This is a genomic window from Maribacter sp. 2-571 (assembly GCF_050589625.1).
Lineage (GTDB): Bacteria > Bacteroidota > Bacteroidia > Flavobacteriales > Flavobacteriaceae > Pelagihabitans.
Genome location: NZ_JBNGOP010000032.1, coordinates 1 through 56,062, shown reverse-complemented (window position 1 = coordinate 56,062; position 56,062 = coordinate 1). Strand labels below are relative to the sequence as shown.

The 56,062-nt window shown below is 45.7% G+C and carries 58 protein-coding genes and 1 tRNA gene; 29 read left to right on the top strand and 30 right to left on the bottom strand.

The genetic code is table 11. From position 1 onward, the window contains the following. Positions 1-124: 124 nt before the first annotated feature. Positions 125-880: a sulfite exporter TauE/SafE family protein gene (locus ACRD7P_RS18420; protein WP_430909177.1), complete on the bottom strand. Its 756-nt coding sequence runs from the start codon at positions 878-880 to the stop codon at positions 125-127. Positions 881-954: 74 nt separating this feature from the next. Here ACRD7P_RS18420 and ACRD7P_RS18415 point away from each other — a divergent pair, with 74 nt between their 5' ends. From ACRD7P_RS18415 to ACRD7P_RS18400, 4 genes are all read left to right on the top strand, one after another. Further along, entirely contained in the window at positions 955-2,760 is a 1,806-nt protein-coding gene (locus ACRD7P_RS18415) for a sodium:solute symporter family protein (protein ID WP_430909176.1), read from the top strand. A 94-nt stretch (positions 2,761-2,854) separates the two neighbouring features. After that, positions 2,855-3,940, top strand: a complete 1,086-nt coding sequence (locus ACRD7P_RS18410) for an acyltransferase family protein (protein WP_430909175.1) — start codon at positions 2,855-2,857, stop codon at positions 3,938-3,940. A 10-nt stretch (positions 3,941-3,950) separates the two neighbouring features. Continuing rightward, positions 3,951-4,418 carry a hypothetical protein gene (locus tag ACRD7P_RS18405; protein WP_430909174.1) on the top strand — a complete coding sequence of 156 codons (468 nt, stop codon included), beginning with the start codon at positions 3,951-3,953 and terminating at the stop codon, positions 4,416-4,418. Positions 4,419-4,842: 424 nt separating this feature from the next. After that, on the top strand, positions 4,843-5,214 hold the full coding sequence (locus ACRD7P_RS18400) for a DUF2237 family protein (protein ID WP_430909173.1): 372 nt from the start codon (positions 4,843-4,845) through the stop codon (positions 5,212-5,214). 15 nt (positions 5,215-5,229) lie between these two features. Here ACRD7P_RS18400 and ACRD7P_RS18395 read toward each other — a convergent pair whose 3' ends face one another. Next, complete coding sequence (locus ACRD7P_RS18395) at positions 5,230-5,817, bottom strand: riboflavin synthase (protein ID WP_430909172.1); 588 nt, start codon at positions 5,815-5,817, stop codon at positions 5,230-5,232. A 72-nt stretch (positions 5,818-5,889) separates the two neighbouring features. On the opposite strand from ACRD7P_RS18395, the gene pdxA reads away from it, so the two are divergent. From pdxA to ACRD7P_RS18340, 11 genes are all read left to right on the top strand, one after another. After that, positions 5,890-6,936, top strand: coding sequence for a 4-hydroxythreonine-4-phosphate dehydrogenase PdxA (gene pdxA, locus ACRD7P_RS18390; protein ID WP_430909170.1), 1,047 nt, complete (start codon positions 5,890-5,892; stop codon positions 6,934-6,936). Positions 6,937-7,116: 180 nt separating this feature from the next. After that, the gene (locus ACRD7P_RS18385) at positions 7,117-7,647 is read left to right on the top strand and encodes a YceD family protein (protein ID WP_430909169.1); all 531 of its coding nucleotides are present in this window, start codon (positions 7,117-7,119) and stop codon (positions 7,645-7,647) included. A gap of 7 nt (positions 7,648-7,654) precedes the next feature. Then, a complete protein-coding gene (gene rpmF / locus ACRD7P_RS18380; protein ID WP_430909168.1) occupies positions 7,655-7,852 on the top strand; it encodes a 50S ribosomal protein L32 in 198 nt (65 codons plus the stop codon). Positions 7,853-8,306: 454 nt separating this feature from the next. Continuing rightward, on the top strand, positions 8,307-9,311 hold the full coding sequence (locus ACRD7P_RS18375) for a beta-ketoacyl-ACP synthase III (protein ID WP_430909167.1): 1,005 nt from the start codon (positions 8,307-8,309) through the stop codon (positions 9,309-9,311). Between the two features lie 141 nt (positions 9,312-9,452). After that, entirely contained in the window at positions 9,453-9,938 is a 486-nt protein-coding gene (gene accB, locus ACRD7P_RS18370) for an acetyl-CoA carboxylase biotin carboxyl carrier protein (protein ID WP_430909166.1), read from the top strand. 90 nt (positions 9,939-10,028) lie between these two features. Beyond that, the gene (accC, locus tag ACRD7P_RS18365) at positions 10,029-11,378 is read left to right on the top strand and encodes an acetyl-CoA carboxylase biotin carboxylase subunit (protein WP_430909165.1); all 1,350 of its coding nucleotides are present in this window, start codon (positions 10,029-10,031) and stop codon (positions 11,376-11,378) included. A 245-nt stretch (positions 11,379-11,623) separates the two neighbouring features. Continuing rightward, positions 11,624-12,310 (top strand): hypothetical protein, encoded by a 687-nt coding sequence (locus ACRD7P_RS18360; protein ID WP_430909164.1) that lies wholly within the window; start codon positions 11,624-11,626, stop codon positions 12,308-12,310. Between the two features lie 23 nt (positions 12,311-12,333). Then, a complete protein-coding gene (locus tag ACRD7P_RS18355; protein ID WP_430909163.1) occupies positions 12,334-14,319 on the top strand; it encodes a DUF4836 family protein in 1,986 nt (661 codons plus the stop codon). Positions 14,320-14,335: 16 nt separating this feature from the next. Next, a complete protein-coding gene (locus tag ACRD7P_RS18350; protein WP_430909162.1) occupies positions 14,336-15,739 on the top strand; it encodes a hypothetical protein in 1,404 nt (467 codons plus the stop codon). Positions 15,740-16,015: 276 nt separating this feature from the next. Continuing rightward, complete coding sequence (locus ACRD7P_RS18345; protein WP_430909182.1) at positions 16,016-17,128, top strand: NAD(P)/FAD-dependent oxidoreductase; 1,113 nt, start codon at positions 16,016-16,018, stop codon at positions 17,126-17,128. A gap of 78 nt (positions 17,129-17,206) precedes the next feature. Beyond that, entirely contained in the window at positions 17,207-17,656 is a 450-nt protein-coding gene (locus ACRD7P_RS18340; protein WP_430909161.1) for a 3-oxoacyl-ACP synthase, read from the top strand. On the opposite strand, the gene arfB is transcribed toward ACRD7P_RS18340, so the two are convergent. From arfB to ACRD7P_RS18305, 7 genes are all read right to left on the bottom strand, one after another. Continuing rightward, positions 17,653-18,063, bottom strand: coding sequence for an alternative ribosome rescue aminoacyl-tRNA hydrolase ArfB (gene arfB, locus ACRD7P_RS18335; protein WP_430909160.1), 411 nt, complete (start codon positions 18,061-18,063; stop codon positions 17,653-17,655). The two genes, ACRD7P_RS18340 and arfB, sit on opposite strands and share 4 nt — an antisense overlap. 32 nt (positions 18,064-18,095) lie before the next feature. After that, positions 18,096-19,073, bottom strand: a complete 978-nt coding sequence (locus ACRD7P_RS18330; RefSeq protein WP_430909159.1) for an ABC transporter ATP-binding protein — start codon at positions 19,071-19,073, stop codon at positions 18,096-18,098. Positions 19,074-19,324: 251 nt separating this feature from the next. After that, the gene (locus tag ACRD7P_RS18325) at positions 19,325-21,481 is read right to left on the bottom strand and encodes a prolyl oligopeptidase family serine peptidase (RefSeq protein ID WP_430909157.1); all 2,157 of its coding nucleotides are present in this window, start codon (positions 21,479-21,481) and stop codon (positions 19,325-19,327) included. 159 nt (positions 21,482-21,640) lie between these two features. Further along, positions 21,641-22,633, bottom strand: coding sequence for an aspartate-semialdehyde dehydrogenase (locus ACRD7P_RS18320; RefSeq protein ID WP_430909156.1), 993 nt, complete (start codon positions 22,631-22,633; stop codon positions 21,641-21,643). Between the two features lie 192 nt (positions 22,634-22,825). Beyond that, complete coding sequence (mscL, locus tag ACRD7P_RS18315; protein WP_430909154.1) at positions 22,826-23,227, bottom strand: large conductance mechanosensitive channel protein MscL; 402 nt, start codon at positions 23,225-23,227, stop codon at positions 22,826-22,828. A gap of 77 nt (positions 23,228-23,304) precedes the next feature. Next, the gene (alr, locus tag ACRD7P_RS18310; RefSeq protein ID WP_430909153.1) at positions 23,305-24,414 is read right to left on the bottom strand and encodes an alanine racemase; all 1,110 of its coding nucleotides are present in this window, start codon (positions 24,412-24,414) and stop codon (positions 23,305-23,307) included. After that, positions 24,407-25,048, bottom strand: a complete 642-nt coding sequence (locus ACRD7P_RS18305; RefSeq protein ID WP_430909152.1) for a thymidine kinase — start codon at positions 25,046-25,048, stop codon at positions 24,407-24,409. Before ACRD7P_RS18305 ends, alr begins: the two co-directional genes overlap by 8 nt. Before the next feature lie 104 nt (positions 25,049-25,152). On the opposite strand from ACRD7P_RS18305, the gene ACRD7P_RS18300 reads away from it, so the two are divergent. From ACRD7P_RS18300 to rsmI, 3 genes are all read left to right on the top strand, one after another. Continuing rightward, positions 25,153-25,851, top strand: coding sequence for a hypothetical protein (locus ACRD7P_RS18300; RefSeq protein ID WP_430909151.1), 699 nt, complete (start codon positions 25,153-25,155; stop codon positions 25,849-25,851). Positions 25,852-25,984: 133 nt separating this feature from the next. Continuing rightward, positions 25,985-26,362, top strand: coding sequence for a DoxX family protein (locus ACRD7P_RS18295; protein ID WP_430909150.1), 378 nt, complete (start codon positions 25,985-25,987; stop codon positions 26,360-26,362). A 70-nt stretch (positions 26,363-26,432) separates the two neighbouring features. Then, positions 26,433-27,104, top strand: coding sequence for a 16S rRNA (cytidine(1402)-2'-O)-methyltransferase (gene rsmI / locus ACRD7P_RS18290; RefSeq protein WP_430909149.1), 672 nt, complete (start codon positions 26,433-26,435; stop codon positions 27,102-27,104). Between the two features lie 57 nt (positions 27,105-27,161). Here rsmI and ACRD7P_RS18285 read toward each other — a convergent pair whose 3' ends face one another. Further along, entirely contained in the window at positions 27,162-27,743 is a 582-nt protein-coding gene (locus ACRD7P_RS18285; RefSeq protein WP_430909148.1) for a Crp/Fnr family transcriptional regulator, read from the bottom strand. Between the two features lie 171 nt (positions 27,744-27,914). After that, the gene (locus tag ACRD7P_RS18280) at positions 27,915-28,523 is read right to left on the bottom strand and encodes a hypothetical protein (protein ID WP_430909147.1); all 609 of its coding nucleotides are present in this window, start codon (positions 28,521-28,523) and stop codon (positions 27,915-27,917) included. A gap of 121 nt (positions 28,524-28,644) precedes the next feature. On the opposite strand from ACRD7P_RS18280, the gene ACRD7P_RS18275 reads away from it, so the two are divergent. Next, the gene (locus ACRD7P_RS18275; protein ID WP_430909146.1) at positions 28,645-29,232 is read left to right on the top strand and encodes a uracil-DNA glycosylase family protein; all 588 of its coding nucleotides are present in this window, start codon (positions 28,645-28,647) and stop codon (positions 29,230-29,232) included. A gap of 720 nt (positions 29,233-29,952) precedes the next feature. On the opposite strand, the gene ACRD7P_RS18270 is transcribed toward ACRD7P_RS18275, so the two are convergent. Further along, positions 29,953-30,555 (bottom strand): carboxymuconolactone decarboxylase family protein, encoded by a 603-nt coding sequence (locus tag ACRD7P_RS18270; RefSeq protein WP_430909145.1) that lies wholly within the window; start codon positions 30,553-30,555, stop codon positions 29,953-29,955. Between the two features lie 105 nt (positions 30,556-30,660). Between ACRD7P_RS18270 and ACRD7P_RS18265 the strand changes: the two genes are divergently transcribed. The 4 genes from ACRD7P_RS18265 (at position 30,661) to ACRD7P_RS18250 (ending at position 35,177) form a co-directional block, all read left to right on the top strand. Beyond that, positions 30,661-31,086, top strand: a complete 426-nt coding sequence (locus ACRD7P_RS18265; protein WP_430909144.1) for an OsmC family protein — start codon at positions 30,661-30,663, stop codon at positions 31,084-31,086. A 245-nt stretch (positions 31,087-31,331) separates the two neighbouring features. Then, positions 31,332-31,475 (top strand): hypothetical protein, encoded by a 144-nt coding sequence (locus ACRD7P_RS18260; RefSeq protein WP_430909143.1) that lies wholly within the window; start codon positions 31,332-31,334, stop codon positions 31,473-31,475. Positions 31,476-31,559: 84 nt separating this feature from the next. Further along, positions 31,560-33,248 carry a single-stranded-DNA-specific exonuclease RecJ gene (gene recJ / locus ACRD7P_RS18255; RefSeq protein WP_430909181.1) on the top strand — a complete coding sequence of 563 codons (1,689 nt, stop codon included), beginning with the start codon at positions 31,560-31,562 and terminating at the stop codon, positions 33,246-33,248. Positions 33,249-33,914: 666 nt separating this feature from the next. Continuing rightward, the gene (locus ACRD7P_RS18250) at positions 33,915-35,177 is read left to right on the top strand and encodes an MFS transporter (protein ID WP_430909142.1); all 1,263 of its coding nucleotides are present in this window, start codon (positions 33,915-33,917) and stop codon (positions 35,175-35,177) included. On the opposite strand, the gene ACRD7P_RS18245 is transcribed toward ACRD7P_RS18250, so the two are convergent. From ACRD7P_RS18245 to ACRD7P_RS18220, 6 genes are all read right to left on the bottom strand, one after another. Then, positions 35,174-35,929 carry a UDP-2,3-diacylglucosamine diphosphatase gene (locus ACRD7P_RS18245; RefSeq protein ID WP_430909180.1) on the bottom strand — a complete coding sequence of 252 codons (756 nt, stop codon included), beginning with the start codon at positions 35,927-35,929 and terminating at the stop codon, positions 35,174-35,176. The two genes, ACRD7P_RS18250 and ACRD7P_RS18245, sit on opposite strands and share 4 nt — an antisense overlap. Before the next feature lie 47 nt (positions 35,930-35,976). After that, the gene (locus ACRD7P_RS18240; protein WP_430909141.1) at positions 35,977-36,426 is read right to left on the bottom strand and encodes a 6-pyruvoyl trahydropterin synthase family protein; all 450 of its coding nucleotides are present in this window, start codon (positions 36,424-36,426) and stop codon (positions 35,977-35,979) included. Between the two features lie 63 nt (positions 36,427-36,489). Further along, entirely contained in the window at positions 36,490-36,933 is a 444-nt protein-coding gene (locus ACRD7P_RS18235) for a hypothetical protein (protein ID WP_430909140.1), read from the bottom strand. 208 nt (positions 36,934-37,141) lie between these two features. Beyond that, positions 37,142-37,909 (bottom strand): enoyl-CoA hydratase/isomerase family protein, encoded by a 768-nt coding sequence (locus ACRD7P_RS18230; RefSeq protein ID WP_430909179.1) that lies wholly within the window; start codon positions 37,907-37,909, stop codon positions 37,142-37,144. Between the two features lie 133 nt (positions 37,910-38,042). After that, a complete protein-coding gene (locus ACRD7P_RS18225) occupies positions 38,043-39,383 on the bottom strand; it encodes an MATE family efflux transporter (protein ID WP_430909138.1) in 1,341 nt (446 codons plus the stop codon). An 11-nt stretch (positions 39,384-39,394) separates the two neighbouring features. Continuing rightward, on the bottom strand, positions 39,395-39,895 hold the full coding sequence (locus tag ACRD7P_RS18220) for a GNAT family N-acetyltransferase (RefSeq protein WP_430909137.1): 501 nt from the start codon (positions 39,893-39,895) through the stop codon (positions 39,395-39,397). A 53-nt stretch (positions 39,896-39,948) separates the two neighbouring features. Between ACRD7P_RS18220 and ACRD7P_RS18215 the strand changes: the two genes are divergently transcribed. The 3 genes from ACRD7P_RS18215 (at position 39,949) to ACRD7P_RS18205 (ending at position 42,217) form a co-directional block, all read left to right on the top strand. Continuing rightward, positions 39,949-40,746, top strand: coding sequence for a universal stress protein (locus ACRD7P_RS18215; RefSeq protein WP_430909136.1), 798 nt, complete (start codon positions 39,949-39,951; stop codon positions 40,744-40,746). 52 nt (positions 40,747-40,798) lie between these two features. Then, positions 40,799-40,875 (top strand) — tRNA-Ala (locus ACRD7P_RS18210). Positions 40,876-41,386: 511 nt separating this feature from the next. Next, a complete protein-coding gene (locus ACRD7P_RS18205) occupies positions 41,387-42,217 on the top strand; it encodes an RteC domain-containing protein (protein ID WP_430909135.1) in 831 nt (276 codons plus the stop codon). Positions 42,218-42,219: 2 nt separating this feature from the next. Here ACRD7P_RS18205 and ACRD7P_RS18200 read toward each other — a convergent pair whose 3' ends face one another. Beyond that, positions 42,220-42,393, bottom strand: coding sequence for a hypothetical protein (locus ACRD7P_RS18200; RefSeq protein ID WP_430909133.1), 174 nt, complete (start codon positions 42,391-42,393; stop codon positions 42,220-42,222). A 62-nt stretch (positions 42,394-42,455) separates the two neighbouring features. Between ACRD7P_RS18200 and ACRD7P_RS18195 the strand changes: the two genes are divergently transcribed. Genes ACRD7P_RS18195 through ACRD7P_RS18185 form a run of 3 tightly spaced genes read left to right on the top strand, consistent with a single transcriptional unit; the run spans position 42,456 to position 43,773 of the window. Beyond that, positions 42,456-42,758, top strand: coding sequence for a helix-turn-helix domain-containing protein (locus ACRD7P_RS18195; RefSeq protein ID WP_430909131.1), 303 nt, complete (start codon positions 42,456-42,458; stop codon positions 42,756-42,758). Then, the gene (locus ACRD7P_RS18190) at positions 42,739-43,080 is read left to right on the top strand and encodes a hypothetical protein (RefSeq protein ID WP_430909130.1); all 342 of its coding nucleotides are present in this window, start codon (positions 42,739-42,741) and stop codon (positions 43,078-43,080) included. The genes ACRD7P_RS18195 and ACRD7P_RS18190 overlap by 20 nt, the downstream gene beginning before the upstream one ends. Positions 43,081-43,083: 3 nt before the next feature. Continuing rightward, a complete protein-coding gene (locus ACRD7P_RS18185) occupies positions 43,084-43,773 on the top strand; it encodes a hypothetical protein (RefSeq protein WP_430909129.1) in 690 nt (229 codons plus the stop codon). A gap of 79 nt (positions 43,774-43,852) precedes the next feature. Here ACRD7P_RS18185 and ACRD7P_RS18180 read toward each other — a convergent pair whose 3' ends face one another. The 11 genes from ACRD7P_RS18180 to ACRD7P_RS18130 all read right to left on the bottom strand — a co-directional run. Continuing rightward, positions 43,853-44,335 carry a hypothetical protein gene (locus tag ACRD7P_RS18180; protein ID WP_430909128.1) on the bottom strand — a complete coding sequence of 161 codons (483 nt, stop codon included), beginning with the start codon at positions 44,333-44,335 and terminating at the stop codon, positions 43,853-43,855. Between the two features lie 15 nt (positions 44,336-44,350). Continuing rightward, positions 44,351-44,665, bottom strand: coding sequence for a hypothetical protein (locus ACRD7P_RS18175; protein ID WP_430909127.1), 315 nt, complete (start codon positions 44,663-44,665; stop codon positions 44,351-44,353). Positions 44,666-44,694: 29 nt separating this feature from the next. Next, entirely contained in the window at positions 44,695-45,075 is a 381-nt protein-coding gene (locus ACRD7P_RS18170) for a hypothetical protein (protein WP_430909126.1), read from the bottom strand. 252 nt (positions 45,076-45,327) lie between these two features. Then, the gene (locus tag ACRD7P_RS18165; RefSeq protein WP_430909125.1) at positions 45,328-46,158 is read right to left on the bottom strand and encodes a pentapeptide repeat-containing protein; all 831 of its coding nucleotides are present in this window, start codon (positions 46,156-46,158) and stop codon (positions 45,328-45,330) included. A 371-nt stretch (positions 46,159-46,529) separates the two neighbouring features. Further along, positions 46,530-46,847: a hypothetical protein gene (locus tag ACRD7P_RS18160; RefSeq protein ID WP_430909124.1), complete on the bottom strand. Its 318-nt coding sequence runs from the start codon at positions 46,845-46,847 to the stop codon at positions 46,530-46,532. 9 nt (positions 46,848-46,856) lie between these two features. After that, positions 46,857-47,798, bottom strand: a complete 942-nt coding sequence (locus ACRD7P_RS18155) for an HNH endonuclease (protein ID WP_430909123.1) — start codon at positions 47,796-47,798, stop codon at positions 46,857-46,859. Between the two features lie 275 nt (positions 47,799-48,073). Further along, entirely contained in the window at positions 48,074-48,523 is a 450-nt protein-coding gene (locus tag ACRD7P_RS18150; RefSeq protein WP_430909121.1) for an SMI1/KNR4 family protein, read from the bottom strand. Positions 48,524-48,535: 12 nt separating this feature from the next. Then, on the bottom strand, positions 48,536-48,829 hold the full coding sequence (locus tag ACRD7P_RS18145) for an HNH/ENDO VII family nuclease (RefSeq protein ID WP_430909178.1): 294 nt from the start codon (positions 48,827-48,829) through the stop codon (positions 48,536-48,538). 105 nt (positions 48,830-48,934) lie between these two features. Further along, positions 48,935-54,340, bottom strand: a complete 5,406-nt coding sequence (locus ACRD7P_RS18140) for an RHS repeat-associated core domain-containing protein (protein ID WP_430909119.1) — start codon at positions 54,338-54,340, stop codon at positions 48,935-48,937. Then, entirely contained in the window at positions 54,285-55,028 is a 744-nt protein-coding gene (locus ACRD7P_RS18135; RefSeq protein ID WP_430909117.1) for a SpvB/TcaC N-terminal domain-containing protein, read from the bottom strand. The genes ACRD7P_RS18140 and ACRD7P_RS18135 overlap by 56 nt, the downstream gene beginning before the upstream one ends. Before the next feature lie 22 nt (positions 55,029-55,050). Beyond that, on the bottom strand, positions 55,051-56,062 hold a 1,012-nt coding region (locus ACRD7P_RS18130; RefSeq protein ID WP_430909116.1), incomplete at its 5' end, for a discoidin domain-containing protein.

Below are 56,062 nucleotides of genomic sequence, written 5' to 3'. Positions count from 1 at the left end.
GAGCTGATCGTTTCAAATTGGGTATCCGTCAATTCCATTTAACAAAGATACCTATTTTGTGTTAACACGCCCTAGTTTAGTAGTATCGTTGACGGCAGAAATTTTCCCTAGTAGCAGCAGCGGTTCACCGAAAAAAGATGACCAGGGCCCCTAATGCCGTCAGGATCAAGATCATTTTCCGATAAAAATCGTCCTTGATCCTGGTCACCAGTTTTACGCCCAAAAAGATTCCCAATACAATACCGGGAATCAGTTTTAGATCGAACAAAAAGGTTTCCAACGTAATGGTTTTCCACACGTAAATATGTAAGGGCAATTTGAGTACGTTTACGATCAAAAACAACCAGGCGGCCGTTCCTATAAACTCGTTTTTTGGAACCCTCATCGCCAAAAAGTAGAGGTTGCTAAAGGCCCCGCCCAAATTACCGATCATTGTGGTCACCCCCGTCATGGTACCCACTACTCCCGCAAAAAGCCAGTGGGTCGGTACTTTTTTCGATTTTCTACGGTCCCACCAATACATCATGATCACACTGATCAAAATAATTGCGGCCATCCCTATTTTAAATGTCGACTCCTCCAAATCGTTGCCCACGAGTACTCCCACGAGCATGCCTACCAAGATCCAGGGTAAAAAACGGGCGATGTATTTCCAGTTGGCATGACGGTTGTAATAGATTACGGCAAAAATATCCCCAAAAATAAGCAAGGGCACCACGATACCGGTCGATTCCTTTGCCTCAAAAGCGACCGCCATCAAGGTTACGTTTACGATGGCGATACCTTTAATTCCCGCTTTGGAAAGACCGATGACCACGGCCGCCGTAAGGGCCAATACCCAAGAAAAAGTCAATATGTCGGTCGCTAAAAAAGAGAGCACTTGTGAAGTTTTTGGGTTGTTCGGCAAATGTATCCTAAAATATTTATCTTTAGCTAACAACCAACGGCCAAAACATGAATCTTACGACCTTAGATTATTCCATTATTATCGGGTTTTTTACAGTTGTTCTGGTCATCGGTATTCTGGTGTCCAAATCGGCGGGGAAAAATACTTCGGAGTACTTTTTATCCGGAAGGACCATGCCCTGGTGGCTGCTCGGTTTTTCCATGGTCGCGACGACCTTTTCCACGGATACCCCGAACCTGGTAACCGATTTTGTGCGAACGGACGGGGTTTCGGGCAATTGGGGCTGGTGGGCCTTTTTACTTACCGGATTGCTTACCGTTTTCGTGTATGCGAAATTATGGCGCAGGTCCAATGTGGCTACCGATATGGAGTTCTACGACTTGCGCTATGGCGGAAAGCCCGCACATTTTTTACGCGCCTTCCGATCTTTATACCTCGGTATTGTATTCAATGTACTGGCCATGTCGGCAGTAACCTTGGCCGCCATAAAAATAGGACAGGTAATGTTGGGGCTGACCCCCTTGGAAACGGTACTTATCGGTGGTAGCGTTACCGTGGTCTTTAGTGCAATCGGTGGGTTCAAGGGTGTGGTGTACACGGATTTTCTATTGTTTTTTCTGGCTATCGTAGGGGCCGTAGGGGCCGCCATCTATTTGGTAAACCTACCCGAGGTAGGCGGACTCTCCAAACTCGTCGCCAACGAGACCGTGCAGGAAAAAATGAACATTTTACCGGATTTTAGCGATACGGAGGCACTTATGGGCATTTTGATCATCCCTTTGGCCGTACAGTGGTGGAGCGCTTGGTATCCGGGCGGGGAGCCCGGCGGTGGCGGGTATATTGCCCAACGCATGTTGGCCGCCAAAAACGAAAACCACGCCATAGGGGCCACTTTTTTCTTTAATATCATGCATTACGCATTGCGCCCATGGCCCTGGATTTTGGTCGCGCTGGCCTCGCTCATCGTATACCCCGATATTGCCAGTATTCAAGAGGCTTTCCCGAATATCGAAGAAAGCAAACTAGGGAACGATCTGGCCTATTCCGCCATGCTTACCCGTTTGCCCAGCGGGCTTTTGGGCATTGTTATGGCCTCGTTGGGCGCCGCGTACATGTCCACCATTTCTACCCATTTGAATTGGGGCTCTTCCTATGTGGTCAACGATTTTTACAAACAACAGATAAAGCCGAACGCCTCGGAAAAAGAACTGGTGGGCGTAGGGCGCATCACTACAGTGGTACTTATGGTCCTTAGCGCGCTGTTCGCCCTAAAATTGACGAACGCCACACAATTGTTCGATATCATTATTATGTTCGGGGCTGGAACGGGGCTCATATTTATTCTACGATGGTTCTGGTGGCGCATCAATGCCTGGAGCGAAATTGTTGCCATGCTGTCGTCAGGTATTATTTCATTGCTGTTCTGGAATTTTGAAAAGGTTCTTTTTTTGGAAGATGGAGCACCTTTTCCCGAGTGGAGCAAATTTCCCCTCGTAGTATTGCTTACGACCATTATTTGGTTGGCGACCACCTATTTGACCAAACCGGAGTCGGACGAAACCTTGGAACATTTTTATCAAAAAATACAACCTGGCGGTCCGGGATGGAAAAAGACCGTTGAAAAAGCCGAGAAAAACGGTCGGTCCATAGTTGAGGGACGGGAAAAATGGTCGGTTCCTTCGGGCATCCTGGCCATGCTGTTGGGGTGTGTACTGGTGTATTGCTGTATGTTCGCTACCGGCAACTGGATTTATGGCAATTACCCCTTGGCCATAGGGCTTTCGATAACAGTGGTCGTTTCCGGACTATTATTGGCAAAGGTGTGGAACGGCATGAAGGAAACCCTTCTTTAGAGCAAGGGTTTTGAGCCCCTTCCGGGTCATTTGGGCAGGGCATAAATAGCATGTTGTTCCCTTGGCCCCATAGCAGGATATAAACCGATTTCACATGAAAAATAGAATCGTTTCCATAGATATTTTTAGGGGCATGACCGTCGTACTCATGATTTTGGTCAACACCCCGGGCACTTGGTCGAACGTATATGCGCCCTTGCTGCACGCCAAGTGGCACGGGTACACCCCAACCGACCTGGTATTTCCATTTTTTCTGTTCATTGTAGGCACTTCCATTGTGTTCTCCTATCAAAACAGGTCGGTAAATGGGACAACCTACCGGAAAATAACGGTGCGGGCCGCTAAACTACTATTCTTGGGTATTTTTCTGGGGGCCTTCACCCTAAGTTTTCCTTTTGTAAAGGATTTTGCCGACATCCGTTTTCCCGGCGTGCTGCAACGCATCGGCATCGTTTTCTTTTTTACCGCCATACTGTTTATCAACCTTCCATGGAAAACCCTGCTAGGCGTGTCCGTGGTATTGTTGGTCGGGTATTGGGGGCTTATGGAACTGGTTCCCGTAAACGGCGCGCCCTCTACATTGGAACGGGCGCCCAACAATTTGGCGAACTATTTGGATGTCACCCTTTTTGGCACGCACAATTACAAGCCCGACTACGACCCCGAAGGCTTTTTGAGCACCATACCGGCTATTGTAAGCGCGCTGTTGGGCACATTTACCGGGCGCATTATTACCTCGGAACAACCAAAAAAGGCCACCATTTTAATGGGCTTGGGCGGGGCGTTACTGCTTACCGGCCATCTTTGGGATATCGTTTTTCCGATAAACAAGGCCTTATGGACTAGCAGTTTTGTTCTGGTTACCGCTGGCTGGGCCAACTTGGTACTGGCCCTGATCTATTACCTGACTGACGTAAAAGGGATATCCTTTGGAAGTATTTTTAAGTACGCAGGGGCAAACGCCATACTGCTCTACTTTTTATCCAGCTTTATCAGCAAACTTATGGGCATGATCCCGGTTGGTGATCGTTCGTTACATGCCTGGCTTTTTGAAACGGTTTATGTGCATAACGGCATATCGCTACAACTATCCTCTTTGCTCTATGGCCTTTCGGTAGTTGCGTTTTACGCCCTATTGGCCTATGTATTGTACCGACGTGCTATTTTTATAAAAGTTTAGATCAAAACAATTGAAACAAGCGCCTTTCACTACTGTAACCCTTTATTTGAGCGTACTAGCGCTATGGTCGCTGTTTCCCGGCCAGTCCGTGGCGCAAGAATCGGACGGGCAAGGTTGGGTGGTAACCAATGCCAAGGACACCCTTTTTGGAACGATCAAAAATCGAAAGTCCCCTCCTTTTGGGAAGGTCTATACCAAAATCAGGTTTAAAGGGAAAAGGGGCAAAAAACGCTTTGGCCCAAAAGATATTATTGCATACCAGATGGGAAACCGTGTTTATGAGCGTATTTGGCTGTCCAGGGAAAGTACCTTCCTAACGGAGCACTTAAGGAGTGTTGAAGGGGATGGACAAAAGCAATTTATAAGGGTCGCGGCAAAGGGAAACCTTATTCATTACATTGACGAAATTGAGGTTCAGGGAGAAGAAGAACCGATGGAAATCGATTACTTTAGAAAAAAGGGAAGCCCACGGTTGTAAGGGCGACCCAAGGAATTTTAGGCTTAAAGCGAAAACGCTTGATACCATTTCCGGTGTTAAATTACTCAAATAAAAACCAGGGATTTTTTGGGTAGGCGAAAAAGAAAATCCAAGCATAGCAGTAGCTATGGTTCGATTTTATTTTGAAGCATACACGGAAAAGAACAATTTTTAATGGGTAATTTAACACCGGAAATGGTATGTTACCCTTCTTTGCGGACTGCGCCCCGTTGATTGCCAAAATAGAGGACAAAACGTTTCGTTATGCCTTTGAGGTCGTCGATTTTTACAATACCCACTGCGGTATGGATGCACCTTGATACCAACTTTGTTCACTACCGACCAATAGCAACATGAAACGAATACCATTGTAAGTTTGAAATGGCATAAGGGCCTAAAAACGTCCGCACGAGAAAAAAAGAGTATGGAAACAGTTATTAAAAATGTATTGGGAACTTCCCTGGAGGCCTGTTGTTACCGACCGTTGACCGGGTTTTATCGCGATGGGTTCTGTAAAACGGGCATCGAAGACCAAGGCACGCACGTGGTGTGCGCGATCATGACGGATGCTTTTTTGGAATTTTCGAAAAGCAGGGGCAACGACCTGATTACACCCAAACCCTATTGGCAATTTCCGGGGTTAAAGGCCGGCGACCAATGGTGCCTTTGCATACGGCGATGGCTGGAGGCCGAAAAAGCGGGGAAAGCACCCAACCTCATCCTCGAGGCCACACACGAAAAGGCATTGGAACACGCATCGCTGGCGTTGCTACAACGGTATGTTTATGAAAAATAAGCACTGGCGCCGAGCTTATCTTAATTGTAGTAATTTGGCAACATACTTACCGATAACATCGAACTCCAAGTTGACCACCGTACCTACTTTATAGGTATTAAAGCGGGTATTCTCATAGGTATACGGGATGATCGCGACACTGAAGGTGTTGCTTCCGGAACCGACTACGGTAAGGCTCGTACCATCAATGGTAATTGATCCTTTTTCTATGGTAGGGTTGCCCAATTTGTCATCATAAACAAAGGAGAAGATCCAGCTGCCATCCTTCATGTCGATCGCCGTGCAGGTTCCGGTCTGATCTACGTGGCCCTGAACGATATGCCCGTCCAATCGGGAACCTAGAATCATGGCACGTTCCAAATTTACCGTATCGCCCTTCCTCAGTTCGGAAAGGTTGGTCTTGTTCAAGGTTTCCTCAATAGCCGTTACGGTGTAGGTACCTTCCTGTAAGGAGACCACTGTTAAGCAGACCCCATTGTGCGAAACGCTCTGATCGATCTGCAATTCACCGGTAAGCGCGGAGGCTACCGTAATATGCAAATTTCCCCCGTCCTTTTTCAAATCGGCGACCGTACCCAAAGTTTCGATTATACCTGTAAACATCTTCTGAAGAATTTAAGTAATTTTGCGGGCCAAGGCCGCCGTTATAGCAATGGTGCAAAGGTACAGATAATCATGGATGAAAACGGGAAAATAAAGCTAGGCATATCGATCGGCGACTTAAACGGTATCGGTTGTGAGGTAATTTTAAAAACCTTCGAAGATGCCCGGATGATGGACTTTTTTACCCCGATCATCTTTGCCTCCAACAAAACCGTTTCCTTTCATAAGAATGCCCTAAAGCTCGACATTAATTACCATGGCATTCCCGACGCGGCAAAGGCATTGGACGGAAAATTGAACGTGGTAAACGTTTGGAAAGAGGTGCCGAAAATACAGTTCGGGGAAGCAACGGAGGAAGCGGGCGCTTTTGCCCTACAATCCCTTGAAGCGGCGGTCGCTGCTTTAAAGACCGACGCAATTGACGGGTTGGTGACTGCACCAATCAACAAAAACAACATACAGTCCGAGACGTTTACTTTTCCGGGACATACGGATTATTTGGCACAGGAGCTTGAAGGGGAAAGCCTTATGTTCATGATAACCGAGGCCCTTAAAGTAGGGTTGCTGACCGACCATGTGGCCGTTAAGGATGCCCCTGCCGCAATCAATCCTATCCTGATACGCACGAAGGTAAGGACCATTGAAAAATCCCTGACCATGGATTTTGGAATCCGCCGCCCCAAAATTGCTTTATTGGGCATTAACCCGCACAGTGGCGATAACGGCGTGATCGGAAAAGAGGACGACACGGTCTTAAAACCGGTCATCCGAGAAATGTCGGATGCCGGCCACCTGGTTTTTGGCCCCTATTCGGCGGACAGCTTTTTTGGTTCGGACATGTACCGGAAATTTGATGCGATACTCGCGGCCTACCACGATCAGGGGCTCATTCCATTTAAGACCCTGTCCTTCGGCAAAGGGGTCAACTATACCGCCGGACTCTCCAAAGTACGTACTTCGCCCGACCATGGCACCGCCTACGAAATTGCCGGAAAAGGTACGGCCGATCACAGTTCGTTCAAAGAGGCGGTTTTTGCGGCCGTTCAAATCGTTAAAAACAGACGGGAATATGCCGTACTCACCGAAAATCCGCTACAAAAACAAAAGGTAAGACGATAAGCGTACGCCGGCGGACGACCAAAATACCGAAGTTGCTATTTAAAAACCGTTGACCATTCCCTTTGTGCGCTTATGTTATGGGGCTATTTTCCCCAAACAGTGTTGGCAATTACCAAAATAATAGTATCTTTGCACCCCCATCAGAGGATGGGAGCGAGTTCAACCAGTGTATATTTAAGGATGGAACATAAGGAATACCGTATTCCTTTTTCAGGATTGAAGCAAGGAAAACACACGTTTGAATTTCAGATAGACAATACGTTCTTTGAGTCTTTTGAATATAAAGAGTTTAATGCGGCCGACGTTAAGGTAAACGTTACGATGAACAAGTCGAGCACTATGCTCGAATTGACCTTCGATGCCGGTGGCACGGTAAATGTCAATTGCGACCTTACCAGCGAGCCCTTCGATCTTCCCATTTCCGCGACCATGGATCTGGTAGTAAAGTTCGGGGAGGAGTTTAATGATGACAATGAAGAAATACTCATCATTCCGCATGGAGAACATCAGGTAAACGTAGCGCAATACATTTACGAAATGCTCGTATTGGCGGTACCGTTGAAAAGGGTACATCCCGGAGTAGCCGATGGCACCCTTAAATCGGAGGCCTTGGATACGCTCAATGCATTACGGCCGGCAGCATCAAAAGACGACACAGTAGAAAACGATCCCAGATGGGACGCATTAAAAAAGTTAATAACGGATAAATAAGTGATCAATGGCACATCCTAAGAGAAAAATATCGAAAACTAGAAGGGATAAAAGAAGAACCCATTACAAGGCCGTAGCCCCTACTTTGGCTACCGACCCTACCACAGGTGAAATGCATTTGTTCCACCGTGCCCACTGGCATGAAGGCAAATTGTACTACAAAGGCCAAATATTGATCGACAAAACTGAGGAAGTAGAGGCATAAACGTTTGCTACACTACCAAAGAACTCCTGTCCTTTTTAAAAGGGCAGGAGTTTTTTTATGGCAATACCATTTTAACGATAAAATGGTATACTATCCCGTTACTAAAAACGACCCGCGTCCCATCCAACAAAACCGCCAGCACCCTATTCGGAGTATCCGAACATAATTTTCAGGGGAACCTTGCAAAATGCGGTGACGCACAATCTTTTCAAAAAACCCATTTTTAAACAAAAAGTGCTGAAAAATCACTAATTTTCCCGAGTTTTGTGCCAAATTTGAGTCGAACCGCGCTTGTGTTTCCATTTGAAATGAAAGCGTTGCCTTTTACGCAATTGGTCTTTTTAAAGATACAGCCGTTATTTGGTTGTCATCAAAGCAAGATCGAAAAGCAAAAACAGGAAGGTAACGATGCAAAGGATAACGCAGAACAAGTTCGTTAAACCAATTCCTAAGTATGGGTAAAATAACAGCAGCCATAACCGCTGTGGGGGGCTATGTACCGAAATACGTGTTGACCAACAAAATGTTGGAAGAAATGGTGGAAACCAACGATGAATGGATCACCACCCGAACGGGAATTCGCGAAAGAAGGATCTTAAAGCCCGAAGAAGGGGAAGGCAGCTCCTACCTTGCCATTAAAGCGGTGGAAAACCTGCTCGAAAAAAAACAGCTGGACCCTACGGAAATCGATATGGTAATCGTGGCAACGGCAACACCGGACACCCTAGTGGCTTCTACCGCAGCCTTTGTCGCCTCAAAAATAGGGGCCACCAATGCGTTTGCCTACGACCTATTGGCCGCCTGTTCCAGTTTTCTTTATGGGATGTCTACCGCGGCGGCACACATTGCATCGGGGCATTATAAAAAAGTATTGCTCATCGGGGCCGACAAAATGTCGTCCATTATCGATTATACCGATCGTACCACCTGTATCATTTTTGGCGATGGCGCCGGGGCCGCCCTTTTCGAACCCAACGATGAAGGGCTCGGACTTCAGGACCAATACTTAAGATCCGATGGTGTCGGAAGAACCTTCCTGAGTATGGATGCCGGGGGATCGCTTATGCCCGCTTCCGAGGAAACCGTAAAAAACGGAAAACACTATATTTATCAAGATGGTAGAACGGTATTCAAATTTGCCGTAAGTAATATGGCCGACGCCGCCGAACGTATTATGGAACGGAACGATCTTACCCATGATGACGTAAACTGGTTGGTACCCCACCAAGCGAACAAACGCATTATCGATGCTACCGCAAAAAGGGTAAATCTGGACCATTCCAAGGTGATGATGAACATTCAGCACTATGGGAATACAACCTCGGCAACACTGCCCTTGTTGTTGGCAGATTATGAGAAAAAATTAAAAAAAGGCGACAATTTGGTATTCGCCGCCTTTGGCGGAGGCTTTACTTGGGGCGCCATTTATTTAAGGTGGGCCTACAACCAACAGGCGTAAAATAAAGGAACAAAAAAAGAGAGTCATCTTGTTTTTGACATGGTATACCCTTTAAAAAGAATCATAGCCGAAAATAAAACAAGGCTCATCTAATAAAAGCAAACAAAACGCGCAATTACAGATCATTAAAAATCAAATTCCATGGATCTAAAAGAAATTCAAAACCTTATTAAGTTCGTAGCGAAGTCCGGGGCTTCAGAGGTGAAACTTGAAACGGACAACGTAAAAATTACCATTAGGACCGGTCCAATCGGCGGCGGATCCGAAACCACCTACGTACAACAGATCCCCGTTGCCGCTGCACAGGGCGTAGCTCCGGCACCGGCAGAACAAGAAGCCGCTCCTGCCAAAACACCGGCCGCACCGGAAGCCGACGACGATTCAAAATACATTACCATCAAATCCCCTATAATCGGTACGTTCTACCGAAAGCCTTCTCCCGACAAACCCACTTTTGTGGAAGTTGGTAAACAAATAGAGAAAGGCGATGTACTCTGCGTAATCGAAGCGATGAAACTCTTTAACGATATCGAATCGGAAGTATCCGGTAAAATCGTGAAAATATTGGTAGATGATTCGTCTCCGGTAGAATTTGACCAACCGTTGTTCTTGGTAGACCCTTCTTAACTAAAATATACCGTAACGTTTGGCGCGCATGACCGATACAACATCGTTTTGCAATGCTCCCGAACGCATGGAATTTGATACAATACGCTTATGTTCAAAAAAATATTGATAGCAAATAGAGGTGAGATCGCACTCCGCGTCATCAGAACCTGTAAGGAAATGGGAATCAAGACCGTAGCGGTATACTCCAAGGCCGATGAAGAAAGTCTTCACGTACGCTTTGCCGACGAAGCGGTCTGTATCGGGCCTGCCCCCAGTACCGAATCGTATTTGAAGATACCGAATATTATCGCAGCGGCGGAAATTACCAACGCCGATGCCATACACCCTGGGTATGGCTTCCTTTCCGAAAATTCAAAGTTCTCCAAGATCTGTGCCGAGCACGACATTAAGTTTATCGGTGCTTCGGGCGACCAAATCGATAAAATGGGGGACAAAGCAACGGCAAAAGCGACGATGAAAGCAGCAGGCGTACCTTGTGTACCTGGTTCCGAAGGGTTGCTAAAAGACCTTGCACATGCCAAAAAAGAAGCAAAAAAAATGGGGTATCCCGTGATGATCAAAGCGACCGCCGGTGGCGGTGGTAAAGGGATGCGTGCCGTTTGGGGCGAAGAAGAAATGGAAGGCCATTTCGAGAGCGCCGTACAAGAGGCCACCGCATCGTTCGGAAATGGGGGCATGTACATGGAAAAGTTGATCGAAGAACCGCGACATATCGAAATTCAGGTCGTTGGTGACCAATATGGAAAAGCATGCCACTTGTCGGAACGTGATTGCTCGGTACAACGGCGCCACCAAAAGCTGACGGAAGAGACCCCTTCCCCGTTCATGACCGACAAGCTGCGGGAAGATATGGGAAAAGCGGCGGTTAAAGCGGCAGAATATATCAAATATGAAGGTGCCGGAACCGTAGAATTTTTGGTGGACAAGCACCGTAACTTCTACTTTATGGAAATGAATACCCGTATTCAAGTAGAACATCCCATTACGGAACAAGTTATCGATTACGATCTGATCAGGGAACAGATATTAGTGGCTGGAGGTGTTCCCATTTCCGGAAAAAACTACATTCCCAAACTGCATTCCATCGAGTGCCGGATCAATGCGGAAGACCCCTACAACAATTTCAGGCCTTCCCCGGGAAGGATCACTACGCTCCATATTCCAGGAGGACATGGAATACGGATGGATACGCATGTTTACAGCGGCTACATTATACCCCCCAATTACGATTCCATGATCGCAAAATTGATCACCACCGCACAAACACGCGAGGAAGCCATCAATAAAATGAAGCGCGCCTTGGACGAGTTCGTTATCGAAGGCATAAAGACCACAATACCGTTTCACCGACAGTTAATGGACCACCCCGATTATTTGGCCGGTAACTATACCACCAAATTTATGGAGGATTTTGAGATGGAAGCGGAAAGCGAATAATGAAGTGGTTTAAACTTTTCGCATTTAAGTGAAAAGTTTAAACCACTTCAGAACTAAAAAGCCCTGACTGTTCAGGGCTTTTTTTATGCACGCCCCCAATAAACAGGGAAACCGTTTCACGGTTTTCCAGCGTACCGCTCACCCCATTATCCACTACTTTTACCAAGGAATTGTAATCGAATCGTTTTTTGGTACAATTTTAGTTCCCAAAAAGAGTTAAAGAATAATACCTCCAATACAAGAATATGCTTAAAAAAACCTTGCTTTACAGCTTGCTCGCCATTTATTCGCTCTGCTGCACCAGTTGCTTTGATATCCTTGAAGAAATCAATATCAAAAATGACGGTACGGGTAGCATGTTGGTGACCTTCAATATGAGTAAAAGCAAAACAAAACTGGCATCGATCATGATGCTGGACAGCATCAACGGTCACAAAGTGCCTTCCGAAGATGAAATCAACTTGTTTCTGAAGGATGTTACCGATTATCTTGAAAAAACCGAGGGTATCGGCAACATCAAAAAAACGAAAGATTTTGACAATTACATTTTTACCGTTTCTTGCGATTTTAAGGATGTGGAACAGATAAACGGTATTTTTAAGGACATGATCATCGAACAGAACAAAAAGGGAGGCACCCATTTTTCCACAAAAAACTTTGCCTTCAACAGTTCCGAAAAAACGTTCCATCGTTACTTTACCTATGATGATAGCATCAAGAAATCGTTCAACCATTTAAAAAGCGAAGATCAAAAAGTATTCCAAGATGCCAGCTTAACGGCAATATACCGGTTCGAAAACCCGGTAACGAGCATTTCGAATACCAAGGCCAAAGTATCCCCCAACAAAAAAGCCGTGATGCTCAAAGTGGGTGCCATGGACTTCATCATGGGAAAACAAAGCTTGGCCAATAAAATTCAACTATCAAAATAACACCAGTACCCTAAACCATTCAAATGAAAAGACTCGTAGTTGCACTATCGACCCTATGTATTGCCTACTTGGGACAATCGCAGGATTTAGTTTCCAAAATTCCCTCCAACGCTACAGCAGTAGTGGCCATAAAAGGAAAACGCATGCTGGATTTAGTATCCGTATCCGAATTTTCCAATTCACGATTAGGCCAAATGCTGGGCAAGGAGTTGGGCAGGGAAACCGACGGCCAAGTGAACAACCTCGAACAACTGGGATTGGACCTGAACAATAATTTCTATTACTTTTTGGAAGCAAAAGAAGGCGTATTCAACAATTGTTTTTTGATACCCCTGAAAAACTCAAATGGAGTCCTAAGCCTTTTAGGGGAACGCCAAAAGGAGGACATGGTAACCGAGGGCAGTATTTCGTATATCCAAGATGATTATGATGGCTCCGTTATTCTTTGGAACGAAAATGCCATGTTGGTACTCATTTCGGAAAGTACCAAAAACGACTACAGTTATTATGATGACTACGGATACGATGTACCATTGGCGACGGAAGAAATGGCGATAACCGTGGAAGAAGGTGTCAGCGAGGGCGCCGAAGAAGTGGAGATAGCGGCCGAAGCAGTAGAAGATGCCAAGGAATCGGTTGAATCGGCAGCAGAAGAGGTAATCGAAGAAACCATCATCGACATCGAGGAAACGGTTATCGAATCCGTTGAACCCGCGACCCCTGATTACGACGACTATTACAATAGCGAGGCCTACAAAAAAGAGCAAGAGGAACGCGAGAAAAAACGTTTGGCGCGCGAAGCCAAACGTAAAAAAGAACGAGAGGCACAGGCAAACCGTACCTTGGATAAAGCGAAGGTGATAATGGCAGGGAACCACACCAACGGCAACATTCTAAAAAATACCGCCTATGTACAGAGCATCGGTAACGGGCAGGACGAAGCCGTAGCATGGGTAAACGATTTTGGGCGGATCTATCAAGATATGGTTATGGGCGCGTATTATGGTGGAATGGTTAACCCTTACGACTTTATGGGTATCGACAAGCTGTACAACGGTTTTTCCATCACTGCCCGACTCAACTTTGAAAAAGACCATGCGTCGCTAAAGACCAAGTATCAAATGAACAGGGAACTGGCCGATATCTATAAGCCAATGTATTCCGGCAAATTCAATCCGAACTTTACCAAATACATTAACGAAGACCGCCTGTTGGGATATTGGTCGTTAAACATGAGTACGGAAGGGCTCCTGACCGCATATCCCCAGCTTATGGATATGGTGTTCAATAACAGTAAGGGCGAAAACTATGCGGATGCCGTCAGTTTGGGTACGGACCTGTTCAGCACCTTAATCGATGAAGAAGCGGCGGGCGAAATCATTCGTGGCGACATGCTGTTGGTATTGAACGACCTGTCGGAAAGGGAGGTCACCTATACGGACTATGAGTACGATGAAGAATACAACTATAAAGAGGTGGAAAAAACCAAAACGGAAACCGTTCCCGATTTTATGTTCATGTTCTCTTCCGAGAAAAAAGGGATTTTTGATCGATTGGTACGTATCGGTATTCGTGAAAACGAGTTAAAGGCCATTGGCGGCATTTACCAAATTACAGACATGCCGAACGCATCCCCCTTTGACCTTTACGTAATGTTCAAGGACAATACGGTGTTTATGGGGAGTTCCAAAAAAGATATGCTGGCCATTGGAAACGGCACCTTTGTGTCAAAGCTTTCCGGCACCCATAAAAAGAATATGAAAAAGAATGTTACCAGCATGTTCGTCAATGGAAAGAAAATAATTTCGGAGATTCCAGCGGAATCGTTTCCAAGGGAATTGCGGGACAAGGTTGCTTTCCTGACCGCCAATACGGAAGACGTGTATTTCAATTTTGAAAAAATAAAGGGAACCAGCATGGAGGGCGAAATGATATGGAATACGCCGGAAGAAGGGCACAACAACAGTTTTGCCTACTTCATCAACATGATCGATTCCCTTATGGACTAACCCTACCGGAATTGGTATGAAAAAAAGGGGACACCTTATTTTGGTTTGTGTTTTGGCCCTGTGCATCGGCTATTGGGGATACAAACAGTTTAAAAATACTTCTTCCCTTTTGGGAAAAGTACATGTGAACGCCAACGCCGTTATCAAAATCGGCATTCATGACATAAAGGAGACTTTGGTTTTGGATGCCCTTAGCGCACCAAAATACTATTATGATCAAATTCAGTTTTCCGATTCGGATGAGGAAAAGGATAGTATCGGTGGTAAGGGCATAGACCTACAGCCTTATAATTTGCTGTTGTATACCCTTCCTTCCGTTGAGAATACCGTTTTTGGTACCCTCGACATCGACGATTCCCAGGAATTTGAGCAGTACCTCGCAAAGGAACTTCAAACAGCGGAAAAAGTGCTTGAAAAAAAGGACGGCTACCAGTATGCGCTGTTGCCCAAAAGAAAAATGGCCTTGGCATGGAGCACAGATCAAGTGGTGTTCGCGTTTTCCACCGCAATTTCCGCTAGCGACCTATTCCCAATTTTTTCGGATGTTCTGGAGCAAGAATCGACCATTTCCGACAGCGATCATCCGCTGCTCGCTGCGGTAGACGACGGCGACGGCCATATAGTTTTTGCCACTGAAAATGGCGCCGTAGACCTCTTTTTCGAAGATGGTAACGCCACTATTGAAGGACAGGTTTTTACCGAAAAACCGCAACAGTATCAAAAAGAGATAAGCGTTGAACTCGAGCCGGAAGCTGCCCTACAACTATATTATGACGGTAATTTTGAGCAACAGGACAACAAAAATACCCTGATCACCGCGCTCGGATCATTTTCGTTTTTCGAGAAAAACAACCTCCAAATATCGGAACTGATGGACCGTACCAATGGTTTTTTCAGCATATCCGTAAACGGCAACACCACCCAAACGGATACCATCATATCTTATACCTATGATGATAATTTTGAAAAAGTCGCCCAAAAGACCTTGCAGACCAAAACCGTTCCCAGAATTCATATGAACTTGGGAGCGGCGAACGAAAGTTTATTGGAGTACCTGGAAGCGCAGGAGAGCTTAGGCCCAAAGCAGATTTTTGAGCCATTTCCCCTTTACCAACTGTATGCAAAGGAGGATGCCATGAATACCAGTTTTGATACTTTTGAAGGTATCGCAAAAACCCAGGAGCAAATTCGGACTACCTTTTTCGACTGTAACATCGATTTTAAAAAACTTCAGGAAATCGTTACCGTACCGCAGTGGAAAGCGTTCCTAGATCCCTTAAAACAACTTCGTTTATCGGCCACCCAGGGGAACGATAACGAAATCATCATCAACGGCCATGTTACCGGGAACGAACCCGGAATCAACATAATTTCGCAATTGGCCTTTACCAAAAAGACGGATAGCCTCCCCGAAAAGTAATAGCAATTCCCAAGACCCGAATTTTGGAACTTACGATGATATTATACCATTTTAACCCGCTTTATGCATTAGAAAATCTATTACAGCTTCCAGCTACTTCAAAATATGGTGCTGCGCTACATTTTTAAATGTAACCGTAGCCCCGAAGTTTCGGGGCTATGCTTAGATCCCCGGTCAAGCCGGGGACAGGCTTTTTGCCTCGAACAACTAAAAAATAATTCAATTTCTATACGCCCGATTTCAAAGTTAAAATGGTATTCTTTGTACTTTGGTGACATGAACCTCAGCTACTGGGAATACAACACCTGGCTTGCCAACATTGATTTCACCATTGTCGGAAGTGGTATCGTAGGGCTCAGCTGTGCCCTTCAACTTCGGCTCCGTTATCCCAAAGCCAAAATAATCGTACTCGAAAAAGGGATTTTACCACAGGGCGCGAGTACCAAAAATGCTGGTTTTGCGTGTTTTGGCAGCATCTCCGAAATATTGTCGGACCTAGAACACCATAGCGAGGAAGAAGTACAGCGCTTAATACGGCAACGGTATAACGGTATTGCCCTACTGCGCAATACCTTGGGCGACACCGAAATCGACTATCAAAATTATGGCGGTCACGAACTTTTCATTTCCGAAAACCCGGCCTTGTACCAAAAATGCTCGGAACAGCTTCCGTATATCAACGCGCTAACGGAACCCATTTTTGGAAAAGCGGGATTTAGGGAACATTCCAATAGTTTTGGGTTTAAAAATATACTGCCAACATACATTACCAATTCACACGAATCCCAGATCGATACCGGTAAAATGATGCGGGCATTGGTACAAAAAGTCTTGAAAAGCGACATTACCATCCTCAACGGTGTAAATGTTACGCATTTTTCGGAAAAAAAGGCCGCTGTAGCGGTCCAGACCGATCGGTTCGAGTTCGATACCCGTAAACTGTTTATTGCCACCAACGGATTTGCCACCCATTTGATACAAGAACCCGTACGACCCGCACGTGCCCAAATTCTGATCACCAAACCTATTGCACCACTCCACATTAAGGGAACATTTCATTTGGATCAAGGGTATTACTACTTCCGCAATGTCGGCAATAGCATACTTTTGGGCGGTGGAAGAAATTTGAATTTTAAGGGCGAGACCACCTTTGCCCTTGGCGAAACCGATCAAATACAACAACGCTTGGAACAGCTTTTAAAAACGACCATACTGCCGGGAACGCCATTTGAAATCGAGCACCGCTGGAGCGGTATTATGGGTGTCGGCCCGCAAAAAAAGCCTATCGTAAAGGCCATCTCGGACAATATTTTCTGTGGCGTACGTTTGGGAGGAATGGGTATTGCCATAGGAAGTTCCATCGGTAAGGAGTTAAGCGATCTGCTATAGCCACATTTGTAAGTATCGTATAATACCAGTTGCATACCCTATTTTTGAACCGTTATATGCTGAAAACAAAACATCGCTATGGACCCCAAACAACACTTATACAATTTTTGCAATGCCTTTATAACGGAGCGCATCAACAGAATTGAAAAAGGTATTACCGCCCTGCAGGAATCGTTGCGATCGGAAACCAAGAGCAGTGCCGGTGACAAACATGAGACCGGCCGCGCCATGGTGCAACTGGAGAGGGAAAAATTGGGAACCCAATTGGCCGAAGCGGAAAAACAAAAACAACTTTTGCTTAAAGTTCCCTTGCATAAAAACACGAATAGCATTGGTCTGGGAAGTTGGGTGCACACTTCAAAAGGGAACTACTTTTTGGCCATTTCCGCGGGAGAAACCCATATTTCGGGCACCGGTACCTATTGCATATCGTTGGCCACACCAATAGGTAAAATTTTGCTCGGCAGTACCAAAGGCGACACCGTAGTCATAAATGGGCGGAACATTCAGGTATTGGAGGTTTTTTAACCGCGATCAAGATCGATCTTGCCCCGTGAAGCCTTTTTTTGGCTCTTTTTCTTTTTTGCTTCCAAACGTTTACGGTCCGCAGCTTTGGAAGGCCTGGTTTTCTTTCGTTTCTTCACCGGGCACAAGGACGTATCCACCAACGCTAGAAAACGCGCTATGGCCAATGCCTTGTTGCGGAATTGGCTTCGGGTCTCGTCACATTGCAATATAAGATTGCCCTCCTTATTGACGCGCTGCGAAAGCTTTTCCAAAAGCATGGCTTTTTCGGATTCCGATAGCGCCAAGGAGTTCGCAACAGAAAAAAGCAACAGTATTTTGGTGGCCACCTTGTTTACATGTTGGCCTCCGGCACCACTGCTGCGGGCCGCCTTAAATTCTAGTTCGCTTAGGAGTTGTTCCCGGTTCACATTGATGGCTTTGTACTAGGGTTCGCTTACGCTCAAGGGTCTACCATGCGTTGGTTAATGGTTTCCAAGGCAATGTTCAGGAAAACTTCCTCCCCTTTGTCTATGGGCTTATGATGGTTAAAGTACACATTATGGCCTTCATACAGTCCTACGATCATATAGTGGCTTCCCATATAATATGAGCCTTTTACGATAACTTCCAGACCAGATTTTTGGGAGACCTTAAACTCATGCGCATATACGATAATACGTCTTTTGGTATCGGCATAGGTTTTTACGATATTGATGGGGATTTTGTTCGCTTCCCCGAAAAGCGAGGCCACATAAAGGTCCTTGGGGCGTTCGTATAGGTTTTTTGGAGTGTCCTTTGCGATGATTTTTTGATCTTTCAGCACCACTACCCGATCAGCGAAGGGGAGCATGTCCTGATGATCGTGCGTGGCCGTCAATACCGTAATTTCCTTTTCCCTTAGATATCCGAACAGATTGCGCCTTAGGCTGTTTCGCTGAAAATTATCGATATGGCCAAAGGGTTCGTCCAATAAAAGCACTTCCGGTTCCTGGGCCAATACGCGCGCCAAGGCCACCCGTTGCTGCTGGCCCCCGCTCAAGTTTCTTACCTTGGTCTGGGCGTAGTCGGTCATTTCGATCATTTCCAAAAGCGTTTGGGTACGCCGTTGCATTTCGGGGATGTCGAAGACCGATAAATATTGGCTTACGTTTTCTTCTACCGTGGTATAGGGCATTAGATCGAAGTCTTGCGAAAGGTACTTCATATACGACTCTCCCGGAACCAAATTGTATAGGGGGCCCAATACTTGATTTTCATCCCAGTACACCTCGCCGATCTTTACGTGCAACAATCCGTAAATAATTTTTAAAAGGGTGCTTTTACCGCAACCGCTCTCCCCGATTATTGCGATATGTTCTCCTTTGGCGACTTTAAGGTTAATGTTCTCCAAAATGGGAACATCGTCATAAGCGAACGAAACATGGTCAATGTGCAGCATATAGGAACTCGTTGTTCAATAATACCATTTCTGATGTTAGATTAGATAACCCTTTAAAAATTGTTCTTTTCCGTATATGCTGTAAAATAAAATCGAGCCATAGCTACTGCTATGCTTGGATTTTATTTTTCGCCTACCCAAAAAATCCCTGGTTTTTATTTGCGTAATTTAATATCAGAAATGGTATAAAAAAATCCGTCTTTAAATAAAACGGATTTTCCGGTACAATATTGATTGCTAACGGTAATTATTTAATCTTTAATTTTTTCTGTTAAAAGGGCGTTCGGGAGTTCCTTGAATCCCATATTGAATAGGGTAAAGCCAAAAATATCCGCGTATTGCTCGATCGTTTTGCTTACCGGAGTGCCCGCCCCATGTCCGGCATTGGTTTCGATCCGGATCAGGGTAGGGTTCGCGCCCGTCTGTTTTGCCTGTAATTCTGCCGCGAATTTAAAGCTATGTGCCGGCACTACCCGATCATCGTGATCGCCGGTGGTAATCAATGTGGCGGGATAAGACACGCCTTCCTTTACGTTATGTACGGGCGAATACCCTTTAAGGTATTCGAACATTTCCTTATTGTCCTCCACGGTACCATAATCATAGGCCCATCCGGCGCCGGCGGTAAAGGTATGATAGCGAAGCATGTCCAACACACCCACCGCGGGCAATGCCACTTTCATCAGGTCGGGACGTTGGGTCATGGTAGCGCCTACCAACAATCCGCCATTGGAACCGCCACGTACGGCCAAATAGTCCGAAGAAGTGTAGCCTTCCGCAATCAAGTATTCGGCAGCCGCTATAAAATCGTCAAACACATTCTGTTTTTTCATTTTGATGCCGGCCTCGTGCCATTTTTTACCATATTCACCACCCCCCCTAATGTTGGGAACCGCATAAACGCCCCCTTGTTCCATCCAAACGGCGTTTACGATACTGAACGATGGGGTAAGGCTAACGTTGAATCCCCCATAACCGTAGAGTATGGTAGGATTAGTACCGTCACGTTTCAATCCCTTTTTATGGGTGATGATCATCGGTACTTTTGTACCGTCCTTTGTGGTGTAAAAAACTTGGTTCGATTCGTAATCGGCAGGGTCAAAATCAATTTCCGGTTTCCAATAGCGCTCATACGTTCCCGTTTCCACATTGTATTTGAACGATGATCCCGGGGTAACATAGTTGGTAAACGAGAAATAAAACTCCTTATCCTCCTTTTTACCTCCAAAACCGCTTGCGGTACCTACCCCGGGCAAGGCTACCTCACGTATGCGTTTTCCGTCATAATCGTATTGAAATACTTTGGATACGGCATCGACCATATATTCTGCAAAAAAATAACCACCCCCGGTACTCGGGCTCAGTACGTTTTCGGTTTCCGGTATAAAATCCACCCAATTTTCAGGTTCGGGTGCGCTGGCATCCACGGTAACTACTTTTTTGTTCGGTGCGTTCCTGTTGGTAACGATATAAAGCTTGGAACCAACGTTCTCAATAATGTAACTATCGGAATCGGTATCGGTCAAGATCGGTACTAAAGGGGCGTCCGAACGACTTAAATCCTTAATGAACAGCTTGTTCCCGGAGGTAGAGACCGAAGCCGAAACGACCAAGTATTGCTCGTCTTCCGTTAAGTACGCTTGGCTATACCGATGCTTCTCTTCGTCAGTACCACCAAATATGACCTTATCCTCCTTTTGGGAGGTGCCCAGCTTGTGATAGTAGACCTTGTGTTGATCGGTTTTTGCGGACAATTCACTTCCCTCGGGTTTATCGTAGCTGGAGTAGTAGAACCCTTCGTTTCCCTTCCAAGCGATACCGCTGAATTTGATATCGACCAAGGTATCCTCAACAATTTCCATGGTTTTGGTGTCCACTACGATTCCCTTACGCCAGTCACTACCGCCCTCGGAGATCAGGTAGGTCGCCAGCGAACCATCCTTGGTAAAACGGAGGCCCGCCAACGAGGTAGTGCCATCTTCGGAGAAGGTATTGGGGTCCAAAAATATCTCCGCTTTACCGCCATCCTTCTTGCGGTACACTACATATTGGTTCTGAAGGCCATCGTTCTTGTAAAAATAGGTATACGGGCCTTCTTTAAAAGGGGCCCCTATTTTTTCATAATTCCATAAGGCTTCCAAGCGGTTTTTGAGTTGACTCCTGAAAGGAATACCATCCAAATATTGAAAAGTGGTATTGTTCTGTCTGCGGACCCACTTTTCGGTATCCTCGCTGCGGTCGTCCTCCAACCAACGGTAGGGGTCTTCCACCTGCGTTCCAAAGTAAGTTTCGACCATCCCGATCTTTGCGGTAGTTGGGTATTTCACTGATAGTTGTTGTTTTTCGGATTGTGCGGTACCTATGAACATTGTAGTACCGGTAATCATGATGGCGACTAATTTTTTCATGCTGCAAGTTAATAATCATCTTTCTTAAAATAAGCACAAAAAACAGCACCCTGAACACCGTTCTAGGTTCTCCTTTTCCGCTGGAATTCCCTTGGAAAATGCATGGTGCCCTTTCGCATGAATCGTTCGCCTTGGTACAAGGCCCGATCATCGCCCGACCTAACCTACCAAATTATTGCTTACGAGGTACTCGGCTATTTGTACGGCATTGGTGGCCGCGCCCTTTCGAAGGTTATCCGATACGATCCACATATTCAAGGTATTCCTTCTTGTTTCGTCCCGGCGGATACGGCCTACGAACACCTCATCCTTATCATGTGCGTAAATGGGCATGGGATACGTATTGGTATCGGGATTGTCCTGTACGGTAACTCCCGGGGTATCGTTTAGAAGACGGCGGACATCGTTCAGTTCAAAATCGTTTTCAAATTCCACGTTCACCGATTCGGAATGTCCTCCCGCAGTGGGTATGCGCACCGCAGTGGCGGATACGGAGAAGGTGCGGTCGTTCAAAATTTTCTGAGGTTCACGGGCCAGTTTCATTTCTTCTTTGGTATAACCATTTTCAAGAAATACATCACAATGGGGAAGTGCATTTCTACTAATAGGGTACGGATAGGCCATTTCTCCCTCAACACCCGCTATTTCGTTCTCCAGTTGCCGTACGGCCTTGACCCCCGTTCCTGACACCGATTGGTATGTTGAAACGATCACCCTGTTCATCGTATACTTGTTATGGAGCGGTGCCAAGGCCATTACCAATTGAATGGTAGAGCAATTGGGATTGGCAATGATCTTATCGTCCTTGGTCAGCTCTTGAGCGTTGATTTCCGGCACGATCAATTTTTTGGTGGGGTCCATGCGCCATGCGGAAGAATTATCCACTACGGTAGTGCCGACCGCCGCAAATTTTGGGGCCCATTCCAAGGAGGTATCCCCGCCGGCGGAAAAAATGGCGATATGTGGTTTTGCTTCCACGGCATCCGAAAGCCCGATTATGGTATGGTCTTTTCCTTGGAACGCCAAGGTTTTCCCCACGCTGCGTTCGGAAGCTACCAACAGCAGCTCGGTAATCGGAAAATTACGTTCCGCCAAAACTTTCAACATCACTTCGCCGACCATACCGGTGGCCCCTACTACTGCTACTTTCATTATTCTAATTTTAGAGCGTAAATGTACTTCAATGTTGCATAGGGAACAAGAGCTCCGTTTACATTTTTTAAAAATAAAACAATTTGTTTTAAATATAACGAATTAGGTTTGGCCAAAAAAGAACCCCCACCGTTCGGCAGGGGTTTTCAAAATTCGTAGTGTAGCGGCATCCGTGGCACTGCCAACGGAAAATTACTTTTTAAGGGCGTCCCTTATTTCTGCCAACAGTTCTTCCTGTGTAGGTCCTGCCGGTGCTTCTGGTTCTGGAGCTGGTTTTGATTTATTGTAGGCCTTCACGATTAGGAACATCACAAAACCGACAATCAATAAGTTTACTATAGTGTTGATCCAAGCACCCCAACGAATAGCATTTTCCGCGACGTATCCTTCAGCACCTTCGACACCTACCCCTTCGGTAAGGATTACTTTTAGGTTCGCAAAATCCACACCGCCCGCAAAATGACCTACGACCGGCATTACGATGTCATTTACGAATCCGTTAACGACAAGGCCTACCGCTCCTGCCATAATTACGGCCACTGCGAAGTCGATGACGTTTCCAGTGAGGATAAAATTCTTAAATTCTTTAAGCATAATTAGTGTTTTTTAGTGGTTAATAGTATCGCAATGTACTGAAAAAAAAGTGTCACAACAAAATGTTAATACACATTTTAATCTCCTATAAATCGGCGGGTTACTCTTTGTGATATCCCGGTAAGCAATTCATAGGAAATAGTATGTGCCGTTTCGGCAAATGTCGTGGCCGTAATGCCATTGCCAAAAACCGTTACCTCGTCCCCTTCTGAACAATCGATTTCGGTAACATCTATCATAATCATGTCCATACAAACGTTTCCCACAATGTATACAGCCGTGTCGTGCAACAGTACCTGAGTGGTACCACCACCATAAATGCGTCCTATTCCATCGGCATGCCCTAAGGGCAGCGTTGCAATTTTACAATTCTCCCCTGCTATGAATGCCCTATTGTAGCCTACACTCTCTCCGGCCTTTAGCGTATGTATTTGGGAAATTATCGTCTTTAGGCTTGCTATGGGGCGTAGTTGAGCATCTACTTTGGCATCGTTCCCAAAACCATAAAGCCCTATACCGCTGCGTACCATATGGAACTGGGCCTGGGGATAGTTCAATATTCCCGAGGTGTTCAATACGTGACGAAAGGGCCGATATCCGATTTCCAAATCGATCTTGGCAGCGATCCCCTCAAAACGGTTTAGTTGCTGTTGTGTAAACGATCGTTCCCCGTCGTCTTCCGAAGCGGCCAAATGGGAAAAAACGGCAATGGCCTTGACCGCCCTATTGTTCTTCATCTCCTTTGCGATCAATGGGATTTCGGCTTCCGAAAAACCCAGGCGATTTAATCCGGTGTTGAACTTTAGGTGTATCGGATACTGTTTTTGACCGTGTTTTTCAGCGGTCGCCAAAAAGGCTTTCAACACCCTTTCGGAATACAGGCTGGGTTCCAAACATTTTTCGATGATCTTATCAAAATTGGCTATCTGTGGGTGCAGTACCAAAATAGGTGTCCGAATTCCAGCGTCGCGCAAAACCACTCCTTCGGATACATAGGCAACGGCCAGATAATCCACGCCCAAGGCCTCCAGTTTTTGCGCTACTTTTACGGCATCACTGCCGTAAGCGAATGCTTTTACCACCGCCAACAATTTGGTCTTTTCCCGAATACGCCCCCTTAATAACCGATAGTTGTGCGCCAAGGCGCTCAAATCGATTTCTAAAACCGTTTCCTGCACCTTACCCATTTGGGTCCTGTTTTTTGCTGACTTCTTCGGCATTTACATCCATCTGGCTTACTTTTTCCTTGAGCATGGCCTTGTAGTATGCCGCACGGCTCAAGGGTTCGTAAGCATCGGTTTCACCCAGCATCACCAACTTATCGTTATTTGCTTTTCGAAAACTGTAGTTGGCCAAATTCCCTGTGCGGGTACAAATGGCATGCACCTTGGTCACATATTCTGCGGTCGCCATCAATGCGGGCATCGGTCCAAAAGGGTTGCCCTTGAAATCCATATCCAATCCGGCCACGACCACACGTACCCCCTTGTTCGCCAAATCGTTGCAAACGGTTATGATCTCGTTATCAAAAAATTGTGCCTCGTCAATGCCCACCACGTGGCAACCATCTGCCAAAAGCCGTATGTTGGCGGCCGCGGGTACAGGAGTAGACCGTATTTCGTTGGCATCATGGGAGACCACCATATCATCATGATATCGCGTATCTACCATAGGCTTAAAAATCTCCACCTTTTGTTTGGCGAACTGTGCCCGTTTCAACCGACGGATCAATTCTTCGGTCTTCCCAGAGAACATGGACCCGGAGATCACTTCGATCCACCCGAATTGTTCCTTATGGTTCACCGTATTTTCAAGAAACATTTTGTAATTTTAGACGAAAATAGAACGTTTTTCCGTTCTACTGTTAGGGAGGATAAAATTAACCAAAAAGGTACACCTTTTGGTCAGAAATTAAAGAAAGCGGGATGAAACGTAAATTAAAGGAAGAACTTCGAAAATTAGCTACGGATATTATTACCGCCAGAGACCTCAATGAAATTTCGGACCTGTACGAATCGACGAGGGCGCTGTACGAAAAATTGGCGGTGTTGAAATTCATCGAGGAGAAGTTACAGGATATTGAGATCGACGTGTCCAAAAACATCATTGCCGAAAAGTTCGAGAAAATGGCGAATGCCGTTCTCAATGCCAATGCCTCCGTACCCGAAAGCAACCCACATCAGGAAGACATTATGACTCCAGGCATGGACACCATTAAGGATATGGTTTCGGAAATGCCCAATGAGGCGGCAGTGGACGAAGTATTGTCAGAGTTTTTGAACAAACCCGATTACCTTAAGAACGATAAAGAACTGTTTGTACCGCAGCAAGAAACACAAACGGATAGTTCCCCACAGCAGGCCACACCAAAATCCTTGAACGATAAACTGAACACCAAAGAGTTAAAAATCGACCTCAACAATCGTTTGGCCTTTGTAAAACATTTGTTCGACGGAAGTACGGAAGATTACAACAGGGTACTTTCACAGCTAAAGACCATTGATTCCCACGAACGCTCGGTTTCCTTTATCAAGAACATGGTAAAACCGGACCATAAGAACTGGGTCGGAAAAGAGGAATACGAGGAGCGCTTTATGCAGCTCATCGAACGTAAATTTTCATAAAGTCCGGACCATACAACCGTAATGTACTTCAATCACTTCGAATTAAAAAAGCCCGATAAAGTCTATGTTTCCGCGCTTTTTGGTTTAAGCTAACTATTTTAATGCCAGAAATGGTATAACTACAGCACCGACTATGAACGGCAACAAAATCGTTTTTTACATCGCCACGGGCGTACTTACGGCCATTATGTTTTTTTCCGTGTTCAATTACTTTACCAAATACGATATGATCGTTGGTTTTTTTGAACATTTCAACTACCCGACTTATTTGGTATACCCACTGGCCACAGCCAAAATTTTGGGCTTGATCGCCGTATGGGGGAGTTTTTCCAGCTGGTTGAAGGAATGGGCCTATGCCGGTTTCTTTTTTGATACCATTTTGGCTTTTTTCGCCCATTACCTTACCGACGGCGCGGGTTATACGTTCGCTTTGCTAGCGCTGACCGCCACTTTGGTCTCTTACTTCTTTGAAAAAAAAGTACGCCCTCGGAAAGGAATATCAGCCGATTGAGGGTATCGTAGGTCCGTATTAACTCGGGACCATACGGGCGAAAAGGCTATTTTTGACGAAATTTGAAATTATGGGCAAACTTTATTTGGTACCCACGCCGATCGGCAATTTGGAGGACATGACCTTTAGGGCGGTACGCGTGCTCAAAGAAGTGGATGTTATCCTTGCCGAGGATACCCGTACCAGTGGAAAACTATTACAACATTTCGATATTGGCACGCCCATGCAGTCCCACCACATGCATAACGAGCACAAAACCGTTGACACTTTGGTGGAACGCCTAAAGGCTGGGCAAACGATGGCGTTGATTTCCGATGCGGGTACTCCGGCCATATCCGATCCAGGGTTTTTATTGACCCGTGCCTGCGTTGCACAGGACGTTCCCGTAGCATGTTTGCCCGGTGCAACCGCCTTTGTGCCCGCCTTGGTAAACAGTGGCCTGCCGAACGACAGGTTTGTATTCGAAGGGTTCCTTCCCATAAAAAAAGGACGTCAAACACGCTTGCAGTTGTTGGCGGAAGAACCCCGTACCATCATTTTATATGAATCGCCCCATAAACTGCTGAAGACCCTCTCCCAATTGGTATCCTTTTTCGGGGAAGACCGGCCGGTATCGGTATCGAGGGAACTGACCAAATTGTACGAGGAAACGGTTCGCGGAACGGCGGCATCGGTATTGGAACACTATACCGCTAAAGCTCCCAAGGGCGAAATTGTGTTGGTCATCGGTGGAAAAAAATAGCGTTTTCCCATATTGTTCAAGGATAGGGAAACATGGAACCCATCTTAATTTCATTTTCTAACGCACGGAAGACCGCAGCCTACTGAAGGTTTCGGGTTTCATGTTCAGGTAAGAGGCCAAGTATTTTTGCGGAATTACTTTTAACTCGGCTGGGCAACGTTTCAAAAAAGTAGTGTACCGTGCTTCGGCAGAAAGCGTTAGCAATTCTACTTCGCGGAACAACCTTCCAAAAAGCATATCCCTAAAAAAATGATGCCCCCAACAATCAAAGCCCGGAAATAATTGAAACAACGATTGATAGTCCCTCAAAGAAATCGCCAGTAGTTTGGAAGGTTTTAAGGCCTCTAAAAAAGTATTGGAGGGCGTCTGCGCAATAAAGGAGTCAAAAACTCCCGATGGGCTTCCGGAATACGAAAAGCCCAGCACCACTTTTTCCCCTCGGTCGTTCAGTACGTAAATGGCCTGGACCCCCTGTAACGCAAAATAAAAATACCGTTCGGTCTGTCCTGCTTCCGTAATAAACTCCGAACGTGCGTAAGTGCGAACGGTCCAAAGCGTTCGAAATGTAGTACGTTGTTCTTCGGTCAGCTGTACTTGGGGAAAAAAACCGAGCAACCTTTTAAAATCACTGTCTTCCATTTGAGGGGCTTTTACCATGTTATACCCTTTCTACCTTGACATTACCCATTAAAAATGGTATTATCCGTTTCAACTTTTAGATGTTTAAGCGAAAATTAAGGGTTTTTATGGCCAATTGAAATTCTTTTCACGCTCAGCGCCCTTTTTTCAAAAAACATTGCAATAGGTTTATCACTGGAACGCTTGGGTGTGTACGGTGGTTTTGGGGAACAAGACAAGTGTTTCGGATATTTGTACCCAATGCCACTCGGTATGACAAATTAAAAACTCAAAGCATTCCGGCAGATAAAAATTGACGATGGGTCCTATCGCAGAAGCGATCTTCACTTTGGAGAGGTCCAGGCTTCTACTGTTTGAAATGGTGTTTTTTAAATGGTGATAGTCCGTTTCCCAAGTATTAAAAATGGTATCCATGTCCGTCTCGGTCAACTTTTGTACGTCCAACAACGGCTCAAACCGCTTTAAGGTCTTCATTTTCCATTTGCGCACATTTCCTTTGGGCCGTTGTCCGTTGATAACAAAACGCTGCCAGGCGCGGGCCTTAAACCGTTCGTTTTCCGTATCCTTTGCCGGACACTGTGTTACGGCTTGATCCAATCTATGCTTATACAGGCTATAGGAGCTATTGAGGTGCGCTACAATTTCTATAATACTCCAGGCCTTTGGACCACTCGGCGCAACCAGTTGCCGTATCGGTAATGATTGCAACTGCATCAACCGATTATGAAGTGTGTTCAACCGTTGTATCTGATCTTCCGCACTGATGAATAACGCCGCCATAAGAATGTTTTAAAAGGTTATGATACAAAATTCGTAGCTTTCGTTGTCCTAACTATTGATGTGTATCAATAAATGGGCGGTGTTCCTATGTAACCGTAATCGCTAAACCAACGGAGTTATCATGAAAACCCTTCTTGCAAATATCCGGGACTGTACCGTGTGTTCCGCACACCTCCCATTGGGGCCAAGGCCCATCGTTGCGGCACACCCCGATGCCAAGATCATTATCATCGGTCAGGCTCCGGGTACCAAAGTCCATGAAACGGGAATTCCTTGGGACGACCCCAGTGGAAGGCAACTTCGAAAATGGCTCGGGGTTTCCGATGAAACGTTTTATGATGAACGTAAAATCGCTCTCGTCCCTATGGGATTTTGTTATCCGGGAAAAGGCAAGGGTGGCGATCTTCCGCCAAGAACGGAATGCGCCCCCCTGTGGCATGATGCCCTATGGGAAAAGATGCCAAACATCGAATTTATAGTGCTTATCGGCACCTATGCCCAAAACTATTACCTGGGAAAACAAAAGGAAAAAAACCTGACCGAAACCGTCAGGGCCTATCAAAACTATTTGCCGCGATACTTTCCGCTTCCGCATCCATCACCACGCAATCGGTTTTGGTTGAGCAAAAACCCTTGGTTTGAACAGCAGGTGATACCGGAATTGCAGGAAAAGGTATCCGGAATTTTCACTTTACCTAGTACGAAGTGATCAGTATTAAGTAGTTAGTAATGAGGGGGGCGAATTTACATTTGAACTTGACTTTTTGTCCTTGTTCTTTTTTCTTTCAGCGAAGCGGTCTTTTTTTCAATGAACAATTAGCAATTAGCAATTAGCAATTAGCAATTAGCAATTAGCAATTAGCAATGAAAAAATAATTGGTGACGCGTAAAAGTAATTGGCCTGAAATTGAGCTTGTGTTTGAATTTGACATTTGTGTTTGAACTGGAACATGACATTTGCACTTGTCTTTTGTCCTTATTCTTTTTTCCTAGTGAAAAGTAGATAGTATCTAGTATTAAGTAGTTAGTAATGAAGGGTGTGGATTGAAGTTTGGGCATGAACATGTGTCTCGACAAGCTCGACATGACATCCGTCTTTTCGATTGGCCTAAGGGTCCCTTCGTCCTTGTTCTTTCAGCGAAGCGGTCCTTTTTTCTAGTGAAAAGTAAATAGTATCTAGTATTAAGTAATTAGTAATTAGTAATGAGGGGTGCGTACTTGCATTTGAACTTAACGTTTGCACTTGTCTTTTATCCTTATTCTTTTTTCTTTCATCTATGAGCCTTAGCGGTCCATTGTCCTTTTTAACTAGGTCTCGACTCCGCTCGACCGGACAGCACGTTTTTATAAGCAAACGGCTCGTTGACCAGCAATCCTTGTATTTGATTTTTGAATTTGAGTTTGAATTTGACCCGCGGTCTATTGTCCTTTAATACCTGCTTCCATCGTGTTTTCCCTTTTCCCAGCCGTGTTTTCCTAGGTATTGGTCGGCGCTTTCCACGGCTCCGTCCTCTATGGAGGTGCCCATGGAATCGTTCCATCGGTTGAGGTAGCCGAAGAGGGAAATGACCCCCAACATTTCAACGACCTCGCCCTCGTTCCAATGTTCATAGAGTCGTGTTTTGATTTCGGCATCTACGGCATTGGGTACTTGGGATGCCTGTAACGAAAAATCCAGTGCGGCCCGCTCGGCTTCGGAAAATGCGGCATGGGTGCGGTACTCCCAAATATTGTCCAGTTGCTCTTGCTCGGCCCCATACCGTTCCGCCGCGCGTATGGCGTGTGCTTGGCAATACCGACATCCCGTTGCATTGCTGCTCACCCAGGCGATCATTCGCTTTAAGGCCGATGTCACCCGACCTTCGTTCGCCATTACCGCTTTGTTCAGGTTGATGAAAGCTTTGGAAATTGCCGGTCGATGCTGCATGGTCAATATTGAATTCGGACAAAAACCAAGGGTCTCATTAAAGAATTTTGCGAGTTCCGCGGTTTCGGGACTATGGCTTGGGTCAAGCGGCTGTACTAAAGGCATACTTTACAATTTAACGTTAATACTAAGAGATATAAAATCGAAATAGAACCATTTTACAAGGGTCTAAATTATCGTACTTTTATTCCTCACAAGAAACAAAAATTTATGGGTACTACAAATCATATCAGCACCAAATGGAAAGGAAAAATGGCCTTTGAGAGCACCAACCCCTCCGGACATGTTTTACGCATGGATGCCGGCCCGGAAAACGATGGGGAAGGTTCCGGTTTTCGGCCCAAGGCCCTAATGCTTTCCTCGCTCGCCGGTTGTTCCGGTCTGGACGTGGCCTCCTTGATCAAGAAAATGAAATTAGAGGTGACCGACTTCCATATCGAAACCATTGCCAACCTTACGGACGAACATCCCAAGTTTTACGATCAAGTGACCATTGAATACCATTTTTATGGCGACAATTTAAACGAATCCAAACTGCAAAAGGCCGTTGACCTGTCGGTAGAAAAATATTGCGGGGTCATGGAAATGTTCCGCCAATTTGCAACGATCGAGGTGAAGTTGGTGCTCCATTCTTAAGTTCAAGTGCAAGAATCAAGTTCAATTTTAATATAGACAATGGTCGGTAAAAAGTTTGATCTGGAAGATCGCCTAGTAGCGTTCGCAAGTAGTGTTGTTCTGTTCTGTAAAGATTTACCAAGGGATATTACCGGAGAATACTAGGCAACCAACTTTTAAGGTCTGGTGGAAGTGCCGCGCTTAATTTTGGCGAAGCACAAGGGACCAATAGTAAAAGAGATTAGATCAGCAAAGCCGGAATCTGTTTGAAAGAATTGAAGGAGTCACGCGTAAATCTGAAAATATTAATGAAAGTAGCATATGGAGACGCTAAAAAAATACTTCATCTATTAGATGAAGTAGAACAACTGATAAAAATAATCGCCACTATTATAAAAAACAAAAAGTAGGTTTGAACCGCTTCAGACGGCAAATGATATTTGTTGCGCTAACCAAAAGATTTACTTTTGAACTTGAACTTGAACTTCTATCCCATGCGCTGGACCTTAAAACCAAAACCGGAACAACACGACATCGATCGGCTGACAGCGGCATTGGGGGTATCGCCTTTGGTCGCACAATTATTGTTGCAGCGGGGCATCGCTACTTTTGAGGCGGCTAAACGCTTTTTTCGTCCGCAACTGTCCGAACTGCACGATCCCTTTTTAATGCGGGACATGTCGCTGGCCGTAACCCGAATCAACACGGCCATTGCCAAAGGTGAAAACATTCTGGTATACGGGGACTACGATGTGGACGGGACTACTTCGGTCGCCTTGGTCGCTTCGTATCTGCAATCGTATTACCCAAACGTAGCCACCTATATTCCCGATCGCTATGCGGAGGGGTATGGGGTATCGTTCAAGGGCATCGACTTTGCCGACGATAACGGGTTTTCCCTGATCATTGCGTTGGATTGCGGCGTAAAAGCGATCGACAAGGTCGCCTATGCCAAAGAGAAGGATATCGATTTTATCATCTGCGACCACCACCGGCCGGGAGAAAAACTCCCCGACGCCATTGCCGTACTGGACCCAAAACGATCTGACTGCGACTACCCGTACGACGAGCTTTGCGGCTGCGGTGTGGGCTTTAAACTGATCCAGGCCTTGGGTTCCGAACGAAACCAGACCATTACCGATTTGATGCCTTACCTTGACCTGGTGGCTACTGCGATAGGTGCCGACATTGTTCCGATTACCGGGGAGAACCGCATTTTGGCCTATTATGGTTTGCAAGTGATCAATAACGCCCCAAGAATAGGGTTCAAGGCGATTATCGACCAGGTAAATAAAGAAACGCTGACCATTACCGATGTTGTTTTCATCATCGCCCCACGTATCAATGCCGCGGGACGCATGGAGCATGGGCAACATGCCGTAAACCTGCTCACGGAAACAGATTATGACCAAGCGGCCGCTTTTGCCAAAAATATTGAGCAGTTTAACAACGACAGAAGAAATCTTGACAAGGAAATTACCGAGGAGGCCTTATCCCAAATACTGGATGACAATGAGGAGGAACGTTTTACCTCGGTGGTATACAAACCCCATTGGCATAAAGGGGTTATCGGTATTGTAGCTTCACGACTGACGGAAACCTACTACCGGCCGACCCTGGTATTCACAAAAAGTGGGGAGAAACTGGCGGCTTCGGCCCGTTCGGTCTCCGGTTTTGATGTGTACAATGCCCTAATGGGCTGTTCGGAACATATTGAACAGTTCGGAGGCCACAAATATGCCGCAGGCCTTACCCTTTTGGAATCGCAATATGAGGGGTTCAAGGCCCAGTTTGAAAAAGTGGTTTCCGAAACCATCGATCCTTCGCTGTTGACCCCGGAAATCCAGATCGATGCCCTGATCGACCTAAAGGATATCTCACCAAAACTTATGCGTATCCTAAAACAGTTCGCACCCTTTGGCCCGGGCAACAAAACGCCCGTTTTTATGGCGGAAAACCTTGTGGACACCGGCTATGCAAAGGGGGTGGGCGAAGACCAAAAACATTTGAAAGTATCGGTAAAACAAGGCGCATCAAAGCCAATCGGGGGTATCGGTTTTTACCTCGGTAACAAACTGGACACCGTTTGCAATAAAAAGCGTTTCGATGCCTGTTTCTCTCTGGACGAGAACGAATGGCAAGGAAAACTGAGCCTACAATTGAAGTTGAAGGACATCAAATGATGGAAAAACCATCACTCCCTGTTTATCCAAATAATAATACATACTCGCATGTATTTCAACACTTCGTCCCCACACGGTACAAGCTTCATCGTTTTATTTGACATTTTCCGTCCTTCAGCGCAGCGGTCCTTTCCCCTTCAGCGCAGCCCCGGCAAGCGGTCTTTCCTCCCAATGGCGAAACAATAATCATATGGTTTTCATAATCCTTTTTTAAATCGATTGCTCCAATCCGATTACAGGTTTCTCGTCCTTCCGCGAAGCGGTCCTTCCTCCTTTAGCGCAGCCCCAGGTAAGCGGTCCTTCCTCCCTTAGCGCAGCCCTAGGCAAGCGGTCTTTCCTCCCGAGGACATTCCTCTTATCGGCCGAAGTGTTCGAACCTGATCCGACATTCCGGTATCACAATTCCATCTCTTTTTCCGTTCGCACCTTTAACCCGGTTTAACCCGCTTTATGCATTAGAAAATCTATTACAGCTTCCAGCTACTTCAAAATATGGCGCTGCGCTACATTTTTAAATGTAACGGTAGCCCCGAAGTTTCGGTGCTATGCTTACATTCATAAAATGTCATATTTAATCGCTGCTAAAAACTTCATTACGAAGTTCTAATGCATAATTCGGGTTTAAGAGTAATATCTTTGTGCCGAATTAATCATACCGTACTTCTAATGGATCCATACGCTGCCTTACGATACAAAGAGTTCCGGATTTTTTTGGGGGTTCGTTTCGCCATGGTCTTTGCATGGTCCATGCAGTTTATTGTTATCGAGTGGCAGGTATATTCCATGACAAAAGACCCGCTTTCCTTGGGTATTATCGGTTTAATGGAAGTAATCCCCGCCGTGGCGACCGCCCTTTTTGCAGGGCATGTGGTCGATCAAAAAGAGAAGCGCGATCTACTGGTCAAGTGTATTTTTGGTTTTTCGATCATTAGTTTGGGGCTTTTTATATTGAGTATCCCCAGTATTGAAGCATCTTTTGCGTTAAACCACCTTCTTTTTGCCATTTACGCACTCGTATTTTTGGGAGGTATTGTACGGGCTTTCCTTGGACCTACCATTTTTTCGTTGATCGCGTTGATCGTTCCCAAAAAAATATATCCCAATGCCGCTACCTGGAGCAGTACCACCTGGCAAATGGCCGCGGTTTTAGGTCCGGCATTGGCAGGTTTCTCGATCGGTTATATTGGGGTGCATTGGTCCATGTGTCTTATTTTTGGCTGTTCCCTTATGGCTTTGCTCAATCTTTTTCGTATTTCCCGTAAACCGATACTCAACCCTAAAATTGGGGAACCGATACTACAAAGTTTAAGGGAAGGACTCCGTTTCGTATTCAATAGTAAGGCCATTTTTGGGGCGTTGACCTTGGATATGGTGGCCGTATTGTTCGGGGGTGCGGTGGCATTGCTTCCTGTTTTTGCACAAGATATCCTAAAAGTAGGCTCGGAAGGTTTTGGAATATTACGGGCAGCCCCCGCTGTGGGTGCGGCGCTCATGATGATCGCCTCCACCCGTTTTCCGATGCACAAGTATGCGGGGCGTAAACTGTTATGGGCAGTTTTCGGCTTTGGGATCAGTATTATTGTTTTTGGCCTTTCGACCTCGTTTTGGATTTCGGTAATCGCCCTGTTCGCCAGTGGCGCATTGGACGGTATTTCCATGGTCGTCCGTCAAACGATCTTACAGTTAAAGACCCCCGACGATATGCGCGGGCGCGTGGCTTCGGTAAACACCATGTTCGTAGGTTCCTCTAACGAGTTGGGTGCCTTTGAAAGCGGATTGACCGCCAAATTGATGGGAACCGTTACCGCCGTGGTTTTCGGGGGTACCATGACCTTGCTTACCGTAGGATTTACCGCATGGATTTCCCCAAGCTTTCGAAAATTAGATCTCCAAAAGGATGTAGCCGCCCATGAGGCGGAAAGCCCCTAAACGAATTTTTCAAGTGAAACCGTTTTTCCATCGAAAACGGCGTAGGTGTAGTGGTGGATCCAGTCCCCCAAGTTGGTATAGGTCGCGTTTTTTCCGAGGTCGATTTCCATGGGCAGGTGCCGATGGCCAAAAATAAAATGGTCGAAATGTCCGGTCTCCAGTTTTCGTTTGGCATATTGTACCAACCATTCGTTCGCTTCCCCTAAAAATTCGGCATCTTCATCCCCTGAAATCAATTTGTTCTTTACCGAAAAGTACTGGGCCAAACGCACGCCCCAATCCGGGTGCACCCACCGGTACAACCATTTGGCAAAAGGATTGGTAAACACCTTTTTCATACGTTTGTACCCTTTGTCGTTCGGACCGAGCCCATCGCCATGGCCCACAAAAAAGGTTACCCCATTGATGTTGTACCGTTGCGGTTTGTGAAACACTGGAATTTGAAGTTCTTCCTCAAAATAACCGTTCATCCAAAGGTCGTGGTTGCCGACAAAAAAATAAATGGGGATTCCGGAATCGGAAATCTCGGCCAACTTTCCCAGGGTCCGGGTAAAGCCTTTTGGAACCACTGTTTTGTATTCCATCCAAAAATCGAACAGGTCGCCTAGCAAAAATATGGCCCCGGCGTCTTTTTGAATACTGCTCAGCCAGGCAACAAATTTCTTTTCCCGAACACGGCTTTCTTCCATGGTAGGGGCACCCAAGTGATTGTCACTTGAAAAGTAAACCTTTTTTCCTGCTGGGAGTTCAATGGTCGTCATGGTATGGTAAAGATAGGAAAACAGAAAAAGCCGTCACGCTAATTGTCACTGGCGAACCATTCGGCAAAAGAGGTTTCGGTCTCTTGAAGCTTTAGCGAATGTAATCGGATGTTTTTAGGTAGGCGTGCGGTAATTTTGGCGGCAAAATCGATGACCATATTCTCGCTTGTAGGCTGGTAATCGGCCAGTATTACATTGTGGCCCCTATCGGCCAGTTCTTTGGCCAGCTCCACATGGGGCGTATTTTTATTAAAGACGGTAGCGTGGTCAAATTCGTCCACGATCTCCTCTTTTACGATTTTTTTCAGATCCCCAAAATCGATGACCATTCCCTGTTTTACATGGGTCGTATCGGTAATGGGCGTTCCGATAACGGTTACCGACAGCTTATAGCTATGCCCGTGTACGTTACGGCACTTGCCATCATATCCAAAAAGGGCATGGCCGGTCTCAAAACTGAATTGCTTGGTAATTCTTATGTTGCCCATCAACTTATTTTAGGAAGGTAAAGGTATGGAATATCGGCAAATCGGGATACCCTTCGGGAATCGTTATTTCGAAACAACAAGGTCCAACGTGCCATTTGTTATGGAGGAACTACAACAATCACTGAACACCTCATACTGTGCCGTAATTACCGCTTGCTGCCCAATAAAACCGATAAAAACCAGAGTGCGGCGTTCCACGGGGCCGGAAGGACCGCTCAAATCGTCGTACAACGGATAGGTACCCGTGTTTTGGGCGATACGGTATGAGGCACTGTCCAACCTCTTGGTGAGTTCTTCTTTGGTGTCTCCATCCGTAACACTAAAGCTGTCTAGAGATACGGCGGCTCCGGAGGTGTCCTTTAGGGTAACGTTATGGGCGGTAACGGCCGCGGGACAGCTTACCGCACTACAATCCAATTCCGTTGGCCCGTTATCATCCGAACATGAAAAGACCAATAGCGCTACCGCAAGCCCAAAACCAATATGTAACCGTTTCCTTGACGACATCCTTGCATTTCTTTTAGTGGAACAGTACTGTGCCGATAGGGCATTCCAAAGATATTATCTTTTATACCTCCTTCGCGATCGTATTCGGTTTACGATATATAGGATCACTACGAAAAGGGCCACTATGGGGAAAATCAGGTCCCCGTTCAAAAAGTTTAAAATTTCCATGTGCTTGACTTTGTTCTAAAACGGCGGTATTCCGGTAATATTATTTTCGGAATTTGGAAAGAGCGGTTTTGGTAAACTCCGACAGTACAAGGGTTCCGGTAATCCCTGCCCTTTCGGTCAACAGCGCGCCCCAGTGTTCGGTCCCTTCCCACAACACTTTTTTCCACTCCTCCAATGCCTGCGGATTGTAGGCCGACAGTTTTTGGGAAAAGAAATCGATTTCTTTGTCCACCTCCTCTATTTTCTCAAAAACCTTTGAAAAAAGGCCTTTTTCCTGTGCCCAATAGGCATTTTTCCACTCGGTCGGTGCCAGGGACATTTCGGACAAAGCCGCCGTGCCTATCTTACGCCGAACGGCCGGTGCGATGACCAAGGGTGCGATACCAATGGTCAATTCCGATAGGCGGACCGAAGCCGCAACGGAAGCAAAGGTATAATCGCAGGCTGCCGCCAAACCGACGCCACCACCCACCGTTTTCCCTTGAATACGGCCAATAATTACCTTTTTACAGCTGCGCATTGCATTGATCACATTTGCAAAACCGCTAAAGAATACCTTTCCCTCCGATAGATTTTCAATAGCGATCAGTTCCTTAAAAGAGGCCCCACCGCAAAAGGCCCTATCTCCTTCGGACTTTAATACAATGACGGTAACCTCAGGGTTTTCGGATAGTTTTTCCAATTCGAGCACCAAGCGGTCCAACAGCTCGGCCACAAAGGAATTTCCCGCAGGATGCCCAAATTCTACCGTTGCCACCTTGTCCTTAATACTTGTATACAAACTACCGTTCTCTCTTGTGGTCATTATCGTGTGATTTTAGGTTAAACCCTTTGTGTATTAGAAAATCTACTACGGTCCGAAACTGCTTCAAAACCGGGTTAAAATTAAAATATTATAACCAGAACGGTATGGTTATCGGGAAGCTTTTACGCTGTACCCATTAGGTATCCGTTGCAGAGAGCAGTGGCCGAAACTTGTGGCGGAATTTCAATACCAATGCGCCGCCACGGACCAGCATCCAAACCGCAAAGGCGATCCAAATGCCCGTTAGGCCCCATTGCTGGTATTTCCCTAAAAATAGCATCGGTACAAATCCCAGAAATGTCGCCACCAATAAAGTATTGCGTAGGTATTTCATTTCTCCCAGGCCCTTGAAAACCCCGTCGAACACAAAGGCTACGGCATTCATGGGCAGGCCGATGATCAAGAGGTAAAAAATACCATAAAAGGCCTCCAAAACAATGGTCTCGTTTGAAAATAGACTTCCGATAGGGCGGTAAAAAACAAACCCGAGTACCATAAGTATGGTGCTTACCCACAGCCCGTAAGCGATGATTTTTTTTGCCAATTTCCACAGCCCGTCATAATCCTTAGCCCCTAAAAGACGACCGCCCATAATATTCCCCGCTGCGCCATAACCATCGATAAAAAATGCCGAAAACAACCATAAATTAATGGCAATGGTATGTGCCCCGATATAACGATCACCAAGATCGGTCGCCTCGCGTACCGCTAAGATCAAGGCGGTGTTCAGGGCCAATGCCCTTACGAACAGGTTAAGGCTCATTCCTATCAAACGGGAAAGTTCCGGATGCCATGGGGTTTGGATACGTAGACCAATATCGGTTTTGGTGACCAGCAACACGAACGCCATTAATGCCATAACGGCTTGGGCGATCAAACTTGCCCAGGCGGCCCCTTTCAAATATAATGGCGTGAACCATCCTTCAATACCATATACCAACAAAAAATCGAGCGCTACGTTCAACACCGCCCCAACAATGGCAATAAGCATCGGCCAGTAGGTGTTTTGAAGCCCTCTAAAAATTCCCATTACGGCAAAGGCGAACAAGGTAAGGGGAAAGCCCCAAACCCGAATGGAATAGTATTGCACACAATACTTCAAAATTTTTCCGGAGGCGTTCAACAGCATAAATATTTCCTCTACAATAAAAATGGTGGATGACAATACAAGTATGCTAAGGGCCACGTTCAGGGCAATCGCCTGCGCCGGCAAGGTTTTCACTTCTTCCAAACGCCCCGCGCCCAAATATTGGGAAATGATCGCGGAAATCGCACTTCTGGTCTGTCCAAGAACCCAGATCAGCATCGACAAAAAAGACCCCACAATACCGGCCGCCGCCAAGGATTCCAAGCCATCCACCGGAATATTACCGACAATAGCGGTATCCGTAATGGATAACAAGGGCTCGGCGATACCTGCAATAGTGGCCGGTATGGCAAGCTTGTTAATGTTTTTGAACGAAATGGTAGTTTTCAAGATCTACTGGATTACAACACTAATTCGTAACAGTGAAAAGGGTGTTCACTCTGTTTTGGAAAATAGATATCCCCCAGTCGACGGTAGCCCCGCCGTTCATAAAACCTTTGGTTTCGTTTGTTCTGGCTAAAGGTATCGAGCCGTACCGATGGGGCCTGCATTTCTTTTGCCTTGGCCTCGGCAAAATCCATCAACTGCCTTGCGTATCCTTTTCCTTGTAGATCGGGGTGTACCGAAAGCCGATGGATATAACTATTTCCCTTATTAGGGGTCGTCCAAAGCACCGCCTGGTATTCCTTATCCATTTTGGTAGAGACCACCACGGTACCCACAATGCTGTTTTCCTTTTCCAGAACGAACAGCTCTTCCCTGGAAAGGTCGGTTTCAAAGGCCGCTTTGGAAGGGTATGCCTCGTTCCATTGAAAGATTCCATTGGCGGTCATATGGGCCGCGCAGGACTGGGTCAACCTTAAAATATCGGGTATTTCCGATATCTTTGCTTTCCGAATCATAAACCAGTTTATTTAAATCGTAAATTTAGCATATAAATAATCAATCCCTGGCCATGTTGAACATTCTTGTACCTATCGGTGTTAACTTAGATTCCAATGCCACCTTGCTTTACGCAGTGGACTTTGCCGCTGCCTTTTCCGCCAAAATTTTTGTGATGGAGGTTTTTAATGTGAGTTCCAAAACGGGCGGACTATCGAACATTACCGAAAAAGTGGCCAAAAACAGTAAGGAAAAGTTACGGGAGGCCATAGACAAAATAGATGCCAAGGGCGTAGAGATTAAAATCGCCACCTTTAATGGTGAACTTGTTGACGGCATTAAGGATATTGACAAGGAACTGGGTATCGATCTGATCATTGTTGCACCACGAAGCAATTCCATACAGGAAGAAATGTATTTGGGCCACACTTCGGGGAAAATTGTAAAACGAACGGATATTCCAACGCTTATCGTTCCCAAAGGAACCGCATTCCGACCGTTTACCACCATTTTGACCGCGTTTAAATCGGGCGCCTTAAAAAGAAAGCGCATTTTAGACCCTTTGATCGCCATCCAAAAAAAGTTCGAGGCGCGTTTGAACCTTTTGCTGGTAAAAACGCCGGGATATACCGATGATGACCTTAAAATCAATACGGCGTTAATGGATCTGAGTTCCAACCTGACCATTACGGAGAACCCGACGACCTATCAAGGGGTTTTGGAGCACTTTCGGTCCCAAAAACCGGATCTGTTGTGTGTCTTTAGAAGAAAACGTGGGTTTTTTAAAAGTTTATGGGAAAAAAATACGGTTCCGAAATCGGAATTTTATGCGACCGTGCCGGTTTTGGTGCTGAGCGTTAAGAAAGATTGATTTGTACTTTGATACTTTCTGAAAAAGTAGTTCCTTTGAACTCTCAAAAATTGGGGGATTAGCTCAGCTGGCTAGAGCGCTTGCCTGGCAGGCAAGAGGTCACCGGTTCGACTCCGGTATTCTCCACCAATAAACATAGGCCTTCACAGATGTGAGGGCTTTTTTTTGTTTTGTTACCTACCGTTCATTTCTTACGACTGTTCAAACACCTTTATGGTTCTTTAAAACTATATGGGCATATCCATTTATTGGGGCACCGGTTCCCCCGACGCTTCGGGGCGGTATTCTCCACTTAGTAAATTCAAGCCTTCGCAGATGTGAGGGCTTTTTTTGTTCGGGAATTTGCTCACTTTTTGCTCACTTTTTTATTTTTTGTTCAAAACGTCGAATTCTCTATTAAAACAAGACATTTAGCGCCACACCGTATTAATGGGATATATTTTCCTAACTCATCGAAACCCTGTTTTTCCTAATCGGTCATTGTAATTTTCCTCATTTTGTTATAGCTTTTATAATTAACGTTTTGTAAGGCATGATAATTGAAGTTTATTGTTAAACTCGTATTGTCGTAATCGAATGTTTTGCCCCCCAAAGTCTTCCATGTTTCCGACCTCTTTTCAACAACATAAAAGCGGTTTATATGGAATACTCATTACTTGTGGACCAATTGAAAAAAGAACTTAGAGGCATCCAAAAAAGTACTACGGATATCGTCAAACAATGCAATCTTTCGATAGAACTCAGCCGGAATCTGCTCTCCGACTTCAAGACCGCGGTAAAAAAACACGGCTTTTCGGATCTATCCCGGGAAATAGCCTTTTTTAAGCGCATCAAGCCGGTGCCCATGGAAAACCTTATCTACCATTTCGAGCTCAAATCTTTCGAAGTGCGGCTTCCAAGGACCAGTATTTTAAGGCAGCGCAAGTATATCCGTAAGGAACAGAAAAAGCTAGAAACTTTCTTTCGTATCCACCTGGATTTTGCCCAGTACGTGGCCCATAACAAGACCTTCATGGACGACCGCTATTATACCCGCGCGTTTTTCGGAAAATTCAACATTAGCCATTCCAATGCCTACTATCGCGATCCGGAGTTCTCAACCTCCCATGATCTTCTGTTGGCAAAGCTCATCGCCAACAAGCGCTTAGCGTATTATTTTGGTCGGCGTTTGGACAACTTGAGGGAAAAGGAGGCTGGAATCGCCATGGATAATGGCTGCGCTTTGAAATGGACCGCATCCTCGATCGATCTTTCCGAGCTCAGCTACGGCCTCAAATATTCGGGTGCCGTCAACCATGGGAACGTAAACGTGAAGGACATTCAAAGGGTATTGGAAATCGCTTTCGGTGCAAGACCGGGAAACCCCTATAAGAACAAAACGGAAATGTGTATCCGTACCAAGAGCCGTACCAAGTTCATGGACTCTATGTCCCGTGCCCTACTGGACAAAATGGACCGGGAGGACGGTTGACTTCACCTCCATTGCCCTAGGGCAATTTCTTCTTCATATTTATCGGCAACTCCAATCACCTCTATTGGTGATGTTCCCCCAGCACAAAATCTGTTAAACTTTTCCGGAGGGTGCGGAAAGGTACTGGATTTTCCCGGACCGACTCCCACATCTTTGTTAACCTCAAGTGTAACCATATGCGGACAAACGGGCATAGGGTTCATCGGGCCAGTCCCGTTTCCCATCTAAATCAATACATATGTCGGTAAACATCGTAACAACGGAAGACCTGAAACGGTTCAGGGAAACCCTGCTCTCGGATATCAGGGAACTATTGGAGAAAAAAGGAAAACTGTCCCTCGATAAATGGATACGCTCCTCCGAGCTAATGGAAAAACTGGACATCAGTCCGGGAACCCTGCAGAACTTAAGGACCAACGGCACCATACCCTATTCGAAGTTGGAGGGCATCCTTTACTACGATCAAGAACAGATCGATGCCATTATCAAAGAACGTTCGATCAACTTAAAGAACAATGACCATGAAGATAGCCACGTATAATATCGGGAACCTGTTTTTCAGGGACAAAGCATTGTCGGACCTCTCCGAAAGGGATAAGGATAGCATGGCGAAGGAACTGGATGGGCTCATGTCCCTAACGGACAGATCCCCCGTTCAGCTGGAGCGGATGCGCACTTTATGGAAATCGATAGCGTGCGAAGACCAACAATGGGATCTCTCCGACGAATTTGGGGACTACGAATGGTACCGGTTCATTTCGGATATCAAAAAGGAACGGGGAACGTTCGAGACACAGCGACTTCCAAAGCCGCAGATAAGGCTACCCTTGGCCGGGACATGGGAGAAGGCCGATGCCATTTAGGCCGTGGATGCCGATATCCTTGTACTCCAGGAGGTCGAGAACCAAAAAAACCTTGAGCTTTTTAATCAATGGTTTCTAAAAGGGGCATATGATACCGTTCTCACCGTTCCTACGACCGATTCCCGTTCAAGGCATATGGCGGTGCTTTTAAAGGATGGGCTAGTCTTGGAAGAGGTAAAGGCTTTTGGGGGTACTCCCCCGAAGGATGAAACACATTTCTCCCACGCTGCCCAATTGTATCGAATCCTGGATACGAAAGGTGGAAAGTATGACCTTGTGAACCTACATTTTTTTGATGCGGGCACATGGGACTATAACGATCCGATCTATGACGATTTTCTATCGGAACTTGCTCAAAAACTAAAAATGGAGCTTTATGGGACAGGTGCGCGCATGATCATGGGAACCTTGAACATTCTCCCCTATCATGAGGTCTTGGAACGCATTCTAGAACCTTTGGGAATGTTCAAGATCAATGATTCCCCTAGTTTTCGGTCCTCGGACAATGTCCCCAAAAACAATAGCTATAACAGACTTGGCGCATACAAGGAGGGAATCAATATTTTACAAAAACAATACCTGTTGGTATCCAAATATCTAACCTCCCATATTTGGGGATCTGGACTGTTGGTATCCCATAAACAAGATGACAACCGCCATGGTCCTGTCAATTGGATCGGCGTTGATCTCTAATATACATGATGTGGCCGATCTCATTTTGAAAGATCGATGCACTACAATGGAAGTAGTTTTATCTTGGGATATAAAGGGGTCATTCTTCCTTGGGTAACGGATACCCGCAACCTTTACAATATTTCGAATCGCAATTATTGGTGGTTTCGCAATTGGGGCATGCTATCTTGGCTTCTTTTGGCGGTTTCGGTCCGGGGATTATTGCGGCCTCTGACCGATTCTTCCTTTGACGTTTAATCATGAACCACGCTAAAAGTACAGCGGCTAGTAATAGTCCTCCTAAAACCACAAAAAATAGCAACTGCCCGAGGAACAGGCCAAAATTGTAAGCTCCATTGTTATCGGGGCCATCAGCTGTATCGGAATCACTGAAAGAATTGACTTCCGATTCGTTGACGGTAAAGGAATTGAAAAACCGCTCCCTATTCTTGGTCACATCTATCCCGATATCCGAAAAGGTCCAAAAACCAATGAAAACAAGCCGTTCGCCCACCAAAAAAATTCTTTGGTATCGAAGGTCGGGCAACTCAGGATTCCGGGGTGTATGTATCTCAATTTCCATTCCTTGCAATCCTTGTTACTCAATTTCCTCTTTGGCGATCAGTTTTCCATCACCGGCCCGGAGCATTCCGCCAATCGTACCTTCGTAGAATTCAATGATGTTGTCAGGTGTGATCTGTTCGGCATAACCGTTGGAAATTTCCCTCAGACTTACCATGTAATCGGCATGGCCGTCAGTGCCAAAATATATTGTGTCACCCTGCTCAAGAATCAGCTCGCTTTCGACCGGGAACTCAATCGTTGTTTCGGGAGTAATCCGAGTGGATACCCAATCCTGGCAAAAACTTGGTTGCCATAGTATAAAAAATAAAATACACAGTTTTATTTTCATTGACTCTTTATTTACGATCATCCCGATTTCTAGGGCAACTTACTGGTTCTTTCTACAGTAGGCCTGTTAGCATATTTTTTTAGTACAAAACCCGGATGGTCGTCCGAACGTTCAATATAAACTATATTGCCGATCGAAAACGTCCTGATTTGTTCCAAATAAATTTCCAACATACTCAACAATGTCTTTACGGATGTTATTTTTGTTTTTCCGTCTACAATTTTTGCGAACAGATCATTTTCATTAATACCGCCCCCTTTGAGAATTACCATTCCATATTTACATTCCTCACCATTGTTGGTCCTAACCAAAGTAACGTTGTCTCCTGTTATTCTTGGATAAAGAAAATCGTTTATCCTTTTATCTGGACTTTTCGGATCAAAAGGCACAATAGCTTTTCTTGATTTCATATAATTATGGGCTATAATAACCATGTTTTCTTAGATGTGTTCGAATATCCTTAGGTCCCAAATTTTCAGGAACGTTCAGCCCTCTATGGAAAAGGGCGGCGAGAATTACACCATCGACCACTTTTCTCGTTGCATATCCGCGCCATGCGCATTAGGTTTATAGGACCGATGGGAAATCCAGTAGGAAACGTATGGAATACTAATGCCTGGCAAATGGTTCTCTATCAATATTCAAAAAAACAAGTCGTACTATTATTTTATGAATCTCTTAAGGCCGTCTATAAGCTTAGGCCATATCAGGTTCTTGTAGTCCTCTTCTAATTCCCTCCCACCAATCGCGTACCAGGGCTGGGTTTTAGCATGTACCATATGTGCTTCAATAAAATCCATTGCATCTTTTTTTTCCATTTCCGGCCAAGATTCGATTTCTCCTTTTAGAAATGTAAGTCTTTCCGGCCATTTGTCAAAAAGATGGTAGTTCCCCTTCTTGGGAAGCCTTATTGTGGACAGGTCACAATTATTACTGAATGTGGGATATTCCAGTTCCGCTTCTTCAAAAGAAACATTTAACATTGTGTTGGCTCTGGCCTTTCCGAACTCTTTTTCACCGTAAGAGGCGGCATATCCTCCCCTAAACCAAACATCCATTACTTTTCCCTCAAAACTACAGTTCATAAAAGATGATGCGCCAAAATCGACCCCTTTTAATTTACAGTTGACAAACTTACAATCATCGAATTCCCCACGAATAAATATTGCGCCGGTGAAGTTGCAATTTTCAAAAACGCAATTCATGTATTTTGAGCCGTCGTAACCAATAGCGGCCCTATTCAACTTACAGTTCTTGAAATTCACCGTATCAAATACATTTCCATGGTCCGATGTATGCGAGAAATCGGTACGTATAAAAGTTACCTCTCTAAAAAGGCTATTCTCCAACCAGCAATTATGTATAGATCCTTTTTCGTAGGTTCCTTGAACAAGTTCTTTTTTCAAGATTTTCACATTATCGAAATCCAATTCTGAAACGCTTTCTCCTAATAACGGTTTTCTTTTTGTGGCCTTTTTTTTGCTTAAAAACATGTTTTGGTTAAGAATCATCATTTGATGAGGCTTTCGGTAATTACATTTCTCACGTTTTACTTATCCGCCTTGTACATTTCTAAAATACTGACTGATCTAGCTGCAATTGATTTCGCCTCATCTAAGGAAAACTGAAACCAAAACTCTTCGCTATCGTTATAAAAACTAAAGCAAAATTCCTCTTCGGTAGCATCAAAACCACCTAAATACGCTCACCTTTGAAACATATCATCAGATTCAATTTCACTCCATTCCCCAATTGTCTTATTTTCTTTAATAATTTCATTGCAGACAACTATAACATCATCTTCTAGTTTGTGTTGCATACTATTTGTCTATATGGTCAAGCTTGGTATCCAAGTAAGCTATACTCAGGCATCCTTAATCCTAAAACTAATTATTTTTTGTGCAATTTCTTGATTTGTTCCTCCAAGATTTTTATACTGCGAATATACATCTATCAAATAGTCCAAGGGAAACAAATTAACCAATAAGTTTCCTTCAATTTCCATCTCAAGTTTCCCTTCGATTTCCTCTGAATTGAAAAAGAACATTTCTGAGTAAATACTAAGTTCTTTTTTTAAATAGATATCAGCAAGTTCTATATCCAGTTCCGGTTCATGTTCAAGAATAACTTCTTCCATTTCTGACTCGTTCTCGAGATAAGGTATAAATTGCAATAAATTCATAATTTTATTTTAGTTCCAAATGTGCATTCCTCCAAATCCGTTTGGATGAAGCGTATTCCAAAAAAGACTGCTAGGGCTATGCTGTGCCTTAGGTACTAATTGCATAATTCCTTTTTGTATGTCATGATGCCAGACCCAATTCTCAGGAGAACGTCCCCACAAAACATTCCCGGATTTACTTTTCTTAAATTTTATATTTAATCTATTCATGGTAGCCGCATCCATATTTGCTGCTAAAGACTTATTTGCGGCTTTAAAATGTTGATAATAGCTCCCCCCAGGGTATAATTTTCTAGGTAGAGCCATTTCATGTGCAACCGAGTAAAACTGACCACTTGGAACACTTACTTGGGATGTTGTTCTTACCAAACTCCGCGCCATTCCTGCCCCTCGGGTAAATGCGAAACCCTCTACGCCCTTCCAAGCTCCATAGCCCAAGGAATTACTTATCTGTCCAGGGGTCATGTTGGGCAGTTCATAGGCAAAATCGGAAATGGCGTTCCCGATGCCCTGTCCAAAATCCATCCATCCCTGTGCGGTACCAAGGCTTTCGACAAAGCCTACGGTCGAGTCCAGTCCCCTGGAAATACCTTGCGCAAAACCGCCTACGACCTCTTTGGTGGTTTCCCATGGCGAGGAGATGAACTTGCCCAAATTCCTGAACCCGGCGGATAGGTACTGCACCCCCAACGGCACCTCTAAGTTATGGATTTCCCGCATATCCGGGTCGGGGCCGGAGGAAATATCGTTGTTTTTTTGTTTGGTGCTCGGGGTGGGCGCCGCCTTCTGCGGTGGAGCGTCGCCCGAGGAGCCCCCGCCGAAGTTCTCGGCAAAGGCCACAACCGCAAGGCCCGCGGACATTGCCACTGCAATGATACCGATAATCAGTCCTACGACCACTTCCCCGGCCTCCCCAGTCACATTGGTATATCCCAGGGGATTGTTGAACACATAGCTATAGCGGTTGTAGTTCTGGGTATTGTAGGGGTCCTGTATAAAATTATCGGGTATCAGGAAGCGGTGAAGCGTGGAAACTGATATTTCAACTTCAAATAGAAGCTCGAAATCAAAATATCCCTCTTCGGTACAAGCGTGAAGCTTACGCTAACATGGCGATGCAATATTGAAACTTAAATAGTTGGTTCCTAAACTGCCAGGCAAAGAAAAAGAATACGTTTTGGCGTTCTACAAAAAAAGCCCCTGATTTCTCAGAGGCTTTTTTTACTTCAAATGGATTCTCCGATAAGAGAGTATAAAAACTTTCCAAAGGAATCTGATATTTTCTCTTTTTGATTGTCTGTATCCCATATATAAACAGGTGATTCAAAATTATCATCTTTAAAAGACGTGTCTATAACATAATAAGGGCCATAACCTGTTTCTGACACTACAATAAATTCCTTTGGTAAAGCTGATTCCTCACGTAAATTTAATGTCAACCAAATACCATTAGGAACCATAGGGCCATCTGTAGTCGGGTCTTTGATTATTCCAAACAATTCTATCCCTGCAATATCTCCTGCACCATATTTTTTTAAAAACAAAGAATAAGACTTAGGAAACTTAACCCCTAATATTTCTTCTGCTGACGTTATTTTATCCGGTGCTACTGGTCCACAAAAGTCCGCATCATCAATATTCTCTTCTATTATTTGTAACGCATTTTCAATACTCATAATCAGTATTCTTTAAAAACCCTTCGCTCGGTTTTTCCAATAGCTTCGCTTCCAAGAGTTAAATTGGCTTCTATTGATTCCTGAAGGGATTGTATTTGGATTAATATGAATTATACTATGATTGGTCCTATGAAATGTCTGTGTCATTTCAGCTATTCCAGAAGAATTAGTCTGAGTCATGTGATGTAAATTTAAAGAATTACCATCAGGCCCAATTGGGGCTAATCCTTTCTGCATTCTCTGTAAATTAGTTCTACCTTTCGCATCAACAAGCCTAGGGTTAATCAAGTCATTTCTTTGAAACACTTTGATATTTCTAAAGGTGGTAGATTTAGTCCAGAATTTTCTACCCACCTTAGCAACCCTACTCAAACTCTTAGCACTCTTGGCCAAACTGGACAAAGTACTACCTCATACAAATAAAGACGCTATTCTGCCCCCAAGCCCTCCATATTCACTAACTGACATATTTGGTATGGCATATACCGTTTCGGATATTCCATTTACAATTCCCGACCATAGCATGTCGCTACGGTCCGTCCTTACCATCGACCCCATCAACAACATATTGCCGATACCCTCTCCAAAGTCCATTACTCCGCTTGGAGTAAATAGACTATTAACAAAGTCTCCGGTCGATTGGAGACCCGGCAATATCCCCTGGGTTAGGGCCCCGCCCAAATATTCCCCGGCGAACCCGTACGGTGACGACAATGCCGCACCGAGCATTCTTCCCTCAAACTGGAGGTACTGGACGCCCAAAGGCACCTCTAAGTTATGGATTTCCCCTTCGACCGGCCCCATGGTAGAAGCAATATTTTCCGATATGTTCTTGTTTACGGTCTGTGGTTGCGGGGCGGCACTACCATTATTCTTGGATTTGTTCCTTAGAAGCCCCGTTTCTTTATTAAAAAGAAGGTCTCCAAGGAATACAAGACCGCCCAGAAGGCCCCCTAACCAGCCACCACCACCTTCGGAGAGCTCCCCGGAGGGGTCCGTATACATAAGCGGATTGTTCAATACATAACTGTATCGGTTGTAGTTCTGAGTGTTATAGGGGTCCTGTACGAAATTATCCGGCATTAAAAAACGGTGCAGCATGGGGTCGTACAGTCTGCCGTTCATATGGATCAGCCCCACCCCGAACAGGTGTTCATGACCGGTATAACCGCGGTCCAATACCCCGCCGCCGGCCATGCCCCCCACGATGTCATTGCCATTTCCGTCGGTCCATTTTACGATGTTCCCCCAGGCGTCAAAATGTCGTTTTTCTTTAAAGCCCCCGTTCTTATCGGTGATGCCCAGTATACTGCCCAGATAATCGCGGTGCAGGTAAAGGTACTCTTCGTTTTTCTGCGAGGGGTTATGTTCGGAATACCATATTGCCGAGGAAGTATATGCACTACCCCCGATATAGGTGACGAACCGGGTCTTGTCCGAAGTGGTGTCCCAAAATATCTCCATGCTGCCGTCCTGGGAATAGTGCCTTCGGTATGGCCTTTTTTCCTTATCCTCATCGGTGTTCCCGTAAAACGCATTTGCGCGGTTCCCCAAGGCGTTATACTGGTATCCGATACGTTCTTTTCCCGTCTCTTTGATCTCGGTAGCGCTCTTGAACGCGTTATAAGTAACGTCCTGTCGACCAAAATTCACATAATTTAACTGACCCTTTCCGTTAAAGTCTATACCGGTCGGTCGAAAACCGTTCCCTACATAATTGAAATCGCCCATAGTGGACAAGCTGGTGACCCTCCCTTTTCCATCATAGGATTGACTTTCTATACCGTTGTTGTCCTCAAAGGAGACAAGTCTGTCCAACTCGTCATAGGTAAATGTCTCGTTCCAGTCAAAAAGACTATTGCTACGGTTTTTTAGCGTTCCCTTTTTTACATCGAACTCATAGGATAGGGTCAACAATTTAAAAGCCTCCGTTCCATTGTCCCGATCTGCCACTACCTTTTTTAGATAACCATGGGCATCGTATTCAGTGGAACGTTCCATGCCATTGCCCATGCTACTTACGGTCACCTGTCCCCGTGCGTTTAGTTCCTTAATTTTCCAAATCTCCTCTCCGCTTGCAAAATCGTTGACTTTTATCAAGTGCCCATTGGCATATGTGTTCTTTGTTTTGTTTATGCTTTTTTTACCATTGGCCAATAGCAGTGCCTCACTTTCCTCGGTATCGACCCTTCCGTATCGATCATAGGTAAGGGTTTTGGTGAACACCGCATATGGGGTGGTTTCCACTGTGCCGATCAGTCTCTTATAAGAGTCATAATTATGGGTCGTAGTGCCATTGTTGCCATCCGCATTGGCCAGGTCGACCTCTGTCAATAAAAAGTCCGAGTTGTATCGATAATCGATTTTTATATCCGTACCCGCATCCCCTAAGATTATTTTTTTGATCAACCTCCCTTCCGGGGTATATACATATTCCGTGGTGCCTTTTGGCGTGGTTTCCTTGAGAATTTGATCAAAACCGTTGTATTCGTAGGTATAGGTGCCCGCGGAGGGATCGATCAGTTTTGTCCTGCGTCCCCATCCATCCTGTTCGATACGTGTCACGCTACCGCCGAAATCCGTACTTTTCAAATTTCCATTTCCGAAATAGGTATACTCTATTGTGCCCCCCGGATCGGTAACTTTTACGATATTTCCCATAGCATCCCTTGTGACCGTTTTGGTCTTGGTTCCGTCGTTTATAGTAGTGGTCAACCCAGAATAGGCAATGTCGGTGGTCCTACCCGTATGGGAGACCATCTGTATCGGTCTACCGTAAACGTCATAGCTAGTGGAATTCCATTGTGAAGGGGAACCGTCTCTGTAAGGCTCGCTCTTTCGGAACGGCCTTTTAAATACATCGTACTCATAATCGGTATAGACCCATTCCCCCAATGCATCTATACCACCCTGTTTCTTGGGCCTTTCCCAAGAATCAAATTCAGTTATACCGGTACTTCCCACGTCGGAAACGACGGTCAGGATACTAGACGTGCCACCGCCATAATCCATATCTGTGGAATTGCCCAGATGATCGGTGGCCCTTATCATTCTAAAAAGGGGGTCATACTCATAATCGGTCGCCAGTCCCAAAGGATCGATATCTTTCAAAAGCGTTCCGTTGGAAACATCGTATCGGTATTCGGTCTTTCGTCCTTCAATATCATACGTCTCCGTCACGAAGCGCCTGGAAGGGTCGTATTTATATTTTGTCTTCCTTGATGGGGTATCCTTTGGCGAATCGACGATCTCAATAATATTGCCAGAGATATCATGGGCAAATGTTGTAGTGTTAAAGTCGGTCCCATTACCTTTTATCCTTCTTTCCGTCAAAAGATCGCCGGTATAGCGATATTCCTCCTCCGTACTAAAACTGTCCCCTCCAATAACGCTGGTAGTTTTTTTCCTTGAAAGCCTTCCCCTCCTAAAAGAACTGTTTACATAGTAGAATTCTTCGACCATGCTCCCGTCACCATTGTAATCGGTAGTCTTTTTGGTAGGGTTTCCAAAGGAATCATAGACGGTCCCGGAAGTAATCGTCGTTCCGTTAAGCCTATCCTGCACTGTAGTTCCGGTATTCCAAAGCTTGAATACCTTGTTGTCCGATACGTTCCATGTACCATAGGTATAGTCGACTTTGGTAAGATACTCTGAAGGGGAAGTATTGAAAGCAAATGCTCCTTCTACGCTGTAACTCTGGATCGGCGCACCCCTTTTAAAAACGTCGTACTTGGTAACGTTCCATATGTATTGCGAATCCCTGTCGTTCCACTCGGATCGCGCAATCTCCTTAAAGCCTATAAAGCCCAGCCCTTCGGTATGTACCACCGCACCGGCATAGGAAAACAACTTTCGAATAGTTCCGGAACTGGAATAATGTGTCAAATGCGAAACTACTTTAGCTCCGCGGGAAACCGAAAGTTCCGCATAAGGATAGGTTTCCCCTCCAAGATAGGTGTAGACGGGCGTATCGTCGAATCCCAGCTCACCCGGATCAAGATATGCATATTCTACATTATATCTGTTCCAGTTATCGGCATAAGACTTAAGTTCCAGCTCCCTGGCGGTATCGGCCCCAAAGGTAAAATAGGAGACCTTTTCGTTGCTGATGGTAACCAGATCATAGTTCGCGCGCGACCGTAACGTGGAACTCAAGAAGATAGGAATGGGATAATGGTCCAGATCTCCCTCGAGGGTCATTGCGTAACTATAGGCAAAAGAAGGTAACAACGAGTTCCCTTTAAATCCGTTCTGGATATAGATGCTAACCTTTTGGACACCGTTTAACCCATCGTCCCTTGTCTCGGACTTATATTCCAAAATATCGGTACGCCCATCATTATTGTAATCTGTGGGGATAAGATTGTAGGTGGTTATCGTGCTAGAAGAATTCGAGGATAGTTTATAACGAAAGGGATAGGTGTTCTCGTTGCCGGTAAAACCGGTTCCCGTTGAACGGAAGGTTATAAATACATCGCTATTGGTACCCGTAGGAAGCATAAAATCGGTCTTCCCATCCCCGTTATAGTCCCCTAACAAAGGTTGGTACTCTTGTTTAAGGCGGGTGTCCTGAGTCTCCCAAAGCTTTTCCAAGGTGTTGTTTTGGGATAGGGAATAGACGTATACCTTGCCCTCGGTAAACTGGAGGATATCGGTCTTTCCGTCCCCGTTCACATCGGCGGTATGTATGTCCTCTAATGACACTATAGGTTTGGCAATACCGCCCGCATTCTTGACAAATCCACTGGTTATCCTTCTATCGAGGTTTATAAAATATGCCGTCGACACGTTTCTGGTAATATTTGCACACTCGCAACATTCGTTATCGGGATCGGGACGGCTGAAGGAAACGGCCCCGTTCACCAAGAGGTCGGGGCGGTCCCCGCCACAGTCCTCACCGGGCGGCGGTAGCTCCTCCGTACAGCTCTTATAGGAATAGGGCTTGCTAAAGGCCATGACGTCCGTGAGCCCGTCCCCGTCGAAGTCCCCGGAGATGTAATCCATCTGGACCCTATAATCGATAAGGTCCTGCCCACAATAAAGATTCGCCCTGTAGCTCGGGGCAGTCCAAGTTTTTTGGTAGTATTGGACAACGTCCCGGCCTTGACCTTTCTCCTTGCCGTTCACTTTGAAGTTCACCTTGTCCGTACCGGAGTTGGTAACGATGGTGAAACCTTGTGCGGCATCGAGCTGGTCGGAACTATTTAGGTAGTTCACCGGGAACATGGTCTCAAAAGGGGTCGTATCTACTGTAAGCCCTACGTTGCTTTTGCCCGATTCGATATCGTTATAAATATGGAACTGTGTCCTATCCTGTTTTTTCTTGGGGTATACTACAAAATCCATTTTCCCGTTTCCGTTATAATCAAAGGGAAAAACGGCCGACTCCTCCTGATTGATATCGGTTATGTCCAGGTCGGTGTCCAAAGAGGTCGAATTTGTGACAAAGAAGGAATTGGAATATTCAAAGGTTATCGGGGAGTAGCTCATGGAGTTGTCACCGCTCTTTTCAATAATTTTCTTCAATAACGTAAACCCTCTGACAGAATTATGTTCTAATTCATAGTTTCGATAGCCCGAGGAGGGGCCCCTTACGGATATTTTCTTCAAAATATTCTTTCTTCGGAAATCCACTCCTCCCGCGAACGCTTGTTCGTCATCAATCCTTTCACCGTAATAAAACTGGATGGAATTGGGCACGGAACCTCCGGACCTATGTCCATAGCTGATGGTATAGATACTAAGTGCATTATCAAAGGTCCTATAGGTGTACTCGATCCGTATACCCTGGGGATTTTCCCAAATAGGATATAGCATACTCCATCAAGGACCTGTCGCTAGAGGTCGTGCCGTACCACGCGAAGGACCCGTCGGGATATTCCACCTTGAACCTCTCGGTACCGTTCCCGCTACCATAGGATGTGATCTTGGTATTTGAGAACCGCTCGGTCTCATAGACCGCACCGTTCCCGCCGTAGGTCCCGGATTTTAACATGAGCCTTACCCCGTCTAGGGCGAAACGATCGTTGTCATCAAAATCCACAGGATCGATGAACCCGTCATGGTATTTGGTAGCGGCTACCCTTGTTATCGTAGATATCCCGGAAATGCTCCATCCATATCCAGGGATTCCGTTTCCGTTTTGGCTATCGTGGACCAGTGCGATCTGTGGGACTACACCGTTTATTCCCGGCGGTACCGCTATGGGTACGTGACAGACCGAACTTCCCCTATCGGAAACCGAAAAGGATGTCTTGGTCCCACGGATTCCCGATACGCTACCGGTGGTGCTGTTAACGCTTCCGGGGGTACTTTGCCCCTGGTCGAAAGCTTGAAGGGATCCCTGATCGCCGCTTACCTTTCTTTCGGTCACCTTGATCGGTGTCCCGTTCAGGGGAACCTCCTTATAATCGGTCTGTGCGTTGGCGCATATGGCAAAGGCCAGGGCGAACAATAGGGCAAGGGCGTTGCCCGCTGTTTTGGTATTTCGGATAAATGCTTTCATGTGGTGTTTTTATGTATCGGTATCAGTCCTTGATTATTTTTTTGCCCACGGTGCGTCCGCTCTTGAGCCTGAAGGTGATCAGGTACACCCCGGTGGGGCGGTCGCGCAGGTCCACACTGGCCCGGGAGCCGTCCGTGTCCTGTGCGATGGGGATCTGCTTTCCGGCAAGGTCGGTAACGGTAATGTTCTCGATCAGCCCATCGTATTCGGCGGCCCAAGTGACCGCCAGTTCACCCTTGGTAGGGTTGGGCAGCAGTACGATGCTATCGTCGAAGGGGTCCGGTTCGTCCACCGTTTCGGGGCCTTCTTCCGTTGCCGCCAAGGGGGGCAGCTTCGCCTTTAGGGCAGTGGCCGTTTCCGGTGGCCTGCGCACGATCTGGTTGCCCGCCGCATCGAAAAGGAATACCAGTTCGGTGACCTTTGCCGTCCCCGGTCCGGGGCCCTCCCCATTATCGAAATCGATGATCTGCATCTCGGTAAGGCTGTTCCAGTCGTTGAGCGAATTGCCCCTGCCCACATAGCGCAGGTAACGGGCGGTCTGCCGTGAAAAGGGATAGGATTCGAAATCCAAGGCGGTACCGCTACTGGCCATACCGGTGGCGAAGGTGGTCCAATCGGTACCGTTGTCCGAACGTTGCAGGTCAAAATACGCCTGTCTTGTATCGCCCTTGTAATAGGCGATACGCAATTCGTTAAAACTCTTGGGGCTCCCAAGATCGATGGTCGCCGTGGCCGGGTTCGCAAAGGCGCTCCATCGGGTACCAAGGTCGCCGTCGAACATATTGTCCCCTATATTGCCCCGGTCCTTGGTAGAGGTCTCCACGAATACCGGCGTATGGAACGTCTCGTTCTCCGGTCCCGGACCATAGATCTCCAGTTCCTGAAGGCTGTTCCATTCGTTCAGGGAATTGCCCCTGCCCATATAGCGCAGGTAACGGGTTTCCCGTAGCGGGAGTACGAACTGCTCCAGTGCCAGTGAAGTACCGCCGGATGCCATACCGGTCTCCCAATCGGTCCAATCGGTACCGTTGTCC

Excerpts from the sequence above, each read along its gene's own strand:
- ACRD7P_RS18375 (WP_430909167.1), top strand. The coding sequence starts at position 8,307 with ATGGGTAAAATAACAGCAGCCATAACCGCTGTGGGGGGCTATGTACCG.
- ACRD7P_RS18345 (WP_430909182.1), top strand. The coding sequence starts at position 16,016 with ATGAACCTCAGCTACTGGGAATACAACACCTGGCTTGCCAACATTGAT.
- ACRD7P_RS18200 (WP_430909133.1), bottom strand. The coding sequence starts at position 42,393 with ATGGTTACACTTGAGGTTAACAAAGATGTGGGAGTCGGTCCGGGAAAA.
- ACRD7P_RS18385 (WP_430909169.1), top strand. The coding sequence starts at position 7,117 with ATGGAACATAAGGAATACCGTATTCCTTTTTCAGGATTGAAGCAAGGA.
- ACRD7P_RS18330 (WP_430909159.1), bottom strand. The coding sequence starts at position 19,073 with ATGCTGCACATTGACCATGTTTCGTTCGCTTATGACGATGTTCCCATT.
- ACRD7P_RS18175 (WP_430909127.1), bottom strand. The coding sequence starts at position 44,665 with ATGAAAATAAAACTGTGTATTTTATTTTTTATACTATGGCAACCAAGT.
- ACRD7P_RS18160 (WP_430909124.1), bottom strand. The coding sequence starts at position 46,847 with ATGAATTTATTGCAATTTATACCTTATCTCGAGAACGAGTCAGAAATG.
- ACRD7P_RS18340 (WP_430909161.1), top strand. The coding sequence starts at position 17,207 with ATGGACCCCAAACAACACTTATACAATTTTTGCAATGCCTTTATAACG.
- ACRD7P_RS18195 (WP_430909131.1), top strand. The coding sequence starts at position 42,456 with ATGTCGGTAAACATCGTAACAACGGAAGACCTGAAACGGTTCAGGGAA.
- ACRD7P_RS18270 (WP_430909145.1), bottom strand. The coding sequence starts at position 30,555 with ATGCCTTTAGTACAGCCGCTTGACCCAAGCCATAGTCCCGAAACCGCG.
- ACRD7P_RS18295 (WP_430909150.1), top strand. The coding sequence starts at position 25,985 with ATGAACGGCAACAAAATCGTTTTTTACATCGCCACGGGCGTACTTACG.
- ACRD7P_RS18140 (WP_430909119.1), bottom strand. The coding sequence starts at position 54,340 with ATGCTATATCCTATTTGGGAAAATCCCCAGGGTATACGGATCGAGTAC.
- ACRD7P_RS18360 (WP_430909164.1), top strand. The coding sequence starts at position 11,624 with ATGCTTAAAAAAACCTTGCTTTACAGCTTGCTCGCCATTTATTCGCTC.
- ACRD7P_RS18190 (WP_430909130.1), top strand. The coding sequence starts at position 42,739 with ATGAAGATAGCCACGTATAATATCGGGAACCTGTTTTTCAGGGACAAA.
- rpmF (WP_430909168.1), top strand. The coding sequence starts at position 7,655 with ATGGCACATCCTAAGAGAAAAATATCGAAAACTAGAAGGGATAAAAGA.
- ACRD7P_RS18285 (WP_430909148.1), bottom strand. The coding sequence starts at position 27,743 with ATGGAAGACAGTGATTTTAAAAGGTTGCTCGGTTTTTTTCCCCAAGTA.
- ACRD7P_RS18355 (WP_430909163.1), top strand. The coding sequence starts at position 12,334 with ATGAAAAGACTCGTAGTTGCACTATCGACCCTATGTATTGCCTACTTG.
- ACRD7P_RS18150 (WP_430909121.1), bottom strand. The coding sequence starts at position 48,523 with ATGAGTATTGAAAATGCGTTACAAATAATAGAAGAGAATATTGATGAT.
- ACRD7P_RS18320 (WP_430909156.1), bottom strand. The coding sequence starts at position 22,633 with ATGAAAGTAGCAGTAGTAGGGGCCACCGGTATGGTCGGCGAAGTGATG.
- ACRD7P_RS18220 (WP_430909137.1), bottom strand. The coding sequence starts at position 39,895 with ATGATTCGGAAAGCAAAGATATCGGAAATACCCGATATTTTAAGGTTG.
- ACRD7P_RS18275 (WP_430909146.1), top strand. The coding sequence starts at position 28,645 with ATGAAAACCCTTCTTGCAAATATCCGGGACTGTACCGTGTGTTCCGCA.
- alr (WP_430909153.1), bottom strand. The coding sequence starts at position 24,414 with ATGGGTAAGGTGCAGGAAACGGTTTTAGAAATCGATTTGAGCGCCTTG.
- ACRD7P_RS18135 (WP_430909117.1), bottom strand. The coding sequence starts at position 55,028 with ATGAAAGCATTTATCCGAAATACCAAAACAGCGGGCAACGCCCTTGCC.
- ACRD7P_RS18395 (WP_430909172.1), bottom strand. The coding sequence starts at position 5,817 with ATGTTTACAGGTATAATCGAAACTTTGGGTACGGTCGCCGATTTGAAA.
- ACRD7P_RS18350 (WP_430909162.1), top strand. The coding sequence starts at position 14,336 with ATGAAAAAAAGGGGACACCTTATTTTGGTTTGTGTTTTGGCCCTGTGC.
- ACRD7P_RS18410 (WP_430909175.1), top strand. The coding sequence starts at position 2,855 with ATGAAAAATAGAATCGTTTCCATAGATATTTTTAGGGGCATGACCGTC.
- pdxA (WP_430909170.1), top strand. The coding sequence starts at position 5,890 with ATGGATGAAAACGGGAAAATAAAGCTAGGCATATCGATCGGCGACTTA.
- ACRD7P_RS18215 (WP_430909136.1), top strand. The coding sequence starts at position 39,949 with ATGTTGAACATTCTTGTACCTATCGGTGTTAACTTAGATTCCAATGCC.
- ACRD7P_RS18300 (WP_430909151.1), top strand. The coding sequence starts at position 25,153 with ATGAAACGTAAATTAAAGGAAGAACTTCGAAAATTAGCTACGGATATT.
- ACRD7P_RS18305 (WP_430909152.1), bottom strand. The coding sequence starts at position 25,048 with ATGTTTCTTGAAAATACGGTGAACCATAAGGAACAATTCGGGTGGATC.
- ACRD7P_RS18165 (WP_430909125.1), bottom strand. The coding sequence starts at position 46,158 with ATGTTTTTAAGCAAAAAAAAGGCCACAAAAAGAAAACCGTTATTAGGA.
- ACRD7P_RS18325 (WP_430909157.1), bottom strand. The coding sequence starts at position 21,481 with ATGAAAAAATTAGTCGCCATCATGATTACCGGTACTACAATGTTCATA.
- mscL (WP_430909154.1), bottom strand. The coding sequence starts at position 23,227 with ATGCTTAAAGAATTTAAGAATTTTATCCTCACTGGAAACGTCATCGAC.
- accB (WP_430909166.1), top strand. The coding sequence starts at position 9,453 with ATGGATCTAAAAGAAATTCAAAACCTTATTAAGTTCGTAGCGAAGTCC.
- rsmI (WP_430909149.1), top strand. The coding sequence starts at position 26,433 with ATGGGCAAACTTTATTTGGTACCCACGCCGATCGGCAATTTGGAGGAC.
- ACRD7P_RS18180 (WP_430909128.1), bottom strand. The coding sequence starts at position 44,335 with ATGGAAATTGAGATACATACACCCCGGAATCCTGAGTTGCCCGACCTT.
- ACRD7P_RS18240 (WP_430909141.1), bottom strand. The coding sequence starts at position 36,426 with ATGGGCAACATAAGAATTACCAAGCAATTCAGTTTTGAGACCGGCCAT.
- ACRD7P_RS18235 (WP_430909140.1), bottom strand. The coding sequence starts at position 36,933 with ATGTCGTCAAGGAAACGGTTACATATTGGTTTTGGGCTTGCGGTAGCG.
- ACRD7P_RS18415 (WP_430909176.1), top strand. The coding sequence starts at position 955 with ATGAATCTTACGACCTTAGATTATTCCATTATTATCGGGTTTTTTACA.
- ACRD7P_RS18170 (WP_430909126.1), bottom strand. The coding sequence starts at position 45,075 with ATGAAATCAAGAAAAGCTATTGTGCCTTTTGATCCGAAAAGTCCAGAT.
- ACRD7P_RS18280 (WP_430909147.1), bottom strand. The coding sequence starts at position 28,523 with ATGGCGGCGTTATTCATCAGTGCGGAAGATCAGATACAACGGTTGAAC.
- ACRD7P_RS18400 (WP_430909173.1), top strand. The coding sequence starts at position 4,843 with ATGGAAACAGTTATTAAAAATGTATTGGGAACTTCCCTGGAGGCCTGT.
- ACRD7P_RS18265 (WP_430909144.1), top strand. The coding sequence starts at position 30,661 with ATGGGTACTACAAATCATATCAGCACCAAATGGAAAGGAAAAATGGCC.
- ACRD7P_RS18250 (WP_430909142.1), top strand. The coding sequence starts at position 33,915 with ATGGATCCATACGCTGCCTTACGATACAAAGAGTTCCGGATTTTTTTG.
- accC (WP_430909165.1), top strand. The coding sequence starts at position 10,029 with ATGTTCAAAAAAATATTGATAGCAAATAGAGGTGAGATCGCACTCCGC.
- recJ (WP_430909181.1), top strand. The coding sequence starts at position 31,560 with ATGCGCTGGACCTTAAAACCAAAACCGGAACAACACGACATCGATCGG.
- ACRD7P_RS18205 (WP_430909135.1), top strand. The coding sequence starts at position 41,387 with ATGGAATACTCATTACTTGTGGACCAATTGAAAAAAGAACTTAGAGGC.